This is a genomic window from Caulobacter sp. UNC279MFTsu5.1 (assembly GCF_900114015.1).
In the GTDB taxonomy this organism is placed as follows: Bacteria; Pseudomonadota; Alphaproteobacteria; order Caulobacterales; family Caulobacteraceae; genus Caulobacter.
Window position 1 is genome coordinate 1 of record NZ_FORN01000002.1, and the last position, 56,460, is coordinate 56,460.

Sequence of the window (56,460 nt, forward strand, 5' to 3'; positions counted from 1 at the left end):
GCCTAATGCAGGCGCCGTGGTCCCTTCGTCTATCGGTTAGGACGCCAGATTTTCATTCTGGAGAGAGGGGTTCGACTCCCCTAGGGACTACCACCCACCACGGACATTTCAGGTTTATGTCGGTCTAGGCGCTGCGACGAAATGTCGCGGCGTGGTTCTGGCCGCTCCGTGACGTCAATTGGTTATTGACGGCTCTCCTCTCGCGAGAACAGTGTTATTCTGTGGTGCTCGCCCCCTGGGCTGTCTGGGCGAGCCAGAGGGGCGGAATGTCTGGTTTCGATTTCGAAGACTCGGGATCGCATGAGGAATTCGTGCGCATCAGCGGTCGCGTAAAGTGGTTTGATACGGGCAAGGGGTACGGCTTCATCGTCCCCGATGATCCTGGCCAGACGGGCCTGAAGGACGTGCTGCTGCACGTCACCTCCCTGCGCAACTGTGGTCGGGAGACGGCCCTGGAAGGCGCGATCATCGTCTGCGACGTGGTCAAGCGCCCCAAGGGCTGGCAGGTGTCCGAGGTCGTGAACCTGGACGAGAGCGCCGCCAGCGTCCCCATGGAGCGGCCCAAGCGTTCGTTCGGCGACGGCGGCATGGGCCTGCGCCGCGATCATGGGTTCCGGTCCGGAATCGACAGCAGCCGCCAAGCGCTGGAGCCTGTGGGGCCGGCCGAACGGGCCAAGGTCAAGTGGTTCAACCGCACCAAGGGCTATGGCTTCGTCGTCCGCGACGGCCAGCCGGGCGACATCTTCGTGCACATCGAGACCCTGCGTCGCGGCGGGCTGGAAGACCTGCAGCCGGGCGACGACGTGATGGTGCGCTTCGCCGAGGGGCCCAAGGGCCTGGTGGTCGCCGAGATCGCGCCCGGCGACGACTGACGATCGCGATTGAGGTTCGAGGACCGGCTTTCGCCATCGCCGCATGGCGTCGTAGGATCGCCGCGTCGCGGGACGCGGCGAGGACGATGAGGCGCGCGTGACCTTGATAACGACGATCGGACGGCGGGCTCTGGCGCTCGTCGTCCTGGCCCTGGTTTCGGGCACCCTGGCGGCGAGCCCGGCCCAAGCCTGGCAGGCCCGACCGAAGCCGGCGGCGGTGGCCGTGACACCGTCCAGCAAGCTCGACACCGTCGAGATCCTGACCAGCCGGGGACGGGTCAGGTTCACCGTCGAGCTGGCCGTGACCAAGGCCGAGCAGGAGCGAGGCCTGATGTTCCGCAAGGCCCTGGCCCCCGACCGCGGCATGCTGTTCCCCTACAATCCGCCCCAGCGGGCGGCGTTCTGGATGAAGAACACCCTGATCCCGCTGGACATCCTCTACATCGCTCCTGACGGCCGGGTGCTGTCGATCGCCCGCAACGCCGTGCCGCACGACGAGACGCCGCTGCCCTCGGGCGGCGTCATCCGTGGCGTGCTGGAGATCCCCGGCGGCCGCGCCGCGCAGCTGGGCATCCTGCCGGGCGACCGGGTGCTCAACAAAATCTTCCCGAAGGGCTGACGTCTTTCCGGGTTTTAGGCGTCCGTTCCATTTGCTCCCGGCGGCGAAGCCCTGTAGAGCAGCCGCTCGGTGTTTCGGAGCGTAGCGCAGCCTGGTAGCGCATCTGGTTTGGGACCAGAGGGTCGCAGGTTCAAATCCTGCCGCTCCGACCACCTAGACCCCCTTTTAGAGGGGGCGACGATCGACCTGGAGAGGCTTCATGCTCGCGCGCATCTACCGCCCCGCCAAGACCGCCATGCAGTCCGGCAAGGCCAAGACCAAGGATTGGGTGCTGGAGTTCGAACCGGCCTCGGCCAGACGTCCCGACCCGCTGATGGGCTGGACCCAGTCGAGCGACATGAACGGCCAGGTGCGCCTGAATTTCGAGACCCGCGACGAGGCCGTGGCCTACGCCCAGCGTCACGAGATCTCGTTCCAGCTGTTCGAGCCCAAGGCGCCCAAGCGGATCATCAAGGCCTACGCCGACAACTTCGCCGCCGGCCGCAAGCAACCCTGGACCCACTAGGACTTCCGCCTCAAGCTCTCCTCCCGGAGTCCGCGCCCTTAGCTCAGCTGGATAGAGCACTCGCCTTCTAAGCGAGCGGTCGCTGGTTCGAATCCAGCAGGGCGCGCCACTCCGGTACACGCGACGGAACTGCGACCGCAGCGTCGCGAGATCCGTTAGCGGCGGCAAGCGAACGAAAAAGTTCGACGCGGCAGCCGGACACCTCCGCTTCCACTTTCGATTTGATCTCGACGCGTTGGGCGATCGCCCGCAGCGTATCGCGGCGGAACGACCCATCCTCATTTCTGAGCGCCCGTTTCGTGGCTTCCGCGAACTGAGCGAGGAGTTCGGGTGTCACGATGGGGCCGAGGCGATTGATCGCGCGCTCTGCGCGATCGGCATCACCGTTGACGCCGTCTCTCAGCGCCTTCAGTTCAGTGATGCGGCCCTTCAAGTCCGGGTCTGAAGCGTCCGCCGCGCCAGCCTCGATCGCATCGTAGAGCCTGTTCAGCCGCGCTTGCGCTTCTGTCGCGCGCTTTCGCAGATCGGCGACGTGCTTGTGCCGCTGATCGATCCACGCCTGTCGCCGATCGATGACGCTGGTCATCAGCTCCGTCAGGTACCGTGGATCAAGGAGCCTGGTTTCGAGGTAGTGCACGACCGCAGCGTCGACGATGTCCATTCGCACCGTCAGACCGCCGCAACTCGTCGGCCCCGTTCGCGCCCGGCTGGCGCACGTATAGTAGCGGTAGGCGTTGTTCTTGCCCGTGCGCAAGGTCATCGTGCCGCCGCAGATGCCGCAATGGCAGATGCCGGCCAGCAGGATCGGACTGGCGTTGAGGTTGCCGCCGGGCGCTTTGGGATTGCGGCTGTTCATCAGCAAACCCACCGCCTCGAACTTCTCCCTGTCGATGATGGCGGGGACTTCCATGACCACGTGTTCGGCCTCGTCCTTCAGTTCTCCGGTCTTGTAGACCCGGGTGTTGAAGCGGTGCTCGCCCATGTAGGTCGGCCGGGTAAGGGCCGAATAGACGGCCGAAATCCCCCAGCGCCCGCCATCACGCGTCCGGATCTGGCGCTCGTTGAGAAAGTTGACGATGCCCTTGACGCCCATGGGGCCGCTGGCGCCGTGGCCGGTCAGGGCCAGATCGAACATCAGGCGGATCACGTCCGCGCTCTCCGGTTCAATCTCCAGCTTGCGCTTGACCTTGACGCCCCGCTGTTCCGCGTCGACCACCCGATAGCCGATTGGCGGGCGAGACCCATTCCAGAAGCCCTGGCGGGCGTTCTCCTTCATGGCGCGCAAGGTATGCTTGGCGTTCTCCCGGGACTGGTATTCGTCGAACAGCGCCATCATCTGGCGCATCATCAGACCCATCGGATCGTCGCCGAGCTCTTGGGTTATCGACACCAAACGCACGCCGTTTCGGGCCAATTTGCGCGTGTAGAACTCAAACAAGAACTGGTCGCGGAAGAACCGGGAAAACGAGTGCACGAGGATCGTGTCGAAGGCAGGCGGCTTGGTCAGGCCCGCCTCGATCATGGCCTGGAAACCAGGACGCTTGTCATCGGTGGCGGTGTTGCCCGGCTCGACGAACTCGGTCACGACACTGAAGCCCTTGGACGCGGCGTAGGCGGAGAGCTGCCGTCGCTGATCCGGGATCGAGAGATCGCTGTCCGCCTGGCGGGCTGTGGAGACGCGAAGATAGAGCGCGGCGTGCGACTTGGGCGGTTTAGACAGCTGCTGGCGGGCCAAGACCTTGCTCCGGTTAGGGCAGGGGTCCCAAGATCGCGTCGAGATCCTCTGCCAGGACGGTTTCGACCAGGCGGATCATCTGCTCGGTGACGGGCAGGACATCCGGCCACGCGCCGACTTCCACCACTGAGACGACTGGCGGAGCGCGTCGGGACATCCGCTCTGGAATTTTTTTTGTTCCTTTCGGTCGGCCTCTAGGTCGCGTCATGCCCGCACGGTCTGCGCGCCTGGCGAGCCGCGCAATCCGACCGCCATGAAAGGGAAGCTTCGAGCGTAAGAAAGAACGGCGTTGAGACCGCGCGCCGGCTGCCCGCCTATTGCGCGCGACCGAGCTCTGGCGCCAGCCGGCGCGACGCCAAGCTCCTGTCGCGCCGAACCCGTCCTGTGTCAGTCTTGCGTCGCGATCTGGCGGAGCGCCTGCTCGAAATACTCCGCGGGCTGACCGCCCGAGATCAGGTAGCGGTCGTTGATCACCACGGCCGGGACGGAGTTGATCCCGGCCGCCTGCCAGGCCCGCTCAGCGTCGCGAACTTCGCTCGCATAGCGTCCGGAGGTCAGCACCTCGTGGGCGGCCTGCGGATCGAGGCCCGCTTTCATCGCCGCGCGGACGAGCACCTCAGGGTCGGCAATGTTCTCATTGGCCGTGAAGTTGGCTTCGAAGAGGGCGTGCTTCAGCGCGGCCTGTTTACCGACCAAGCCGGCCCAATGCAGCAGACGATGCGCATCGAACGTGTTGTGGATGCGGCTGTTCTCATCGAAGGCCATCGTGAAGCCAACGGCGGCCGCCCTGTCGCGGATCATCTGGCGGCTTGCGTCCATCTGTTCGCGCGTAGACCCATACTTCTGCGCCACATGTTCGATCCGGTTCTGGCCTTCCGGCGGCATATTGGGATTCAGCTCGAACGGCTGGAAATGGATCTTCGCGTCTACGAGATCGCCGACGCGCTCCAGCGCCGCTTCCAGCCCGCCCAGGCCGACGACGCACCACGGGCAGGCGACGTCGGAAACAAAATCGATTTTCACAGTCTTGGTCATGCGCGGTCCAGATAACGGTCAGGTCGGTGATATGGGGCGTTGGATCGCGATTGCATCGCTTCGGCGGTGGGAGGATCGACCGCTCAACGTATGACGGGGCGGGCAGCCCTCTACCACGACCGTCTTTGTCGTCTCCCGATGCGACCTTGCCGAGCATGGGCGACTCGTCCTGCAAAGGGGCTCGCTGGCGGGGTTATGTATGACAGCGGATGAATTCGGCGAGATGATCGAACGCGTGGCGCCGGGCGTTCAACGCAAGCCCGTGCTGGAGACCACGCAATTTCGCGTCGGTCACAAGACTTTCGCCACATTGGGCTGGCCCTCCGAGGGCTGGGCGGTGGTGAAGCTGTCGCTCGCCGAACAGCGGCGTGTCTTGGCCGCCTCGGACGCCTTCGCGCGCGAGCCAGGCCGCCGGCGCAATTCAGGGGTCACTCTGGTGCGCCTCCAAGGACTTGATCCCGAACTCCTGGCCGACGTCCTGGCGGTCGCCTGGCGTGAGGCCTACGCGATTCCCACGTCGCCTCGCCGACGCCCAGGCGGACGGGCGGACGTTATCGCCGCGTAAGCGCCGCAGGCAGGCGCTGGCTCGACCAAAGACCTCGGCCCGCGGCGCGGGCCTCGGCCTCGGCTTTGGCGTAGAAGCCCTTGCTGTAGCGGCGATATTCGCTGGCGAAGCCGCTGCGGATCACCGCGGCGTTAACGTCCGGGGTGGCGGTCGACCAGCACTTCCCGACAAAGCGGCCGTACCGATCGCGATTGACGAACCGGCATGCGACATGGCCGCGAGTCAAAGCGATCAAGGCTAGGCGGGCTTCCTCGGCGAAGGGCTGCGCCGGTGTCTTCCCGCGCGCCACTTCAGGCGCATCGACGCCGTACAGCCGCACCCGCTCATCGCCGCAACGCAGGGTGTCGCCGTCGTGGACGGCCGGAGCATCGCAAGTGATCAGCGTCGCGGCGGCGAAAGCGAGGAACATGACGCGGCCCATAGCCTGCTTTGCGCTCGCTTCGCCATGGGCCTGGTGGCGCATCTTTCCTGGCGGTCGCTCCCGCGACCGCGTGCTTGGGGGCGCCGCCCCCTGGCGCACTTCGCAACGGTTTCCGCCCAGCTTCGCGGGCGCGAGCCGGGCAATGGCTCGAAGGCGGCGACGGCTGCAGCCGGGTCCCCGCGAAACCGCCGCTCCGTTTACACCCCCCGCTCTCGCCGAGGGGCAGGGGTCAGGCGCGACCTGCACCTGACCCCAACCCCATACGAGAGACCCATCATGTCCGTGTCCAGTCAAGCAGCCCAAGAAACGCCGCGCGAAGGGCTGATCAGCCCCAAGGGCTTCGTGCTTACCGAAGCCGCCTCGCCTGACACCGCCCAGCGCCTTTCGGGCTTGAAAAAGGCCGAACTGGTGGCGGCGGCCGAGCCCGATCTCGTCAAGGCCCGCTGGCTCCCCGTCTTGCTGCGGACAAGGTCCACGGCTCCGCCGCAGTGGGCCGAAGAGACGGCGTCGGCGTCGGCCCCGGACCACGGCCAGACCCTGGAGGACGCCGCCGAGACGGCGTCGGCCGCAGAGTTGGCGGCGGCCGAGTAGGGCGGGCAGGGCGGGTCGTCGTTCCGGCGACCCGCCTTTCGCGCGCAGCCGGGGCGGCCTCTTGGCGTCTTGAGGGAAAAGGGCTCCCCGCCGCCATGCGACGGGAGCGATAGGGGATCAGGCCGGGTGGTCGACGTCGGCGTCCGGCCCGGTCTCAAGCTCGGGCTCAGGCTCGCGACGCTTGGTCGGCGCGTCCAGACCAGATCAAGGCCATCCTCGGCGGCAAAAAGGGCCCAGCATTCGCACCGCCGGGTCCCTGGTGGCGCCGAGGCTGACCGATAGGGAGCCGCCGCCCTACTTCGACTTCTACTTGCAGGCCGAGCCCATCTCGGCGCCTTGGGCTTGGTCCCGGCCAGCAGGCCACGGCGTGGCCGGCTCGCCGCCGATGGCCCCTGCGGCCAACCTTCGTCACGCGGATGGGCCGGGCGCGGCTGGAGCCGTTGAAACCGTCGGCCGTGGCCCCGACCTCACCGCTAAGAGCCCTGGAGCCGCCTTTCGCCGCGAACGCGCCGCGTCCGTCGCGGCCTCTCTTGGCTGCAACCGGACCGAGGCGTCGGCCGCCGTCAACCTTGGTCTCGGGTTTCTTCCCCGTCGCGCCGCCCTGGTGCCGGGCGCGACTTCCTCGCGAGGCAACAAACCCGCGCCCAGCGGTCCTGCGCTGCGCTGCGGGTCCGCGAGCGGACTGCCGACCCCCGTCGTCCCCGGTCTTCGGAGCGCCATCGAGGCTGCGAACGGCGCGGCCCGGAACCAGCGAAAGGTAAGCTCCAATGGCTCGCATCGGTAAGTTCACGGCCACGGCCGACGGTTTCACCGGCTACATCCACACCTTGCAAATCCGCGTGTCGAACGTGGTCTTCAAGGCCATCGCAGGCGATCCGGCCAAGTCGCAGCCCGTCTACCGGGTCTATGCCGACGGCGCCGAGATCGGTTCTGTCTGGAAGTACAAGTCGAAGAAGGGCGTCGATTTCCTGTCGGTCAGCCTCGACGACATCAGCTTCCCGGCGGCTGTGAACGCCCGCCTCTTCCCGGCTGAGGACGGCTTCGATCTGGTCTGGAGCCGTCCCACCAAGCGGCGCGAGCCTGAGCCCGAGCTTGAGACCGGGCCGGACGCCGACGTCGACCACCAGGCCTGATCCCCATTGCTCCCCGCCGGATGGCGGCGGGGAGCCCTTTTCCCTCAAGACGCCAGGAGGCCGCCATGACGCGCGCCGAAAAGACCTCGCGCCCGAACGGCGCGACCCGCCAAGACCCCTATACGTCCATCACCAACCAGATCCTCGCCAACCTCGCCCAGGGCGTGACCCCCTGGACCAAGCCCTGGACCGCCGGCCACGCCGCCGGCCCCGTCTCGCGGCCCCTGCGCCACAGCTTCGAGCCCTATTCCGGCATCAACACCCTGGTGCTCTGGGGGACCGCGGTCGAACGGGGCTACGCCGCCCCCATCTGGATGACCTTTCCTCAAGCCCTCGAACTTGGCGGGGCGGTGCGCAAGGGCGAGAAGAGCACCACGGTGGTCTACGCCAATCGCATCACGCGCCAGGACACCAACGACCAGGGTGAAGATGTCGAGCGCTCGATCCCCTTCCTGAAGGCCTATCCGGTCTTCAACGTCGAGCAGATCGACGGTCTTCCCGAACGGTTCCGGGCCGCGCCCGTGACCCTTCCCGAAAGCGAGCGCATCGCCCGGGCCGACGCCTTCCTCGCCGCGACGAAGGCGGAGGTCGTCCACGGCGGCGACATGGCCTGCTACGAGCTCATCGCCGACCGCATCCGCATCCCGGAGTTTGGCGCCTTCGCCAGCGCCCACGACTACTACGCCACGCGCGGTCACGAGACCGTCCACTGGACCCGCCACCCCTCCCGGCTGGATCGCGACCTTGGCCGCAAGACCTTCGGCGACGAGGGCTATGCGCGCGAGGAACTGGTGGCTGAACTTGGCGCGGCGTTCCTGTGCGCCGAGCTGGGCGTTGATCTTCGGCCGCGTGAGGACCACGCCGCCTATATCGGCCATTGGCTGACCGTCCTGAGCCAGGACAAGCGGGCGATCTTCAGCGCCGCCGCCCATGCGCAAAAGGCGCTCGACTACCTCAAGGGGCTCCAGCCGCCAGGCTGAGCCGATCCTCAGGCGGCCTGGTCGGCGATCCCGGCAGGCCGTCCGGTGGCTGGAAGTCGAAGCGGAGCGGCGGGGTCTCGATCCACGCCCCGGTCGGCGCCACGGGCCGCTTGGCGTTGGCGATATGGACCAGCAGCTCGTTCATGCCCCGCGACACCGCGTGGGCCCAGGCCGCATGGCCGATATCGGCCGCGCGGCTGATGTCGTCGGCGGCGTCAAGGCAGAACAGCGTCCGCCCGCCGTCGGCGTCAAGGCGCGAAAAGGCGAACCGGCCCGACCGACGGACGAACTGGGCGTCATGGTGATGGAGGCTGATGAACCAGTCCCCGTCGATCAGCACCGTCCCGTTGTCGGTCATCGCGCACGCTCCCCGCACTTCGCGGTTCCGAGGCTAGGAAGATTTTCCGATTCTTTCCCAGGGCTTGTCTTTGGTTCGCGCCAATTTCCAGTGGATTGAGCGTCGAATGTCGTTGCGCAACAAGGGTTTGCGCGGTCCGGACAGACGCCTCCAAACGCCCGCCGGGCGCTCTTGATCAGGTCCGCGAAGCCTGGCCGTCCGCCGTTCCCCACCGGCGGCCGGCCGGCGGCGGTCCGACCCCTTCATGGCGATCTTCCCCCCATCGCCCGGTCGGACCGCCGCCCCTGGGCGACACGCGTGAGCGGCGGGCTGGAGAACCTCATGTCGGTCATCGGTCACTTCCGTCGCGAGGGCGACGGCTTCACCGGTCGCATCGCGACCCTGGGCCTGGACGTCGCCGTCCGGCTCGTTCCGTCAACGCGCGCCAGCGCCAAGGGGCCTGACTACCTCGCCCTGATCGGTGAGAACGAGGTTGGGGCCGCCTGGCGGGCCAGCGACACCAGCGGCGCGCTGCTGAACATCAAGCTCGACGATCCCACCTGGTCCGAGCCGGTCAATGTTCGGCTGATGGCCGCCGAGGACGGCGTGCTGCCCCTGACCTGGATCCGGCGCACCGAGGACAAGCCCGACCGAACCGCCGACAAAGCCGCCACTCCGCCGGGGCCGGACTGATCGGCCGTGCCCAGCGCGCCATCAGCCTTCCTCCAGCCCTCCGTCCGGGTCCTCGTAGGAGAGCTCGATGGCGCGCGCGATATAGTCGTCCACGCTGGCGTCCTGCCGTTCGAAAAGCTTGCGGATTTCGCCGGCGATGTGCCGAAATCCCGCGACCCAAGTCGCCGCCGGCACGCGCGACAGACGCGGGCCGAACTCGGCGAAGAGGTCGCGGGTCAGCACGTAGAACGCTGTCGCCATCTTGTTGTCCATCAGCAGCAGCGGCAGCTCGGGCCAGTTGAACTGCACCCCGAGATGGATGGCGGCGGCGTCGCTCCGCGTCGCCTTGGCGAACAGCCTCACCTTATTGAAGTCATAGGCGCGGCGGCCCTTTTCGAAGTCGCGGTAAGTCCGAAGGGAGACCCCCATGGCGACCGCGACCTCCTCCTGGGTCATATGGCGCTCTTTTCGAAGCATTCTGACGATTTCGGACAGAAGCTGCGCCTGACGCGCGAGAGGCGTCTTTGGTGCGGCCGCCATGCGTCACTCCAAGCCACTAATCAACCAGAAGAATAGTTGTCCAGCAAACGCAAGCGCCCGCAACGGCTTTGGTGGCGGTCCCGTCCGACGACGGAGGGTTTGTGGCGGGGTTTGGCAAATTCGCTTGAGGCGGCGCCGCATCGATTAGCCGTTGCAGCTCTAGCGGCAACGATCTCGAAGCCGACCGGCAACGTCATTCCCAGCGGGTCGGTGCGGGTTGCCGGTTGAGTCGCTGATCCACAGGAGAAGTTCGAGCCGGTGCGCGCCGGTGGCGCGGCGCAATCGACGGCGCGCCGTAAGCGAAGAACGATCTTCGGCTCAAGGGAGCCGTCGCGTGGGTCGAGACCGGGATGCTTTTGAACGGACGCTGCGGACCTTGCGTGAGCGATTGGCCGACGGCTCGGCGTCGCAGGGCGCGGGACTGCATGTGCACGCCCTCGCGGCCGATCTGGACGTGAGCCAGACGCCCGTGCGCGAGGCCCTGGCCCATCTGGCCGGCGAGGGCCTCGTGGCGCGCCTGCGGGGCGGCTACCAGACCATCGTCTACGACAAGGCCGCGCTAGCGGAGCTCTACGAGCTGGCCGGCCTGCTGGCGTCCGCCGCCATTGATGACCGTGCGGAGGTGCGCCAGGCTGCCCAGCCGTCGAGATTGATCGAGCTGCTGGCGGGCGCCACCCGCAATCGCGCCGTCGCCGCCGCCCTGCATCGCGTGCTTGCCCAGCTGTCGCCGTTCGAACCGGCCGAACGCGCCGTGCTCGGCGACCAGGACCAGGACGGACTGCGCGCAGCCTTGCGATCGGCGCCGGAAGGCGCGGCGACCAAGCGCCTGGTACGCGGCTATTTTCGTCGGCGCGCGCGCCATGCGGGCGAGATCATCGCTGTATTTCTGGGGCTTTCGAGCGGGCGCGCAGCGCGCAATCCCAGGTCGCAAATATAGATTTGAATATACGTCGCGCGAGTCGCCTTCTGAACGCGTCGCAACACCGCGACGACACAGCCCAGGAGGTCGTCATGACCCGCTCCACTATCCGGCTGATCCGCTTCGGCTCGGCCAAGACCCTCACCCAGGCCCAGATCCCCTACGGGGAACTGGAGTCGGGAAATCCCTTCGACGGCTACGGCGTCTAAGCGCCGGTCGCCGCGCCGCCGACGCGGTCTGGCCGGCGGCGCTCTGGCAACCCTCAACTCAGGACGAAGTCGATGAACATCAAGTTCCGCATTATCCGGTTTGGCGCCGCCAAGGCGCTGACCCAAGCTCAGATGCCCGTCGGTGAGCTCGAAAACGGCGACCTCACGAGCCGCTGGGGCATCTGAACCCCAGCGCGGTCCGGGTCGCGTCGCCCAGCTGTTTCATTCGAAGGGAAGGACGATGCGACTCTGGCTCGCTCCACACGTCTTCGCCGTCACCATTGGCCCGGACATTGTCGTGCTCGACGTCCTCTCCGACACCTATTTCTGTCTCGCCGACGCGGCGTTGCATCTTCGGCTCGGCGCCGACGGCGCGGTCGATGTCGAACCCGCCGAGGCCGCCGATGACCTTCTCGAGGCCGGGCTCCTCCAGACTGCGCCGCCGCCGCCCCGTGCCGCCGCGCGCGAGATCCGTCAGGGTCGGCCTTCCTCGCCATCGCCAATCTCTCCGCGCGCCGTCGGCGTGGCCCTGCGCGCCAACCTCACCGCCGCCAAGTCGATCGATCAGCTTCCTTTCGCGGACGTGCTGTCCTTGGCAGGGCCGCTCGCCGAAACGGTGTTTGAAGCGCCCACCACGGAGTTGTTGCGGGAGGCCGACCGCTTTGCCCGACTGGCCCCCTGGCTTCCGCGCGAAGGCCTTTGCCTGATGCGCAGCCTGCAGCAACGCCTCTACTTGACCCGGCTGGGCCATGCGGCAGCCTGGGTCTTTGGCGTACGCACCTGGCCCTTCAAGGCCCATTGTTGGTTGCAGGCCGGCGACGTCGTGCTCGACGACACGCCAGAGCACGTCGGGACCTATACGCCGATCCTGGTGGTCTGATCGTGCGTGACTACCTGATCATCGAATCCACACCCGGTGACGACCTCGAGGAACGTCGATCGGCTGAGGCCATCGTGCTGGCGACGGGCGCCTGGACGAAGGTCGCGCAGCGCCGCTGGTTTTCGGTCTTTCTCGAAACCGAGAAGCCGCCGCGTTACCGGCATCTACCCGGCGTGGCCGGCGCCTTGATCGGGGAGGTGTTCGACGCGGAGGCGGCGCGGGCAGGGCGCGGGCAGGACATCGATATGCTTGGCTTTGGCGCGGAAGCTGACAGCGCGGCGCGGCGGCTCATCGAACGTGGCTTTGGTCGTTACGTCGCCATCCTCAACGACGACGCAGGCCCCGCGCGTGTCCTTCGCGATCCGCTCGGGGCGATGAACGCGATCGGATGGCGGCGCGGCGCTCTGCGCTTCATCGCCTCGCGCCTTCCCGACATCCCTGGGATCCGCCCGTCGGAGCTGGTCGTCGACTGGCAGGCCGCCGTCGACATCCTGCGCCAGAAGAACCTCGCCAGCCTGGTGACGCCGCTTGAAGGCGTTGTGACCTTTCCGCCGGGTGTTCTGGCGGATGAGGCCGGCCGTGGGGCGCGCCTTTGGTCGCCCGCCCGATTTGCGCGAACCCCTCTGACCGGCGTCGTCCCCAGAGACCTTCGGGTCCTGGTCGATGGGGTGGTGGCCGCATGGGTCCAGCGCCGCGAAGGCCTTTTCTGCGAAATGTCGGGCGGGCTCGACTCCGCCATTGTCGCCACCAGCCTCGCCAGCGTCGGCGCGCCGCTGCGTTACGGCCTCAACCATGCCTATCCTGAGCGGGAGGGTGACGAACGGCGCTTCGCCCAGGATCTGGCCGACAGGATCGGGGTCCCGCTGGTGGTGGTCGAACGCCAACCCTTGCGCCTGACCGCTGACAAGATCCTGGCGGGCGCGGGCGGCATGCGCCTCAACTACGCTGGCGGCGATCCCGAGCACGACGCCGACCTGGCCGCACGTCATAGCGAACCGGGGATCGACGCGATGTTCACCGGCTGTGGTGGCGACGGTGTCTTCTTCCAACCCGCCCATCCGAGCCTGGTGAGGGATGTTCTTCGCGGTCGCTGCGGAGCGCGGCTTGCCAGTCTAGATGTCCTGGCGCGGCGGAACGCGACCACGGTCTGGTCTATCCTGCGTCGTGGCCTCAAGCCTCAGGACGTGACAGCCGGCGCGGGCGTCGAGCAGTTCCTCGATGCCCGCGTCCTGACGACACCGGTTCGCAAGCATCCCTGGCTCGACGAGGCGCGAGACATCGAACCCGCCAAGCAGTTGCAGATCCTAATGCTTGTGAACGGTCTGAGCGTCCTTGGCGACAGCCTCCACCACGCCGCCGGAGACGTCATCGATCCGCTGATGAGTCAGCCAGTCGTTGAGTTCTGCCTCTCCGCGCCGGCTGGCGTGCTGGCGGTGGGCGAGCTCAATCGTCCCTTTGCGCGTCGTGCCTTCGCTGAGCGCTTGCCCGCGTCGATCCTCGAGCGGCCGTCGAAGGGCGCGGTAACGAACTTCATCCTGCGCAGTCTCGGTTCAAGCCTAGATTCCCTGCGGCCGTTTCTGCTCGACGGGCTCCTCGCTAAAGCCGGGGTGCTGGATCGCGAGCGGCTCGACGAGGCTTTGCAGCGCGAGCAGTTCCTGTGGTCGAACACAGCCTCGCAGGCCTTCATCCTGCTGGCGATGGAGGCCTGGACGCGCCGCTGGACGGGCGCCCAGGCCTTGGGCCGGGCCGAGGTCGCCTACGGGGCGGCGACCTCGGTCTGAGGCCGGACGATCCCGAGGTTCTCGTCCAGGAAGGCGAAGATCCGCTGGTACTGATCGCGGACATTGCCCGGCGTTTCGACGACGTGGGTCTCGCCCCGATAGGTCAGGAAGATCGCGTCCTTGCCCTGGCGATAGAGCGCGCCGAAGAGGTTCTGCGGCTGCTCGATATATTTGTCGAGGTCGCCGTAGATGATCATCATCGGGGTGGTGATCCGATCGACATAGGTGATCGGACTGTTGCGCTGGTAGAGGTCGGGGGCCTGCCAAGGGGGGACGCCCATCCGAGCCTGGCCTGTTTCCGTCCAGCCCGATCCCGACATCAGATAGTACCCGTTCTCAGGGTTGGTGTTCGCCCACGGGCCGACCATGGCGTAGGCGCTGGTCAGGTTCACGGTCGGGGCGCCGGCGATGACGGCGCGGAGGCGCTTGGTCTGCTCCGCCGCCGCCACAACCGTATAGCCGCCATAGCTATGGCCCCAGGCCGCGACCCGGTCGCCATCTACCAGACCGTCCTTGGCGGCGGCATCGACGGCCGCGAAGATCTGATCGGCCATGGCCTCGATCGGTTCGCGCCCGTCGGGATAGGGCATGGCGGGCACCAGCGCCGCGTAGCCGTGGGCGGCCAGGAGGATCGGATTGGTTCCCATATAGAGCGTTCCAGGCGCGAGGGCGCCGGATGGCGACATCGGCGCGGCGGGGTAGGGCAGCACCACCACGGGCGGTTTTCCGCCGCCGGGGAGGGGCGTGGGCGGCAGATAGAGCCAGCTCGTCACCGCCTTGCCGTCAATGCTCTTGTGGTGGACGGCGATGGGCTTGGCGATGTCGACGCCGGCCAGGTCGGCATTGACCGCCGTCAGCGGTCGAGCTGAACCCGCCGCGTCGACCCAGGAAACGGTCTGGACGCCGTGTTCGTCGCGACGCGTCTGGACGGCGCCCTGGGCGGTTCGAGCCACGATCCTGGCGCCGTCCTGGGCGGCGCGGACGCGAGGACCCACCCAGGCCTCCGTTGGTGTCGCGCCCTCCGCCAGGCCCAGGCTCGCCAGCGGCGGTACGAAGTTCTGGGCGCCACGGAAACCGGGCGGCGGGTCGGCCAACGGGACCACATCGCTTGCCGCGACGCCCCAGGACTTGCCGCCCTGCGTCGTCACGCGCCAGACCTTCGCGCCCGCGGCGACGGCCCAGGCCTTTGTCGAGACGCCAAGCGCCCGGGCGCCGTCAGGCAGGCCGGCGGTGAGATTGACCGGGCCGGTCGGCGTAACGCGCCAGTAGTCGGCGCGGCCACCGGCTTTCGGGCGCGCGAAAACGACCGGCGCCCCGTCGAGCCAGTCCCCCAGCGGCGTGCCGGCGGTGTCGTAGGTCGGGCCGAAGACCGGGGTCAAGGCGCCCAGATCGACGGGGGAGGCCGTCGCCGTGGCGGTGAAGCGCCAAAATCGGCCCGCCGAGAACGGGACATCGCCTTCGCGCGCGAAGGCAAGCACCTCCCGGCCGTCCTGGGACCAGGCGAGCAGCCGGTTCATGACCTCGCATTTGAGGCACGGGAAAGTGGCCTTGCCGTTGTCGAGGTCGATGACCGCCAGGCGATTGAACTGCGAGGGCGAAGCCGTGGTCTTGGGGCCCTCGTTGAGGCGCTGGATGTCCTCGCCCTCGACGATCGCCGCGACCGTCTTGCCATCGGGCGCCAGGGCGAAGTCCTCGATCGTTCCGCCAACGAGGGGGCGCGCCGTATTGTGGCGAAGGTCCAGCGTCACCAGGCCGACCTGCGGCCCCTTGGGGCGCAGGTCTCGATAGCGACCGCTGCCGATCGCCGTCACCGCGACGTCGCCCTTGGCGGTGTCGGCCCACATCTTCGTCAGCCGCGCCTGGGTCTCAAAGCCGAACCGGATCTGGAAATCCGGCCATGACATCGGCACGGCGGCGACGAGGATTTCGTCGTCGGAGCGCCAGACGACATCGGGGCCAAACTGCGGGATCCGGGGCGAGACGCCCAGCCACCGCGCCTCGCCGCTATCGAGATCGACGACGCCCAGCTCGTAGCTGTGTCCGATCATCCGTCCGACGGCGAGCCGCTTGCCGCCGGGCGAAAGACCGAGCGCGGTGTAGCCTGCCCCGGCCGGGAGGTTGAGGGGCCGCTCCTGGCCGCCAGCCTTCAGGTCGAAGAGCTGGATGCGGCCGAGGGCCAGGCGCGTCTGGCGTTCCAGGTCCCAGATTGGCGCGCTGTCGTATCGGGCATAACGCTGGACCACGAGCCAGCGCTGGGTGGTGTCCAGGCGGACCGATCCCAGGCTCTCAAGAGCCAGAAGTCGGTCCACGGTGAAGGGCTCGGCCGCGGCTGGCGTTGGGCAAACCAACGCGCAGCCGACCGCGAGCGCCGCGAAGCGTCGCATGATCATTCTCCAGATTTCAGGTTGGGGTTTGGCCTACCAGGCCTTGGTCAGTTGCAGCGTGACCATGCGGCCGAGCGGGTCGGCGTTGGTCGGGTCGTAGCCCATGCCCAGCGGGTTGTCGTAGAAGGGCGGGGCGGTGTCGAAGAGGTTCTGGACGTTCAGCGACCAGGACAGGCCCCGCACGCCAGCCAGGCGCTCGGGTTGCCAGTGGAGCTGCAGGTCCAGAGTCGTCCACGGCTGAACCCGTCGGCCGGTTTCGGCGTAGGTGTCGCCGAGGTGGTTGAGCCCGGTGGTGACGCTGAAGGCGTCGTGGGTCCAGGTGGCCGAGACCCGCGCCCGCAGATCGGCGGGGTAGCCGGCGCGGCCAGCCAGATCCTGCGCGACCGACGCGGGCGTGATCTTCCGCCTGTAGTGCATCAGCCAGGAAAGGCTGGCGTTCAGCACAAGCGGATCGCCGGCGAGGCTGGTCCGGTAGGCGGCGGACGCATCGACGCCGGAGACGTCCAGGCTGCCGGTGTTGACGTTGCGGGCCTCGACGATCGCCCGGTAGTCCGTCGCCGGATAGACGCCCAGGTTCCGCGCGTTTGGGCTGGCGATCAGCGCCTGGACCCTGGCGAGATCGGCGGCGTTGGTCGAGGGGCTGATGAAGGTGCGAAACGGGGCCAGTTCGGACGACGTCAGCGCCGTGGCCAGGCTGCTGATCACCGGCGAGGCGATGCGGTCGGTGAACTTGGTCCGATAGACGTTGAGGCCGAGGGTCAGTTCCGGCTTGGTTGGCGGCGTGAAGCTCACACCGCCCGTCCAGGACTTGGCCGTTTCCGGGCGCAAGGCGGTGTTGCCACCCTGGTAGAACAGCGTCGGGACTTGCCCAGCCCCGTAGTCGAGAGCGATCGGGCTGATCGAGAAGGGCAGGTTCAGCTCCGGGAGGGACGGCGCGCGAAAGGACGTGCCGTAGCTGGCCTTGACCGTCAGGCCGCCGCCGGGCTCCCAAATGACGCCGACCTTCGGGTTCCGCGTCGAGCCGACGTCGTCATAATCCTCGATGCGGCCCGCTAGCGACAGTTCGAGTCGTTCGACCAGCGGCATCGCATTGGACGCGCCCACCAGCGGCACGTTGAGCTCGGCATAGGCGCTGCGCACGTCCCGGCTGAACCGCCGCTCGACCTTGGCGGTCGGGCTGTAGCCGCTGAAGAAGCTCGCGCCGCCGGTGCGCAGCGCCTCGCGCCGCAGCTGCCCGCCGATCGCCAGGCGGATGGCCCCGCCCGGAAGCGAGAAGAGCGGCCCGTCGAAGGCGAGATTGGCCGACCTCATGGTGCTGCGGAACTTGCTGACGTCCCAACCCGAGAGGACGAAGTCGAGCACCGTCGCCGCGTTCGAGCCTTGGCCGATGAACGGATTGAAGTAGCCGTCGCGCGCCGCCGAATACGACGACAGCGGGCTGTCGGCCGTCGCGCCCAGCGCCTCGTTGAGCTTTGTCGAATTGACCTGATGGCTCGATCGGCTGATGGCGAGCTCCTGGGCATAGGTGCCGAAGAGGTTGCCGTTCCAGCCGGCGGGCAGCTTGGTCTCGGCGCCAAGGCTGGCGCCGAGGCTTTCGGACACCACCGGGTTCGACACCCCGCCGAGTTCGCGGGAAAAGGAGTAGGCGATCCGCTCGGACGCCTGTCCGGTGGGCGAGACGAAATAGGGATTGGCGGCCGAAACGATCATCGTCGCGACAGGCGCGGTGTTGGTGTTGGCCGTTTCGCGATGGGCGAACCGCAGGTCCGTTGAGAGCTGGAAGCGCCCGACGTCCTGCTCGGCCGAGATCACCGCGCTGTGGCGCTCGGACTTGGGCATGATGTCGATCGTCGCGCGCTGGTTCTCCAGGTTGGCCGTGCCGCGCACGAAATCGCTGGGCTTGAGGCCCACGCCGTTTTGCCCGGCGGGGATGGCGTAGGTGGCGACATAGGCGCCCGTGGCGTCCGGCCGCAGGATGTTGCCCGGCGCGGTGAACACCGAGCGGCGCCAGTCGGTGCCACCGAGGGCGCGCAGGTCGGCATAGCCGGCGAAATCGCGATCGGCGCCGCGCAGCCGACCGGTGCGCGTGTATTCGTACGCCGCCAGCACGTGGCCGCTGTCCCAGGTCTGGCCCAGCGCCTGGCTGAACAGATAGCGGCTGTAGCCGCCGCGCGTCGCGGTGGCGCCGCTGGCCCGCGTCTCGCCGCCGTGCAGGTCGGTGCGCAGCTTGATGTTGACCACGCCTCCAACCGCGTCGGCGCCGTACAGCGCCGAAGCCCCGTCGAGCAGCACCTCAACCCGGCCGACGGCGGCGAACGGGATCGACGAGATGTCGGTGAAGTCGCCGTAGTAGCCCGCGCCGGCCATGCGCTTGCCGTTGAAGAGCACGAGGGTGGCTTCCGCGCCCAGGCCGCGCAGGTCCACGCCCGTGCCCCGCGCGACATTCGAGCCGTTCGGGTCGGCTCCAGTCGAGACGGTGTCCTCGCTGGCCGTGCCGCCGAACGCCTGCGGAAGAAGGGTCAGGGCCTCGGCGATGCTCGAATAGCCGGCCTTGTCCATGTCGTCGCGACCGAGGACGACGACTGGCGAGGCGGTGTCCTTGACGCCCCGGATGTGCGTGCCGACGACGACCTCGGCGACCGTGGTCGTATCAACGTCGCTCGGAACGGCGGCCATGTCCTGCGCCGCGCCTTCGAACGCCTGGGTCGGGGTGCTGATCGAGATGCGCCGCGGCTTCAGCACAACGACGCCAGGCCGGACCTGCTCGACGGCGATGCCGCTGCCGCTGACAAGCTTCTCGATCGCTTGCCGGGCCGTGAAGCGGCCGTCCAGTTTCGGCGCCTGGAGCCCCGCGACCAGTTCGCTTTCGAAGAGGATCTTGGTGTTGCTCTGCTTGGCGACGGCCAGCAGAGACTCCTTCATCGGCGCCGACGGCAGAGCGAACGGAAGCGTGGCTTCCTGGGCGGACACGATCGCTGGCGCGGCGATGGCCAGAACGCTGATCGAAACCGTACTCAACAAACTAAGCGACTTGCGCGTCATCTTTCTCTTTCCCCCGCCACCGGCGGGCGCGATCGAGCTGATGCGCCTTGATCACCGGTTAAGCGGGGTTGAGACGTTCGAAACGGGAGCGAAGGACATCGCCCCATGAAATAAATGTGACGTCAGGCTGGCTTGTACGGTTTGGGATGCAGTTCGACGTCGCCGTTCGATTTTCTCACGCTCTCCAGGCCATAGAGGGACGACATGGCGGCGATGAAGTCGCCGTTCTCGCCAGCCGGGAACACGCCATTGATGACGCGGTCGGCGTCGACGCCGTCGCCAAGAATGATCTTTTCCTGGCTGTAGCGGTTCAGCTCGGCCACGGCGGCGGCGAGCGGGAGATCCTGGAAAGTGAGGTCCCCCGTGGTCCAACTGGTGGCGGACTTCACATCGATCGTCCTGGGCTTGGCCAATGCGGGCTGTCGCGCCGGAACCGCCAGGGCTTGGCCGGGCGCCAGCCGCCAGGTCGCCTTCGGAGCGTCCTTGTCAGTGATCTCGACGCTGCCCTGGGTGAGGATCACGCGGACATCCTGGCCGTCGCGGCGGACTTCGAACCGCGTCCCCAGGGCGCGGGTCTGCGTGTCGCCCGCCACGACGATGAACGGGCGCGCGGCGTTGTGGGCGACTTCGAAGAGGGCCTGGCCGCGCAGCAATTCGACCCGGCGAACGCCGGCGCTGTAACGCACGCGCACCTGGCTATCGGTGTTGAGCAGGACGCGCGAGCCGTCCTCCAACCGCGCGCTGAATGTCTCGCCAACGCCCGTCGAATAGGTCGGACGCAGCAAGGTCACACCCGCGACGGCACCGATCACCAGCGCCGCGGCGGCGGCCCCGATGGCGAGCCAAGTGCTTCGCGAGGTCTCGCGCAGACGCCAGGGCGCGGTCCTGGGCGCGCGCGCGAAGGCGTCGGCGGCGATCTGCTCGATGTCCTTGTCGCCAGCCAAGGACTGCAGCGATTGCGTCAGATCTTCGAGCCGTTCGTAGGCGGCGCGGTTATCGGGATTGGCTCTCCACGCGGAGAAGGCTTCGAGATCGTCGGTTTCAATCTCGGGGTCGCTGAGCCGCGTCAGCCAGTCGGCCGCCTCTCGGGTCGCGCGCGAAACCTCGTGTCGTTGCTGGATCATCTCGAACGCCGCCCTAATCCCGCATGGCCTTCGTCCTGACCAAGGCCTGACGAAGACGATCCTTCACCGTCCGCTCCTTGGCGCCCGTTAGCGCGGCCACCTGGCGAAAGGTGAGGCCCTTAATCTGCGTCAGCACCAACACTTCGCGCAACTCTTGCGGGAGAGAAAGAATGATCTGCTTCAAGAGGACCTGTTCCTCTTGGGAGGGCGGTGTCGACTGCGCGCGGAAGGGCTCGTCGCCGACAAGTTGGGCACGCTCACGCTGCGACCGGCGCGCGCGGTCGATGGCGAGGTTTTGCGCGACTTTGAGCAAGAACGCCTTGTGATGCTCGATCTCGCCAGACGCCTCGTGGGCGGCCGCCCGCAGCAGGGCTTCCTGCGCGAGGTCTTCAGCAAGATCGCCGTATCGCGGCAGCAGGGCGTCTTTCAGCCACGCACCGTAAAGGCGCACGAGACGGTCGAGGACGCTCGTGGCGTCTAATTGGGTTAGGGGCCGGGCGAAGCCATCCATGGATCAATCCACTTCTGATTGCCCCACAAAAATCTCGCATTTGATACGTCAGATAAAGTCCTATCTGCTCTCGATACGTCAGATTGGTTCCTCTGCCGTTTCGCGGTCCGCCGGGAAAGTCGTGATCCTTGTTGTCGGGGATCGCGTACGAATGACGACGTTGCGTCGCCAAGTTGGAAACATGGTGCGTCACCACCGCGAACGCGCGGGCGTGACCCAAGCCGAACTTGGTGATCTCGTCGGTAAATCGCTGGAGACGATCGGTCGAATTGAGCGCGGAGCGACTGCACCGAGCTTGGCGCTGTTGGAGAAGTTGGCCGCTGCTCTCAAAGTCGATCCACGCGATCTTCTTGGAGTTGGAAACTTCGCCGCGAAGAGCCGACGTGCCGATCCACTTGCGAAGCTCCTCGATAAAGTGGCCGGTCTTTCCGACGCCGAAATCGAACGGGCGGAGAAGCTTCTAACCATCGCGATGGGCTGGAAGAACGCAGAGTAGTTGCAGGCAAACAAGCGGCTTTTCAGTCGCCGATGAGCAACAATTCTGCTGCTGCCGCAAGATCGTTGCCGCCGACTACCAACAGTCGTTGCCGCTTAGGACGCCCGATCAAGTAGGAAGCCCGTAAGTCCTCGCTGAAGCGGCATGTGTTCTGACCTGCTTCCGAGATGGCCGCGCCGCGCGCAAGTACGGGACCAGGTCGGCCGCCGGGTGGGCTTCTCGGCGGCGGCTGGCGCGCATTTCTTGGTCTCACCGTGCCGTCGCTCTGCTGGGAGTTCCTGCGCCGCAATCCAGACTATCGCGCCGAGTTTGCCCGGTTCGTCCGCGGCGAAGGCCCGGTTGATCCCCGCTGGGGCTTGTCCGCGGCGGCGGATCCGGCGCTGTCGGCCGACGAGGGCAGAGTGGTTTGGCGGGCCGACGTAGCGCCGGGTGTCGTCGTGCCGGTAGAGCGCGCCTCGTTTGGTCGGCCGCGTGCCTCCCGGCTGACGCGGGCCGCGCCGGTCGCTGGCGTGGATGGCGTCCACATCCGGTTGCCGAGCGGCTTGCAGGTCCAACTTCGAAATGACGCCACACCCGCCCAGCCGCTGGTCGTGGTGCTCGCCTACGACGCGGATTTTCGTCTTCGCGTGCGCGCGGTCGATGCGCTTCGCCGCGCGGACCTGACCGACACGCCGCCGCGCTCGCGCCTCTCGTCGGCGCAACGCGAGCGGCTGGCGCGAACCCTGTTCGCGCTCGACGGGGCGCTCGAACGACGCAGCTACCGCCAGATCGCCGAGGACCTTTTCGGCGACATGGAGACCGGAGCGGACTTCAAGACCGCCTCGATCCGCGATGTCACCATCAGGCTTGTTCGGAGAGGCCGGGCCCTGATGGCCGGCGGTTATCTCAAGCTCCTCCACGGCGGCTTCTGAGGGTGGCTGAATCCGCCCTGGGCGGTCTTCGCCATCCGCCAGACGTTCCCGCTGGCGCCAGCCTCTTCCTCGCTCCGCCGCCCGGTGTCCGGGCGTTCGTGGCGGCGCCGAGGACCCTGGCATGCCGAAGAGCGACGACGAGGACGAACCGATCGAACGCCTCCTGCTGGCGCCGGAGGCGGCCAAGATCCTGCGCCTGACCGTAGGCACGCTAGCCAAGCACCGCGTCTACGGGACCGGGCCGACGTACCGCAAGAACGGCGGCCGCGTCGTTTATACGCTGCATGACGTCCAGGCCTGGTCCCGTCGTGGCGTTCGCCGATCCACGCGCGATCCCTTCGCCGTTCCCATGCTTCCAGCAAAGCCGCATGCGGCGCAGTCGGCGGCTCGCCAGGAGCACGGCGATGACGAATGACGCCACCGCCGACAGCACCATGACGCGTGTCGAACTCGTCCACCTGAAGGGCCGGATCGAGCGCTGGCTGCGCTTCGGGCGCGCCGCAGGTGAGCAGATCCAGGACCGTCGCCGGCGCACGGTGTTGTTCGCCCCGGGCGCCATCTTCGCCTTCGTTCGATGGCGCGCCGAGGCCTACGGCACGGTCGACTCCCGCATCGCGATCCTGCGAGCCGTAGCGCCGGGGCATGCGTTCACGACGTACCCGGAGGTCGCGCCGGGCGCCGAGGTCCTGCTCGACATCCGCGGCTGGGCCAAGGTCCAGGCGGTCCTGGAGGCCATCGACCGCGTCGAAGGGCGGGGACTCGCTGCGACCGATGTCGCGCCCGACTATTGGCGTCACGTCGGCGCGCGGATCGCCGTCGGTCTGCCCCCGCGCATCTACGAACGCGCACGGCACCGTGCCTGGCTTGTGCGTCGGGAGATATTCTCGTGACGCGCGGCGGCGTGCTTCCGGTCGGTCTGGCGGCGTTCTGCGGCTGCGCGGCGCTGCTCCTGAGCGATGCGCGGCGGCCTCCGCGCCTGCTGTTTAATACGACGGCGAGCGCCCCGATCGGACTCTACGCGATTGAACCGGGCCGCTTCCACACCGGCGATCTCGTCGCCGTGTTTCCGCCGTCCGATCTCGCCCGCTGGATGGCCGTTCGCGGCTACCTGCCGGCGAATGTCCCCCTCCTCAAGACACTCGTGGCGGAGCGCGGCGCGCGCGTTTGCGGCGGCGCTAGCGGCCTGACGGTGAACGGGCGTTGGTTGGCGAAGGCCCAGCCGCGAGACCACTGGGGGCGGCGTTTGCCGCGCTTCGACGGCTGCCAGGTGCTGAGCGCCGACGACGTGCTGCTGATCAACGCCGCTGCGCCCAACAGCCTCGACAGCCGCTATTTCGGACCCGTGCCGCGGCGGGGCGTGGTTGGCCGCGCGCGCCCGTTATGGACGCGGGAGGCGCGGCGATGACGCGTTCCCATCATCTTTCCCTGTTCGGTCGGACTTCCGGTTCTTTCCCCGTCCCGGTCGAGACAATGTCGGCGGTCGCGCGCAGGCGCGGTCAAGGGCGGCCGTTAGGCCGGCGCGGTTCGCGCCTTGCCCTTGACGGCGACGAGCTGGGCCGCACGCTTCCTGTGACCTGGGCGAACGGAAGACCTTCGCGCGCCGTGCGCGCGGCCGCTGCGGTGCTGTGCCTCTGCATGGCGCTGGCGTTCGCCGCGACTGGAAGCGCCGCGCCTTCAACGGAGGATTGGCGGCAAGGGCGGAACGACACGGCGTTGGTGGCCCACGCGGTCGATGAGGCCGCCCTGCGGTTTGGCCTTCCGCGACATTGGATCGTCGCGGTGATGATGGTCGAAAGCGGTGGGCGCGTGCGGGCCGTATCGCCCAAGGGCGCGATGGGCCTCCTGCAGTTGATGCCGGGAACTTGGCGCGCCCTGAGCTCCGAGTTGGACCTGGGCGATGATCCGTTTGAACCACGGGCCAACGTCATGGCCGGCGCTGCGTACCTTCGACAGATGTACGATCGGTTTGGCGCGCCAGGCTTCGCGGCCGCCTACAACGCCGGTCCGGCGCGGTATGAGCGCTATCTCGCGGGCAACGCGACCTTGCCCGCCGAAACCCACGCCTACGTTCAGCGCCTTCGGCCGCTGCTCCAGGAGCCAGGCCAGGATATGCGCCGGCATCCCGTCACAGGCTGGCGTGGTGCGACTTTGTTTGTTGCCCCTGGGCTGCCGCTGCGGGCTGGCGAGGCTGTCCGATGATGGGCGCCGGTAACGGGGGAAATGGATGGAGGAGGGCGGATTCTGGAGGACACGCGCTAAGGCAAGATAAAAGCACAGGGACCCTTCGGTCCCAAGTGGCGGAATCCATTGGTGATTTAGAGGGACCCGCACGCGCGTCGCGGCCCTCGGTCGTCGGTTTGTTCAGCGAAAACAATGCTCTGGTAGGGACCTTCGGGTCTCGCGCGCCGCGATGACCCGCGACGACGACTTCCAGCCGAGCCTGGGCCGGATCCGCGACCGCGGGGGCAGTGCTTCCAGCAGGATCCGCAGCTTCGCGTCTGAGGTCACGGCTGCGTGCCGGAAGTCCGGGCTCGGCGCTATCGATCTTGGCCCGCGACGCGGTGTGAGGAGTTTCGGCCGCGGTCGGGCTGTCACGCGCTCCCAATCCCGACGCCAGGTCGTGGTCAAGGCCAGGATCATTCGCCACCGAGGTCAGCGTTTCCGCGCCGCCAGTGTGGGGACCCATCTCTACTATCTGCGCAGAGGCGGAACCGCCCGCGACGGCGGACCCGCCGACGCCTTCGACCGTGACGGTGTTGCCGATCACGACGGCTTCGCCAAGCGCGCCGAGCCTGACCGGCACCATTTCCGCTTCATCGTCTCACCGGAGGACGCGGCCCAACTCGATGATCTTCGCGCCACGACGCGCGACCTCATGGCCCAGATGGAGAGCGATCTTGGAACGCGGCTCGATTGGGTCGCCGTCGATCACTGGAACACCGACAATCCGCACGTCCACGTGCTGGTCCGAGGTGTCGATGATACGGGCCGGGACCTCGTCATCGATCGCGACTACCTGTCGAACGGCCTGCGCGAGCGCGCCAAGGCGTTGGTCACGCAGGAACTGGGGCCAAGGTCGGCGCTTGAGATCGCGGCGGCCGCGGACAGGGAGGTTGGCGCCGAGCGCTGGACAGGTCTCGATCGCCGCCTCGTGTCCGCCGCCAAGGGGACGGGCGAGATCGATCTTCGGCCAAGTCGCGGCGACCAACTGGACGACCGGGGGCGTCTGATAGGGCGCTTGCAGGTGCTGCAACGCTACGGCTTGGCGGAGGAGGGCGCGCCAGGGCGGTGGCGTATTGTTGAGGACCTCGAGCCGCGCCTTCGAGAATTGGCGCTGCGAGGCGACATCATCAAGTCGCTCCATCGATCCATGGGCGCCCAAGAGCGGGATCCCGCCACCCTCGTCATCGAGGGGGCTAGGCTCGAAGCGCCGGTCATCGGCAGGGTCGCTGAACGCGGCCTCCACAACGAGCTGGACGGTCAAGCCTATGTCGTCATCGACGGCGTCGATGGTCGTCTGCATCACTTCCGGTTTCGGGATCTGGCGGCGGCCGGCGATACGCCCGTCGGCGGGATCGTCGAGGTTCGCGATGCGCCGGCTGTGCAGGGCGAGCAGCCAGCGCTGCAGCTGATCCATCGATCGGACCTCTCGATCGATCGGCAAGTCGCGGCCGATGGGGCAACCTGGCTGGATCGGCAACTGGTCGTCCGCGAGCCGGCGACGCTCGCCTCGCATGGCTTCGGCGCGGAAGTCCGCGAAGCCCTCGATCGCAGGCGTGATCACCTCTCGGCTTCTGGCCTGGGCGAGGTCGACGAGGGGCGGTTCAAGCCGAGCGCCAATCTGATCGGGAAACTGCGGCGGGCCGAACTGGAGCGGGTAGAGGCCCAGCTCGCCAAGGCGGGGGCAGGGGGCGTCCATGGGGTGGAGGGGGAGGCCATCAAAGGCGTCTACGCCCGGCGCCTCGATCTCGCGTCGGGCCGGTTCGCCATGATCGAGGACGGCCTGGGATTCCAGCTGACGCCGTGGACGAAGGCGCTGGACGCCAAGCTGGGGCAGGAGGTGACCGGCACGATCACGACATCAGGGGTGGAGTGGACGCTGGGGAAAAAGCGCGGGCTTGGACTGTGATGGTGCAAGCACATGAGTGGCACGAAGATCCTCTGGGGTCAGATCCTTCTGGTGGGGGCTCTGGCCCTCGGAGGCGTCTGGCTCGCCACCGAATGGACCGCCTGGCAACTCGGCTACCAGCCTCAGCTCGGGCCACCCTGGTTTAGGCTCGGCGACCTGCCGATCTACCCGCCGCCGGCCTTCTTCGTCTGGTGGTTCATCTACGAAGCCTACGCGCCGGCGGTGTTCGTTCGCGGCGCGTTTCTGGCGGCGGGCGGGGCGCTGGCCGGCGTCGCCGCGGCGATTGCCCTTTCAATCGCGCGCGCTCGCGAAGCCAAGTCGGTGACGACCTACGGCTCGGCGCGATGGGCCACGCGCCGCGAAGTCTTGGCTGCCGGTCTCCTGGGTGGCGGCGGCGTCATGCTCGGACGCCTGGGTGAAGACTACCTCCGTCATGCTGGGCCCGAGCATGTCCTGTGCTTCGCACCGACCCGCAGCGGCAAGGGCGTGGGCCTGGTTGTGCCGACCCTGCTGGTCTGGCCGGGCTCGGCCGTCGTCCACGACATCAAGGGCGAAAATTGGCAGCTGACTGCCGGTGCGCGCGCCCAGTTCGGTCATGTCCTGAGGTTTGATCCGACCGACGCGACGAGCGACGCCTACAACCCCTTACTGGAGGTTCGGCCCGGCCCGACCGAAGTGCGCGACGTGCAGAACGTGGCCGACATTCTGGTCGACCCGGAAGGCGCGCTCGAGCGTCGAAATCACTGGGAGAAGACCTCCCACAGCCTGCTCGTCGGCGTGATCCTGCACGTGCTCTACGCTGAGGCCGACAAGACCCTGGCCGGCGTCGCCAGCTTCCTGGCCGACCCGTCGCGGACGATCGAGGCGACGCTACGGGTGATGATGTCCACCCGGCACCTGGGCGACCGCGTCCATCCTGTCGTCGCCAGCGCGGCGCGGGAGCTTTTGAATAAGAGCGACAACGAACGCAGCGGGGTGCTGTCCACGGCGATGAGCTTCCTGGGTCTCTATCGAGATCCGGTGGTGGCGGCGGTGACGTCCCGGTGCGACTGGCGCATCTCCGACCTGGTGGAGGCGGACAAGCCGGTCAGCCTCTATCTGATCGTCCCGCCGTCCGACATCAGTCGGACCAAGCCTCTGATCCGCCTCGTGCTGAACCAGATCGGCCGGCGGCTCACTGAAGGCCTGGAGGCCGCCAAGGGGCGGCGACCGCTCCTCCTGATGCTCGATGAGTTTCCTGCCCTGGGCCGGCTCGACTTCTTCGAGCAATCGCTCGCCTTCATGGCCGGCTACGGCATCCGCTCATTCCTGATCGCCCAATCCCTGAACCAGATCGAGAAGGCTTACGGGCCTAACAACTCGATCCTCGACAACTGCCATGTCCGCGTCGCGTTCGCGACCAACGACGAGCGCACGGCGCGCCGGATAAGCGACAGCCTCGGCACCGCGACCGAGATGCGGGCAATGAAGAACTATGCCGGGCATAGGCTTTCGCCCTGGCTTGGCCATCTGATGGTTTCGCGTCAGGAAACGGCGCGTGCGCTGCTCACACCGGGCGAGGTAATGCAGCTCCCGGCGCACGAAGCAATCGTGCAGATCGCCGGCATCTCGCCGATCCGTGCGCGCAAGATCCGCTACTACGCCGACCCACGTCTGGCGCAGCGTGTTCGGCCTATTGCTCCGGATCATCCGCGGTTTCGATCATCGGCGGCCTCGCCGTGGATAGGGTCTCTGACCACGCCGGGCCAGCCTGGAGCAGCTCGAACCACGGTTGCTGACGAAGGCGGTCTCAAGCAGGAGCCGGAACTTCCGGGCCTGGAACCGATCGAAACGACGGAGCCCCAGGACACCGTCGACTTGAACTGGGATGCCGATGGCGATGACCTGGCCCAGGGCGCCGAACTGCAGCGCCGGTTCGTCGGCGCCGCGCGACAGGTCGCCATGGATCCCGACGACGGCATCCCGCTCGGCGGTGGCGCATGAAGATCGCGACCAAGGTTTTCTTGCCAAGCGACACGATCCGCAAGCTGGACGCGCTGAGCCAGCGATCGGGGCGGGGGAAGTCGGAGATCGCGCGGGCGGCGATTGAGTCCTACCTCTCGCCGGATTCCGCGGAGGCCGCCGAGGCCACCCTGACGCGTCGGCTCGACCGCCTGTCGCGCCAGTTGGACCGGCTGGAGCGGGACCTCACGATCTCGACCGAGGCCACCGCGATGTTCATTCGAACCTGGTTGAAAGTGACGCCAGCGATGTCGGCCGCGGAAGACCGGGCCGCCACGACGAAAGGGCAGGAGCGCTATGCCGCTTTTGTCGAACGGCTAGCCCGACGGATTTCCGAAGGCCGGCTATTGAGAGGGGAAGTGCTAGTTGAGGTCGCGAGTGATGAAACATGACTCATCGCTGAAGTTGGGAAGGTCCGCTTCCAGCTCATCGTCCGTGAAGGCATCCCTGCTTATCGCAACGCACAGAAGGCGACGGTCTGGCTTCGGAATGTGCCGGCGATGGCCAGTGCAGATGATCAGTCGGTCATAGGCCTTGGACGCGAGCGCTACGGGCACTTCACCGCGCTACTCGGCCGCACATTGTCGTCCAGAACGCTTCTCAACAGCGAGCCCTCGACGGAAATTGCGAGAGACGAGGTTGACCGCGAAGAGTAGTAAGTTCTCCTAAGGTCGATGCGAGGAAGCTTCTTGGACCATCGATTGCCTGATGGAGACTATCCCTTCGCCGACACCCGTCTGCCCTTGAGCGAGATGGCGATGATGGAGGCACCGATGGCGCTTGAGGAGGTCCTGCGGGCGGCTGCCGCCAATGACGGCATTGAGATTATTCGAGACCAGCCCGTCGAGCTCCGCTGCGTGTCGCGCGATTTCCCAGAGGCGACCTTCATCGTTTTCTGGCCGAGCGGCGCCCAGCGCCTCAACATTCTGGCGCCGAAATCTGCGGTCACGGGCAGGGCCTAGATGCGGGCCCTACGTCACCAGCCAGCGCGACAAAGTCGCGATCACTGATCCATGGGCTGCCTGATCTGCACCACGTCGCCCACGGTGAAGTCGCACATCCTTCCGCGCGCGCTATTTCACGCCATGAAGCGTGAAGGCCAACAGCTTGTTGCGGGCCGCAAGGACGGACCCGGATATCGCGTCCTTCAATCCGGGGAGTGGGATGACCGGCTACTATGCGCAGAGCACGAAGCCGCCCTCGGTGGCTTCGACAGGTACGGAGTTGAATTCTGCCGTGAGGCCAAGCGTCAGATGGATAGTGGCAAGAGGGCGCTCGAGATCCCGAACCCCAAGCCCCGAGCACTGGTCGGCTTCGCATGCGCCTGCATTTGGCGATACGCCGCCTCGCGGAGTGGTGGTCGGCCTGAGCGGGCCCTGGGCCCCTATGCCCAACGGCTGAAAGAGGTGCTGTTCGAGGCGAGTGACTTTTCGCCTCTATTGCTCGTATCGCGCCACGCTTACGAGATCGATGCTGGCGAAACGATGAACCTTGCGATGCTGCCTCACATCTATAACGAAGAGGAGCTGCGCTTCTGGCGGTTCATCGTTTGCGGGCTGATTTTCGACCTCAAGCTGGATAATCGACCCCCACCGCCGGCCATGGCGACCCTTGCGGTCAATGATCTGGCCGAGATCCATCTGTTTGAGGATTTTCCGCAAAAGATCATGCGGCAACCCGCATTGGCGCGCAGCCTCCAGCGTATGTATAGGCCTCCTGCAAGGACCCGCCGAGGCCGCTGATCTACTCCTTGCTGAAAATCGCGTCCAGCCGCGCAGCCAAGCGATCTGGCTTCCTGGTGTCGCATTCCCAGATGACCTGCACGCGCCAGCCCATGGCCTCGAGCGCGCCAACAGCACGGGCGTCACGTTCGACGTTTCCGGCAAGTTTCGGTTCCCAGTAGTCTTGCCGCGTCTTGGGCGTAGAGGCGAGCTTGCAGCCTTGGTGCTGATGCCAGAAGCATCCGTGGACGAAGATAGCTAGCCTGTGCCGGGGAAGCACGATGTCAGGCCTGCCGGGCAAGTCGCGCCGTTGCAGCCGAAACCTGAATCCGCGTGCGTGGATAGCGCGGCGGACGAGGATCTCCGGCTTCGTATCGGCCGAGCGGATGCGCGACATCTGGAGGCTTCGCTTGGGATCAATCTCAACCATAGGATTGAAACGCGTCCATGAGCAGCTAAGGTGCGCGCCAGCGCACGGAAATTTCGAGAGTCATGCCGTCAGAGACCAGCGAACCATCCCCGGCGCCTGCGCGGGCCGACCTCGGCAAGGACGAAGCGGCCTTCGTCAGCGCGATCCGGGAGAATCGGACTTCTGGTACGGCCGCGACGGCGACCCTGACGACGGACGATCGGGTCCTAGCCCGTATCACCGACGGGATCTACCGCCAGCCTTCATCGGCTCTTCGGGAGCTGATTTCCAACGCCTATGACGCTGACGCGACCCAGGTGGTCATCGATACCGACGCGCCGCGGTTCAGGCAGATCCGCATTCGCGACAACGGCCACGGGATGGACGAGGACGCCCTTGGCCGGATGATCTATCACATCGGGGGCAGCTCGAAGCGGACGACCGTCGGCGCCAAGGTTGGAACCACCGATGCGAAGGACCCGACCCGCTCGCCAAATGGGCGAAAGCTGATCGGCAAGATTGGCATCGGCCTGTTTTCCGTCAGCCAGCTGACGTCGCACTTCCAGATCATCACCAAGGTCGCTGGCTCCGATCATCGGCTCTTCGCCGACGTTGTCCTGCGAACCTACAGCGAATCCGATGAGCCTTCGGATGGGACCTTTGAATCCGGCACCGTGAAGGTGGTCTCGGTCCCCGCCGAGGATCTGGCCTCCCACGGGACGGAAATCATTCTGCTGAACGTCCGGCCCAAGGCCAAGGACATCCTTCGCTCGAAGGACCGGTGGGAGAATATCTTCGAGCAGGAGGGCCTGCCGTCGGCAGAGCGCGATCCCGGCGCCGTTGCGCCGCCGTGGCATATTGGATTTGCGGAAACGAGCTCCCTGGACGGCGAGGAAGCCGTCTCGTTCCGGGTCCCGCCGAGCTTGCCCTGGGATTTCGATGATCCCCCGCAAGTCAGGTTCGAGAAGCTCTATCAGGGCGTGGCAGACCAGGTCGGCAGCACGACGGAGCGGCCCGATCTAGCCAAGACCCTGGACACCTATCTGGGCACGATATGGGCGCTGAGCCTGTCAGCCCCCATTGGCTACATGGGCAAGCATCCGTTCGACCTGGGCGCAGATGACAACCTTCTGGTCTTCAAGCTCTCGAACATCGGCCGGGGGCGTGCAGACCCAGTCCCGCTTCAGCCTGGACAAACGGTCCGCCAGGCGCTGGGACTGAAAGCTGGCGCGGAAGATCCTGCAGGCGGCTTCACGGTCTACATTGATCAGGTCGAGCTTCGCCGTCCCATCAGCTATCAGTATTGGGCAGCCAAAAAGCAGGGCGTCTCTCAGCCCATGCTGTTCGTTGGGTCTTACAAGCCGGACCTATCGAAGGTTAGCAAGAATATACGAGGCGGAAATCTTGCGTTCGAGGGTTACCTATTCTGGAATTCTAGGATTGTTCCTAAGGAAAATAACGGAATATTGATTAGAATTAACGGATCCAGCGGCGCGCTTTTTGATGATACATTTATGAAGTATCAGGTGTCAGAGCAGACTAGACTGCGGCAGATCACTTCTGAGATTTTTGTCAGCGAAGGCCTCGATGCGGCTCTCAATATCGATAGAGAGTCGTTCAATTTCGCTCATTCTCATTATCAGATCGTGTCGAACTGGGTGCATCGCGCACTTCGGCAGCTGGCCAACACGCACAAGGGCCTAGGCGATGACATACGCGCCGGCCAGAAGCACATCGACCGGATAGCGGCGACGGATAAGCTTGGCCGGTTTGCCGCATCGACCTGGGCAAGAGCGCGCAGCGATCAGGACGAGGCTCCCCCAGAAGTCGAGATCGTTGCCAGTCCGATCGAGGCGGCCGCACTGCGCCGCTCCGGGGTGTTGGCGCTCGATATGTCCCAGCTACCGCGCCTTCCTGCGCTCCCAGCGCGAAAGGCCAAGGACGAGGCCGAACGCCGCGCCCAGATAACGAAGGCCATCGCTACGGTTCTCGACGGCTTTGGCCTGCTTCAGGACATGCCCTATGCGCGGCAGCACGAGCTCATCGGGGCCTTGCTCGCGGTCTTTTTTGAGGACGCCCAGGACGAATGAGCGAGGAGCATGGGGACGAAGCCGCGCCGGAAGACATCGATCTCGGCGCGGCGCCGGAACACGGCGAGTTCGACAAGGTCAAGACGCAGTTCGAGCGCTGGCATCATCCGCGCAAGCAGTTCGTGCGGATCAAGCAATGGTGCGCGGCCACCAAGTCGCTGATCAAGGAACTGAACTTGGCGCCTGGAACGCCATTCAGCTACCTGACCCTGCCAGGCAACGAGCTGCTTGATGTTCGGGCGCTGAGCGGTGTCTGCAACGGGGCGTCCATCCCGCTGAAGTATCTCGGCTTCAACAGCGTTGGGAAGGGCACGCCTGGGCAGGCTGAGCTCAACATCTCCCAGAGCGAAGTGCGGGAACTAGGGGGCATCGACCCGTTCTCGATCGTGCTGGAGGAACGGCTTGAGGCAGTCGCGAACGACCTGAGCCCTGCGTACCGGCGCACTCTCGAGTATGGTCCCTTCCACGCGATCAACATCGATTTATGCGACTCGATCACTCATCGGGATGCTGATGACCGGCGCGGCAGCACGCTAGGCGTGCTCGGCAAGCTGCTGGAGCTTCAGCTCCAGACGACATCGCCGTGGCTGCTGTTCATAACGACGATGGCCCAGCCAAACCTGGTCTCGGACCGAACTCGTGACGGCTTCATGGGCGCGATCAATGCCAATACGGCGGCCAGTGAGGAGTTCAAGGCGGAGCTGGCCAAGCTCATTTCGGGATCCGTTGATGAACTCGACGCGCGGCTCGACGCTGCATGGCAGAGGCAGGATCCGGATTTCCTTCGCCTGTTTTGCACCGGCCTTGGGAAATGGCTCCTGTCCCTGCTCGGCAAGGCGGCCCCGCCGAGGAATTTCACGCTGCTCAGCAGCTACTATTACCGTGTCGGTCCCGATGGACCCGACATGCTCTCGCTCGCATTCCGGTGCGACACGCCGCCCCAAGTGCTGAACGACCAGTTTGGCATCATCGCCGCCGGCCCGGCAGCGGCGCAGGATCCCTTCTCAGAGGTGCAGCTGGCCATTCGGATGGCGCAGGGACTGGGGGCCAGCGCGGATCTGGATCAGATGCTGAAGGACGATGGAACCCTAGCGGAAAAGTTGATCGTCGGGGCCAGCAAGCTGCTCTCGTCGGCGCGGTTCAGCGCGCAGGCCTACGAGGCCTGGGCCCGCGAGGAGCTGGAGCGGTTCAAGGCGACGGGATAGCCGCGCATCGAATTGCGACGAACTAGCCCGCCTTCTTGAGCTTGTCCGCGTAGAGCGCTTTGGAGACGGCCTTGGCCACAGCGTTCGCCAATGGAGGCGGCACAGCCTCGCTCACCTGATCAATCTGCGACGAAAGCGTCCCGTGCAGCTCATACTTAGGCGGGAAACCCTGCAACAGCATGGCTTCATAGACGCTGAGGCGGCGCCGGCCGGAGGGGTGAACATTGACCTCGCGATGGCCGTAGGCCACAGCGATGCTCGGCTCGTCCCAGTCCAGCATTTTGAAGCTTCGGCCCTTCACACCAGGCCGGACGCCGCCTTCCTGGCTGAATTTGGGAGATTTCGGGAACATGCACCAGTGATTGATGTGGCCGGGCTGGGCCGCCATGTCGAGGCCGCGGACGAAGTAGACGGGGTCACCCAGGTGCTCGATCGTCTGGCGTACGGTCTTCGTCGGCTTCGCTGGAAGGCTCAGCTTCGCCGGGTCCACCCCGGGGAACCGATCCCTGTTGATGCCGACCAGGAATAGGCGAGGCCGGTTTTGCGGCGTTCCGTGGTCCTTGGCGTTCAGCATCAGCCGTGCGGTCAGAAAGCCTGCGGCATCTAGTTTCTGTTCGACGGCGGCAAGCGTGGCGCTGTGCTTCTTCAGCGTTAGGCCGACCACGTTCTCCATGACGAAGAAGTCCAGCGGTTGGCGGGCGTGTAAGGCAGCGACGATGTCGGCAAACGTCTGAGGCAGGGCAGTTCGGACATCATCCACCCGCTGATTTACGTTAGCCTGGCTGAAGCTCTGGCACGGTGGGCCGCCAATGACGCCTGTCGGCCGAAGTTCGCCTTCGTAGATGCTGTCGAGCTTCTCGACCGTGATTTCGGCGAGATCCTGGACCTTGGCGACCCGTGCGCCCTTCTTCCGGTTCTGATTGTAGGATTTGACGCTGTCGCTCTTGCGGTCGAGCGCGAGCACGACTTCAAACCCTGCCTGCTCGAATCCCAGATCGAGGCCGCCAGCACCGCAAAATAGGCTCAGCAGCAAGATTCGACTCCCAGATGTGGTGGCCAGCCACCTTCACGCCCGGAATGAAAATCGCAGATTCCGAGATTCATGCCAGACCCCCGCACGCGTCAATGAGGAACCGACAGTTTCATACGTTCAGCCGATCGGCAGATACAGCGAGCCGCTGGCATATTCTAGCCAAAACAACCGACATTGCCGGGGAGACTACGTCTACGGCCGACACCGGATTCTCGCCGAGACATAATTGTCCATGGCCGCCACTAGCGGACGGAAGCGTGAAGTGGTGTTTCGTTAGGTGCACAATCTCTGCTTGCTCAAGCGCCTGGATCGGCCATGCTGGAGCTTGGGGAGGCGCGCATGCAAATCATCAATTGCGGCCGCGGCGTTCACGCGCGGGAAGTCGTTGGCATCGAAAAGCTGCGAGCCTTGCCTAAGCATTGGTTTGCCTTCACCAACTTGGAGTTGGCGATGGGAACCGGGCGATCCCGCGAGATCGACGTCGTGGTCATAGCCGATGACCGGATCTTCCTCGTCGATCTCAAGGATTGGGGCGGGCGCATCGAAAGCCAGGACGGCAATTGGCTGCACAACGGCGAGTTCCGGGGTGAGTCTCCCGTCAACAAGATTCTTGCCAACGCCCGAGAGCTTGGCTTGCTTCTCGCCGACCATGTCAGGCGACACGTCGGAGGGCCCGCGCCTCGAGTCATGGGCGCTGTCGTGGTCACAAAGCGCGCCGATTTGAGCGGCATTTCCGGCGCCGAGGCGTTGGCCGTCCTGACGGCGGATGAGTTCATCGCCGCCGTGGCGACTCCCGGACCTAGGGTCGGACGGTTCGGGGGTGTTAGCCGGGCTTTCGTTGATAACCCGCTGACCAGCTCGGATTGGAAAGACCAACTCGGAAAGTTCTTCAACGCCAGAACGGGTAGGCTCCGTCCCGGTCGTCGGCGGTACGCAAGCTTCCTGGCCGCCTCAAACGATGCCAGCTTCGAGCATCCCAAGAATATTTTCTCCGAATACGACGCCGTGGATGAAAATTCACCGCTCTCGTTGGGAACCTTGCGCGTCTGGGACTTCACCAAAGCCCCTATGGCGCGGTTCCAAAGCGAGGAAGGCCGGAAGGAGATCGCGGGGCGCGAGCGAAGCGTCATCGAATTCTTGAAGGACCGCGGCGAAGCCTGCGAGAATGCGGTGCTCTCGCTGAAAGCGGAGGACCCCGAGCGCGGCGTCGACCACTGGGAGGTCTTCGACCGGCGACCCCGCCTAAAGCGTCTGGCCCATTTTGCTCCAGCCGAGGTCGAATCCCTCACGCGCGACGGACGGATCGAGCTGGCGCGGCAAGTCGTGGCGCGGGTCGCGACCTTGCATGGGGCGGGCGCGGCTCACCTTGACCTGGGAGGCCACAGCATCTGGCTGGAGGCACCCTCCACCGCCAAGCTGTCTCACCTGATGGCGGCGCACTTTCCTCAGGTCGCTTCGCTTGGCGCCAGCCGCTACCAGTTTCTCTCAAGCGCTAGTCTTCCGGAAGACATCCTTGGCGGTGACAGCGACCCCTGGCGTAGGGATGTGTTTCTCCTTGCCGCAGCCGTCCACTGGCTGCTGTTCGGCAGACCGCCAGCGGGCGGAGGAGACGACGTCCCGTTCGAGTGGGACCCGGCGCTTGACGCTTCTAATGAATTTGAAGAACTGCATCCGTGGCTTGAAAAAGGATTGTCCCTAGATCCGACCGATCGGTTCAAGACCGCAGACGAAGCTTTGGCCGCCTTCAACCTCGCTGTCTCTACGCGTCCCTCCGCCAAGGAGGTCTTGGAGGGCCTGGAACGCTTCAGGGGCGACATCCGCTCTCAGCGGCAGCTGGCGGCGGCCTTCCCAGAAAAGGCGATGCTCAAGGAAAGCGAGCGCGTCGATGTCTGGACCAGCGAACAGGATGGCGACACCGTTGTCGTGAAGCTGTGGAAGAGCGCGGCATGGGGCGACCAGGTTCGTGAGGGGCCTCGTCTCTTGGACTTCTTGTCTCGTGCCCAAGATCTAGCGTTCTCGCCGCCGGCCGGTTGCGCGCCGATCCTCAAGGCCTTCTGGCTCCAGGACGCTATGGTGGTCGTCCAGAAGTTTGTCGAGGGGCCGAACCTGGCCCAAGCCATGGCCGCCAACTTGTTCGCGGGCCAGCCTGAGGAGGCGGTCAGGTTCGTACTGGCACTCGCACGGCGTGTCGTCTCGCTGCACGATCAGGGGCTGGTCCACGGAGACCTCAAGCCAGACAACGTGATCGTCTCGCCGGCCGAGCCCTGGACGCCGATCCTAGTCGATATCATCGACTTCGGACCGAGCGCGGATGGTGAACTGCAGTCCTCCGCCTATGCGCCACGCGCCGGCGGGCGCCTGGAGCGCGATCGCTTCGCTGTGACGAAGATCATCGAAGAAGTTCTCGCAGACGCTGAGCTGCCCGGGGCGACCCGAGCGGCGATCGCTTTGGCGGTCCGCTCGTGTCGGGAAGACGTGCCGGAGAACGGGACGCTTCTACCGGTGATCGAAGCGCTAGAGGTTGCCCTGGCTCCAGCGGCCCAAGTCGAGCGGATGGTCTTGAAGATCGGCATCGTCAGGGCGAGCGTTGGACCCATCCTTGGCGACGAAGGATGCATTTACGTCCGAAAGCTGATGGGCCGACCAGGCTTCGTGATGCGCGGCGCCATCGAGGAGGTCGAGGTCTATCTCGACGATAAGGGCCAGCCCTACCGTGCTAAGCGCATGCCGCTGGCGCAAGGACGCATCTCGCGGCTGCGCAATCACGAGTTTATGGCGTATCCCGCCGACCTTGTTGTAGAGCAAGCGATCGAGAACGACTTTTCCCAGATCCTCCCGCTCATGCACGAGCCGGAGTTTGAGCGAGGATTAGGGCGTGCAGTCGACGAGCCGGCAGAGATCTTGGCACCGCCGATCGACGCCGGTGGCGAGCTTGGGGAAGTTGATCCTGGCCCCGCGTTCGGGGATCTCGGGTTTGATCGGTTCAGCGACAACCCACGAGCTGGACGCAAACTTGCACACGTCGATGTCAGGGCGCTCTGGCGCGCCCTGATCGAGGCCGAAAGCGCCCTGACGACGGAAGGCGTTGCGCGCCTGGATAGCGCCTATGTGCGTGACCTTAAGCGTCACGTCGTTCCGTTCGACCTCGCAACGGGCACCTTTGACTTCAACCGCAACGACCGCGTCGGGGTCGAGCGCCTGGACCGGAAAAAGCAGTGGCGACGGATCGGCACGCTGGACATCGCCAGGTCGAAACCGGACCGGATCCTCATCGACGCATCGGAACTGCCGTCCGCTAAGGATGCCGGACTTATCCGAGAGGATGACCGACTCCGGTTCATCAGTCATTTTGAGCTGCAAAGCTTCAAGCGCCGGGAATCGGCGATCGGTCGCGTGCTCGAAGGCTCGGCGCGCGTTCAGGGGCTCGCCAACCTGTTCGAAAGCCGTACCCAGGCCCTGCCGACCAGGCGAGAGCACGCCTGCGAGGACGACGATATCGCCCGCTACAAGTTCAATCCGGCTCAGGCAGCGGCTTTCCGCAAGCTCGTCGAGGTGCGGCCGCTCGGGGCGCTGCAAGGGCCGCCCGGCACCGGAAAGACCCACTTCATCGCCGCGCTCGTGCACTACGCCCTGACCAAGGGTCTGGCCCGCAACATCCTCTTGGCCAGCCAGTCGCACGAGGCAGTCAACAACGCGGGCGAGGCGGTCTTGAAGCTCTTCGCGGGCGAGCCGAACGCGCCAAGCATTTTGCGGGTCGGGAACGAGGGCGTGGTCTCCGAACGCCTCATGCCGTTCCACACCGATCGCATTGAGCAGCTCTACAAGGATCGCTTCCGTGCCGAGATGCGCGAACGCCTGCGTGCGGCCGGCAAGATGCTCGGCCTCCATGCGGCGGTGTTGGAGGCCGCGATTCACGTCGAAACAACGCTGCGTCCTGTGGCGGTGAGCCTGGACCATCTGCTCGTCCATAGCGATCCTGACCCTGAACGGGCCGCCAGCCTTCAGGCTACACTACAGGCCCAGGTCGATCAGATGGATCTGCCGGGTCCCGTTGATGTCAAAAGCCTTGGTCCGATGGCGTCGTTGGACGCCGTCATCGCCAGCGTGGCCAACAAGCTACCTGCGCACGATCGCCCGTCGCCGCAGCTGATTGCCCGGCTACGCGCCCTGGCCCAGGTGGGACGGGACTTCATCGGCAGCGTCTCGACGCAGCAGCGTGGGTTCGAAGCGTTCCTGGCGGGGACCCGGCAGATCGTGGCGGGGACCTGCGTTGGGTTGGGGCGGGCATCCTTGGGCTTGATCACGACGCCGTTCGATCTCGTCATTATCGATGAGGCCGCGCGTTGCACAGCGAGTGAACTGGCAGTGCCGATGCAGGCGGGACGTTGGATCGTCCTGGTCGGCGATCACGCCCAGCTTGAACCCCAGCATGATGCCGAGGTCGTGTCGCAGGTCGCAGACCTAGTGAATGTTCCCGAGAGCGAAGTTGTATGCAGCGACTTTGAGCGGTTGTTCTCGAACGATTATGGCGCTGCCGCCGGTGCTCGTCTGGCGCGGCAGTACCGGATGCTCCCGCCCATCGGAGAGGTCGTGTCGAAGACGTTCTACGACGGCGCGCTGGACCATGGGCGCGTGGAGCCGGAAATCCCGCTCGACCGCCTGCCCAAGGGGTTGGAGAAGCCGTTGACCTGGATCACGACTGATTGCCTGGGGGAGGGAGGCGAGGAGAGGCCGGAGGAAAGCGGTACGAGCCGCATCAACGCCGCCGAGGCCGACGTAATCGTCGCTCTGCTCAAGAAGTGGGCTGCCCATAAGGGCTTCGTGGACTGGGCGAGCAAGCAGGACAAGCATGCTCAGGTCGTCGGGGTGATATGTATGTACGCCGCCCAGCGCGACCTGGTGCGGAAGAAGGTCCAGGCGGCCAATTTTCCGGAAACATTCCGCAAGCTCATCAAGATCGACACGGTCGATAGCTATCAGGGAAAGGAAAACCCAATCGTCATCGTGTCGCTAGTCCGTAACAACACCGACGGGTCTGCCGTGGCCGGCATCGCGACAATCAAGTCCGGCTTTCTGAGCAAACGCAACCGGATCAACGTCGCCGTGAGTCGTGCGATGGACCGGCTCGTCATCGTCGGGGCCAAATCCCGCTGGCGGCAGGGGGAGTGGATGCATCGCCTGTCAGATGCCGTGGAGGCCGCGTTCGGCGAGGGCGAGGCCAAGGTCCTGCCCGCCACCTATGTCATCGAGCAAGGCGCGGCTGAGCCGCCTTCAGTCCGGCGCACGCGCACTAAGGCGGAGGCCGAAGCATGACCCCTGCCAAGCGGCCAATCTTGTCGCTGAACGGATTGATCAAGCCTGAAGAGGACGGCCCGCTCGTGCTGGCCACCTACGATGTCCTGTTGCCGTGTCGATGGTACGATATCGAACACAAGGTGGCTGTGCTGGGTCAGGTGACCCTCACATCCGAATTTCTTTTGCGACTGCTAAAATCGGCGGATGGCCTGGAGGAGGCTGGGGCCGCAGCTTTCTTCGGCTTCGATCTGCGCGACATGACCTTTGTCCTCGCGGAGGTCGAAAGGCATGGCTACGTTCAGCGAAAGAACGGCCGTCTTTGGCTAACCCAAGCAGGCCAAGCTCTGTTCCGATCAGACAGCGACCAGCCCCAGATTTTCGCGGTTGAAGCAGTCCGGGAAAGCGTCGGCTTCGACCTGCTGTCGTTCGCGCCCGAGCCTCGCCAGTTCCTGGATGAATTCGAGCGTTTCCTGCCAGAACTCGCGGTCGGGCCCGACGCGTCGCAGGCGGCGACACAACAAATTCCTTCCGCCTTTCGGCGCTTTTACCACGAAGTTCAAGCAACGAAGGAGCGCAAGCGTGATGACCGCAAGCGCGACGAGAAAAAATCTCTTTACTCGATCGACAACGTCGCCGCTGGCGATCGCTTCTCAGCGACCGTTCGGGTCGTGGTCACCGCCACCGGGATGAGGCCCCATGCCGGTGAAGCCGACCTTTCGGATTGGCGAAGCGAGCCGGAGCTTGAGGATCGGCCCCGCACGCTGGCGGCCATGTCCGCGTTCGTCGACGCGCAAGCCACAACCAAGCACAGCTCGGACCAGGAGGCCTATGACGCTTTGCTTGAGCTTGCTCCGGAGTTCCTGAAGGACTTCGCGCGCCGCGAAGGCCTGAATATTGATCGGTATTTCCGGGAAGCCCTCACGCGGACCGGCGACGCCAGGTCGGACCGACCAACTATCCCGCTCCTTGGAGCGCTGTTGGGGCGCGAGAACATCCGCAAGGCGTCCGAAGTCCTGTCGTACGGTTTGCGCAAGGGTGCGACGCCGCCTTGCCTGATCTGGGTGCTTCCACAACTGCGAAATTGGGGAGCGACGCAGCTTCTTCCGGAGTTCCTCCGTCACTTGAAGGTCCAAATTAAGAAGCAACCCGGCGCAGTCGCGCCAGCTTTGGCCGTCGCGCTCGCGTCGGGCCGGCCAGAGCTCTATCTTGGTCGCGCCTTTGATCAAGTCGCTGCCAGCGAGGCCCCGCGGTTCCCGCGCGCCCTCGAACTGCTCGTGATTCCCGGCGTGATGGTAGCCGCAACAGTCCATGCGCCGATAGGCGTGCACAAGGGCCTCCCGGTGCCGACCGGCTTTGTAAGTTTTGACCCAAGGGTCATCGAGCGCGGGGAGGCCTACCTCGCCGCCAGAATGGGTCCCGTTGTCCAACAGAAGCCGTATGAGGCTCTTTTGGCGGATGCGCTGAACCGCGACACCAGATCCGTCGTCGAAGAGCTGGTCGAAAGCTTTGACGAGAAGGTTCAGCCCAGCTGATCCTTTCGTCCACTGGCGACCACGTCAGACTGGAGCGTGGGGTAAAAGGTGCGCCCGGCTGGTCTGTAATCCCCGGGGCCAAGAATCCCCTGGCGCCGACGCTGTTGGCGTCGACGAGCTCAATCCCTTCGATGAAGGGCTGAGCAAGACCGAGGGCCGGTCATCTGCGGAAATGTTCGAGGCGCTCGCCGCCTGGCCCGACAACTGAGGGCAGCTGGATCGTCGACCGTCGCTGATCCGATAGTGCAGCCCTCGCTCGACCGCTGCCGCGCCACCTAGCCAAAGCGAACGTCCAGTTCCTGGAGGCGCGCCAAGGACCGCTATGGCGCCTTTTCCGCGCTCAGGAGCGGGCGATGATTTCGCCGCCGGGGTAGTTGTCCTGGCGCTCTTGGTAGAGGATCACCCGGCCGGGTAGGCGGGTGGCCTGCCAGCCGGCGGGAAGCGCCGCTGTGACGGCGGACATGATTTCACGCACCGAGAGCGGCGTGCCCGGAAGGGACACGATCACGTCCTTGAGAATGTCGCGGGCGGCGGCCGTTTTCTCATGGCGCAGCGTATAGGGCAGGCGGCTCGAGATTTGGGCGAGCAGGTCGAAGATGGGCCTGGGCGCACTCAGGTCGGCGACGTCGATCGGCAGGTCGATGTTGATCGGGTAGTTGGCGTCGAAGCCGTCCTCGCGCAGGGCGGTCATGTCGCGCTGGCGGCCTGGATCGTTGTTGCCAAAGCCAGATCCGTTCCAAGCACTGGGCGAGCCCTCTTCTCGGTAGTGGCGGATTAGGGCCGTTTCGAGATCCATGGCGCTGAAGACGAGGACCCGAACCGCCTTGAAGGACATCTCGGCGACATCGAGGCGGTGCCGGCTGAGGATCGCCGAGGCGTGGCGGGCCAGGCGATGGCGCAGGCCGGATTCCGCGTCGGTCTTGCCGATATAGACCAGCTTGCCGTTGTGGAAGAGCTGATAGACGCCTTGGGCCTCGGGCACTTCCTCGGCCACGTGGGCGGGCAAGAGGGGGCCGGCCTCCATGCCGTCCAGCACTTGGATAAGCTGGACGAGCAATGCGGCGGGAAGGTCGAACTCGAACGAGCGAAAGCCCGAGGCGGTCATGCGGCCCGCGCGTTCGCGGGCAGGGCGTCGCCGACGGCCTTGGCCACGACCTCGGCCAGTTTCACAGGGACGGCGTTGCCCAGCTGCCGCATGGCTTCCGACCAGCAGCCCTGGAAGACGAAGTTGTCCGGGAAGGTCTGCAGGCGAGCGCTTTCGCGGACGGTGAAGTAGCGCAGGCGGCCGTTGGCCCACACGCCCATGTTCTCACCGCCGGGCACGCCGTGGACACCGGCCTTCAAGGTCTTGGCCGGCTCGTCCACGGGGCTACCCGTGTGTCCGGGATAGGCGCGCGCGCCCGGCTGGAAGAGGTGGTTGGCGTACTCCCGCGCCGCGGCCGGCGCGCGCTCGGGATCCGGCAGGTCGCCGATCTCGTCCCGGGTCGAGCGCCAGGGCAGTATGCCTTCCGGCTGGTCGGCCGTCTCGGCCAGGCGCGCCATGGCCGGGGTGACGGCCCGGTCCTTGCGGGCGATGCGGTGGCGATCCCAGTAATCTCCGTTCGGCCCCTGGCTCCAGGCCAGCGCCTCGCGCGAATGGGTGGCCTTGGGGAAGCACCACTCCACGCCAAGATCACTTCGGAAGCCGACAAAGAACACACGCTCGCGACGCTGCGGCACGCCGTAGTCGGCCGCGTTCAGCACGTTCCAGACCACGCGGTATTCCAGGCCCGCGTCACCGCGCCGGCCGGTGTGGTGCCGCTCGAGGCGCCGTAGGTGCTCGCTCCAGTCCTCGTCGGGCTGGGCCACGAACTCCGGATACTGCAGCTGCAGCACGATGTATTCGAGGTAGGACTGGAAGCTGGCCCGGGTCAGGCCCTTGACGTTCTCGAAGATGAAGGAGGCCGGCCGGGCCTGGCGCACCGCCCGCACGGCTTCGGGGAACATGTCGCGCGCGTCGGTATGGGCCCGGTGCTTGCCGCCTAGCGAGAAGGGCTGGCAGGGCGGGCCGCCGGAGATGAGCTGCAGCTTGCCTTCGTGACGGCTGAAGTCGACGTCGCGCACATCGCCCCGCACCTCGCGGGGCCAGTCGCGGACGAGCTCGGCGCCCTGGTCATGGTTCTCGCGCAGGGTGTCGCGGCAGTAGCGGTTCCATTCGACGATCTCCACGGGCTTGAAGCCGGCCCGCGAGACGCCCATGCCAAGGCCGCCCGCGCCGGCGAAAAGTTCAACGGCGCGCATCATCACTCAACTCTCCAGGAAGCCCACGATCCGGTCCGCCAGATCGTGCTCCGATTCTAGCCCACACTCCCAGAGGATCAAAACCCTCCATCCCATCGCTTCCAGCGCGGCCTGGCTTCTGAGATCGCGCTCTGCGTTTGCCGTCAGCTTGGATTCCCAGAACTCCAGTCGGCTCTTGGGCATGCGGGCGAGCTTGCAGGCGGGGTCGGGATGGCGGTGCCAGAAGCATCCGTGGACGAAGATCACCTTGCGCCGGCTCGGAAACACCAGGTCGGGCGAGCCGGGGAGGTCGCGGCGATGCAGGCGATAGCGATAGCCCAGGCGATGGACCAGCCGGCGCACCTTCATCTCCGGCTTGGTGTCCTTGCCTCGGACGAGCGCCATTTGACGGCTGCGCTCGGGCGAGGGCGTGGCCGCGCCACTCATGGCCGACATCCCCGTACCGAGGAAAACGCCGGTTTCTCGCGTTGCGAGCTCAAGCTTGGCCGCGCACTGTCAAGTTGATTTGTGGATTCGCGTGACGAGCTCGAGGGGCGCATGGACTTCTATTCGCGGCTGCGGGAGCAGCAGAATTATGACGAGACACTCCGCGCCTGCATCGAGCGCGTGGTCGACAAGCTTGAAACGGCCAAGGATCCGCTAGAGCCGGGCATGCTCCTGGGCAAGATCCAGTCGGGGAAGACGCGCGCCTTCCTGGGCGTTATCGCCCGCGCCTTCGATCGCGATTTCGACATCGCCATCGTCCTCACCAAGGGCACGCGCACGCTCGCCAAGCAGACGGTCAAGCGCATCGGCCGGGACTTCAAGAGCTTCGTTGACGACGACCAGGTCCTGATCTTCGACATCATGTCCGCGCCCGACGGCCTGGCCAAGACGGAGCTGCGCCGCAAGATCATCATCGTCGCCAAGAAGCAGGCCGACAACCTCAAGCGCATCCTCGAGTTCTTCGACCAGAAGTATCCTCAGCTGAAGGAGCGGCGGGCGCTTCTCATCGACGACGAAGCCGACATGGCCAGCGTGCGGTTCACCAAGGAGAAGGGCAAGGACACCTACGACCAGGGCACGATCGCCAAGCAGATGGACGAACTGCGCGGCGCTTTGCCGGGGATCTCGTTCCTTCAGGTCACCGCCACGCCCTACGCGCTGTACCTTCAGCCCGGAAACTATGAGCAGGCCAAACTGGCGCGCGAGGTCTTCTATCCCAAGCGGCCGGCCTTCACCGAAATCCTGCCCACGCACGACGCCTATGTCGGCGGCGAGGATTATTTCGGCGGATGGGGCGCGGATGATCCGCGCTACTACCTCCATGTCGAGGTCGGGCCTCATGAGCACGACGCGCTGCGGTCGACCGATGGGCGCACCATCCGCGCCGACCGGATCTGGACGAGCGACAACATCAAGGCCCTGCGCCGAGCGATCATGGGCTTCCTAGTCGGCGTGGCCATTCGCGAGCGGCAGCTTCGCGCGGAAGGAGCCCGGCCCCGGAAGTTCTCAATGATCATTCACAACGATACGCAGAAGGCCAGGCACGCCTGGCAGAACGCGACGGTCCAGCTGATCGCCGAGGCCTTCACCCAGGCCGAGGCGAGCGGTGACGCGCGACTGCGCAAGGTCTTCGACGAAGCCTATCGTGACCTTGGCCAGTCGGTGGAGGCCAATGGCGATCCGCTGGCGGCGGCCGAGGATTGCTTCGCCGACGTGCGCGGTCTCATCTCCGACGGCGAGCTGCGCTTTCAGCTGGTCAATTCCGACGCTCAGCTCGAGCCGCTGCTGGACCCGGACAGCGGCGAGCTCCACCTGCGCACCAAGGCCAACATCTTCATCGGCGGGAGCATTCTCGACCGCGGGATCACGGTCCCAAACCTCATCGCCTTCTACTATGGCCGCAATCCCAAGCGCATGCAGGCCGACACGGTCCTACAGCACGCGCGCATGTACGGCGCCCGCCCGCGGGCGGACCTGGCCGTTACGCGGTTCTACACCTCCAGCGAGGTGCATGGCCGTCTCGTCACCATCCACAAACTGGAGAAGACTCTGCGCGACGCCTTTGAGAAGGGCGCGCACGACGCTGGCGTGGTCTTCATCCAGGCCGACGACAAGAAGTCGGTGGTTCCATGCGCGCCTAGCAAGGTGACGCTCAGCGATGTCGTGGCCATCGGTCCGTCGGACGCGCTGCTGCCGCACAGGTTCAACACCATCGCGGCCACGAAGCTGACGAAGGTGACGCAGGCGGCCGACAAGCTTGTGCCCGCCGAGGCGCTCGATAGCCGCGGCTTCGCGGCGATCGGACTGGACGAAGCCATCGCCATCTTGGACGCGCTGGAACCGGCGCTGGATCTTGGTGACGACAACCGCTTCGAGTGGGACGCGATGCGGGGGCTGCTGAAGTACTACGCCCGCGACCACAAGCGTGTGGCGATCCTCGCGGCCACGGGCCGCCGGCTGCACAAGAGCCGATCGGAGGACCACTCGGGTCTGTCGATCCTTGGTAGTCCGGAGCTGCGTGACCTTATCCGCCAGAAGGGGCGAGTGGAGCCAGCGCTGGTCCTACTCAAGCAGGTCGGGGGTCCCGAACTCGGCTGGAAGGCGGGGCCCTTCTGGTGGCCGATCCTCTTCGCGCCGTCCGAAGGCGCCTCTTGCGTCTACGCCACCAAGGTAGCGGCCTGAGCCCTGTTCGGCGGCTTAGGGAATCGTGGTCGGATTTGCCCATGAGCGAGCCCTTCGATCCTCTGGCCGTCGAAAACATCGGCGTGACGCTGGCGGTGGAATTGCTGGAACAGCCCACTGGACGCTTCCCGCTGACCGAACGGTTCACTGGAGCGGGGATCTACGCGCTTTACTATCATGGAGAGTTGCCGGGATACGCCGCGCTGACAGCGCTCGATGCCGGCCGTAAGCTCTATCCGGTCTATATCGGCAGCGCGGTGCGCGAGAAGGCCAAGCAAGGCTTCACGTCCCGTCCCAGCGTGGAGCGCCGTGTCTATGGGCGGCTGCGGTCGCACCAGTCGTCGATCGGCCAGGCCGGCCTCAATCCGGCTGACTTCAGCTACCGCTATCTCATCCTCAACGACGCTTACATCACGCTGGCGGAATCGGTCTTGATCGCGGTCTTTCGTCCGATCTGGAATGGCTTGGGGTTCGGCAGCAATGGCGTGGGCGGCGTCAGGATCGATGGGAAGGCTTCGCTTTGGGATGGGCTCCATGCCGGGCGAGCGGGGCGACCGGCCGCCGACGCGGTCCGGCAGGCCGAGGCCGCGGCGCACGTGGCCGACTGCATCGCGCGCATCGGCACGGACTACGATGATCCGCGCACGCAGGAAATGGCCGACCGGATCATGCAGATCGTCAACGGCCTGGCCTTGCTGAGAAGTCAGGCCCCCCGTGGCCAGGGCGCCCCCGGCTAGTCGCGGAGGAGATCTAGGAACTCGGTCCAATCGTCCATCGAGGCGTCGTTCTTGGCAAGATTGCAGCCCAGGTGGGCGATATGCAGGTTCTCGGTGGCGTAGCTCTTGAGAGCGCTGTCGATGCGGTCGGGCGAAGGGCGCAAGAGACGATTGGCGGAAGAAGGCCTGATGGGGCGGTCGCACAGTCGGCAGACCCCGGCCTGGTCGCGCCACTTGCGTCCTAGATCGGCCAGGACATCCGATAGATTGGGGCCTTGCCGGACGGGATGACTTCCCACGCGCTCACGGCCGCTGTCGAGAATGCGCTGCTCGATGGCCATCGCCATCTGGGACAGGGCTCGGCGCAGGTCGGGATCCTCCGGGTTCATGATCACCGCGTTCGAGACGGCGTCGCTGAGTTGAAGCCTGGTGGCGAGCAGGGGCGCGGAAAGAAGGGCCGCCAAGTCCCTTGGGTCGACGGGAACGCAGCGCCCCAGCGCCGTGAGCGTCCCCAGGGCGGCGTAGGTATGAGGGGCGATCACGCGGGCTTCGGGAAGCGGGGCGATGAATGTGTAGGCTTCGATGACCGGGAAGGACCACTCCCAGCGAAGACCCCATTTCTCGACGGCCTTGGTCCAGGCCTCCTCGGGGACGATTTGGCGGGTCGAGATCGGAGCGTTGGGCTCGAAGGTCACCGCGCATAGCAGCCGCCCCCGATGCTCGGGCCGCTCGGTCGCTTCGGGGTCTTGGGTTCCGATGTAGACGACGAAGTCGCGGCCGCGCCGGAAGTCTCGGCCAAAGTCCGACGCGACCTTTCGGCTGGAGAAGGACAGGGCGGGCCAATCGGTGTCGGCGGGGCCAAATTCGCTTTTGGCGAAGAGCCGCCCGTCGTCTCCGAGAAGATCGGCGAGGGTGACCGGCTCGTCCCCCGGCTCGTCTTCCGGCGCGGCCGCCGGATTAAAGCCGAACCGAAACCTAACGGGCGTCTGGTTCTCGAACGCCAGCACCCTGGCCTGACCCGCGTAGGTGAAGGACGGGTTGTCGCTATTGGTCCGCCAGAAGACGTGGATGACGGCCTCGCCCGAGGCCATGCGCGCCATGCGAGGCTGGCCAAGGTGGGTGCCTGTCTTGGCCTCCCAGGCCAGTTCCTCGCCGACCCAGTGGTTGTTGTAGTCGTGTCCGGTGCGGGCCGGCGCGCCAACCGTGCAGAAGATGTAGAACTCGCCTTCGAACTCGGTGTAGCCCGTGTTCCAATCGCCATCGCGCCGCTCGACCGGGACGCCGGCAAGCTCCTGGACCCGGTCGCGACGATAGGTCTGGCCAGCCTCGAAGATCATGCGCGCTTTTTCCTCTGAGACCGATGAAGGCGCCTCGCAAGCTCTAGCATAGGGCGCGATTTTTACCCGCGCCACGGGCGTGGCTCGCCGCGATCGAGTTTAGAGGCCCTGCAGGTCGTCGATCATCTCGAGCATCTCCTTGAGCTTTTCGCGCGCGCCGGCCAGCTTGCGGGCGGTGATCAGGTCGTGGCGATCGGCCAGGAAAAGCACCGTCTCTAGCACCTCCTCGGAATGCCGCAGCAGAGCCACCAGGTTCTCGCCGCTGGGGCCGTTGTTGCCGGCGAACCAGTTGCGCACGGCCCTTGGATTGGCACGGGTCAGACGCACCACGACCTTCACCGCGGCGGGGCTTTGTCCGAACTCGCGGCGCAGGGCCTGAGCGATCGCTTCGACGAAGTCGAAGCCGAGAGCCCCAGGCGCTTTTGGAAAAGTTTTTCCCGAATCTGACCGAAGTTTTCGGTCCTTCTGCGAACGCGACATTCCCATCATCCCCGACCTAGGGTCGCATCGGAGCCAGTGCGCTCCGGCGTGATGACGTTTGGGCGAGGGGTTTGCGACAGATGGAAAGTGTAACCGGCGAGGAGAAATCCGCCGGCGCGTCAGTGCGGGCGGCTCAGTACGTTCGAATGAGCACCGAGCACCAAAAGTACTCGACTGAGAACCAGGCCGAGATCATCGCGCGCTACGCCGCGCGCAAGGGCTTCGAAATCGTCCAGACCTACGCCGACGAAGGCAAGAGCGGCCTGCGGCTCGACGGGCGCGATGCGCTCAAGCGTCTGATCGCCGATGTCAAGGCCGGCTTGGCCGACTTCGAGGCGATCCTCGTTTATGACGTCAGCCGCTGGGGGCGCTTCCAGGACGCCGACGAGAGCGCCTTCTACGAGTTTCAATGCCGGGAGGCCGGCATCACCGTCCATTACTGCGCCGAGCAGTTCGAGAACGACGGCAGCCTGTCGGCCACCATCATCAAGAGCATGAAGCGGGCGATGGCGGGTGAATATAGCCGCGAGCTCTCGGCCAAGGTTTTCACCGGGCAGTGTCGGCTGATCACGCTGGGCTTTCGTCAAGGCGGGCCGGCCGGGTTTGGCCTTCGCCGTGTGCTTGTCGATGAACATCGCCAGCCCAAGGCCGTGCTCAATCGCGGCGAACAAAAGAGTCTGCAGACCGACCGGGTCGTCTTGGCGCCCGGGCCGGCTGATGAGGTCGAGATCGTCCAGCGGATCTACCGCATGTTCGTGCTGCAGCGGCGCTCGGAGCGGGAGATCGCCATCCTGTTGAACGGCGATGGCGTGGTCACCGATCTTGGCCGTCCCTGGACCCGGGGGGTCGTCCACCAGGTCCTGACCAACGAGAAGTACGTCGGCAACAACGTCTATAATCGGGTGTCCTTCAAGCTGAAGAAGACGCGCGTCGTCAATGAGCCCGACCATTGGGTGCGTGCCGATGGGGCGTTTGAACCGATTGTCGATCCCGACTTCTTCCTGGCCGCCCGCCGCATCGTCGAAGAGCGCAGTCGCCGCTTTACCAATGAGGAGCTGCTTGAGCGTTTGAACGGCCTTTTGGTCGAGCGGGGATGCCTGTCCGGCCTGATCATCGACGAGGTCGAGGATATGCCTTCCAGCTCCACCTACCGTCATCGCTTCGGCAGCTTGATCCGGGCCTACGAGCTGGTCGGCTATGCCAGTCGGCGGGACTACCGTTATCTGGAAACCAATCGCGCTCTGCGGGCCCTGTATCCCAAGATCGTCGACCAGACACTCGACGCCATCCGCGGCCTTGGTGGCGCGGTTCGCGTCGATCCCGCCACCGATCTCATGACCGTCAATGAGGAGTTCACCGCCTCCCTGGCGATCGCGCGTTGCGCGCCAACGCCGGGCGGCGGCCGGTGGAAGATCCGGCTCGACACGAGCTTGCGGCCCGACATCACCATCGCCGCCCGGATGAACCCCGACAACGCCACGGTGCGCGACTGGTACCTGCTGCCTTGGATCGATTTGGGGGAGTCTTCCAAACTGCGGCTGGCCGAGGAAAACGGGGTCTTCCTCGACGCCTATCGGTTCGATGACCTTGAGCCGTTCTTCGACCTGACGCGACGCTTCAGCCTGCGAGCCGCCGCATGACCGAGTCCGCTCAGGGCATCCGCCGCGTGCCGATCGCGGCGATTACCGTCCTCAATCCTCGCTCGCGCAATCGCCGGATCTTCCAGGAACTGGTGACGAGCATCGCCAATCTGGGGCTCAAAAAGCCGATCACGGTCAGTGAGCGAGACGATGGCGGCTATGACCTGATTTGCGGGCAGGGGCGGCTTGAAGCCTTTGTCGCGCTGGGGGAGACCGAGATCCCAGCCGTGATCATGGCCGCGAGCGTTGAGGACTGTTTCGTCATGAGCCTGGTTGAGAACCTGGCGCGACGACAGCATACCCCGCTTGAACTCGTGCGTGAGATCGGGGCCCTGAAGGAGCGCGGCTATTCGGTCTCGGAGATCGCCCGCAAAACCGACTTCAGCCCCGAATATATTTGGGCGATCGTCTTCCTCCTCGAAAATGGGGAAGAGCGTCTGATCAGCGCCGTCGAGCGCGGCCTCATCCCCCACACCATCGCCATGGAGATCGCCAAGGCCGGCGAGGCCGACGTACAGAACGCCTTGGCCGAGGCCTACGAGAACAAGGCTTTGCCCGGCAACCAGTTGATGGCCATCCGACGGATCATCGAGCAGCGCAAGATCAGCGGGAAGGCCGGCCATAGTGGCTCGCGGGGACCTGGTCGAACACGCGTGACGGCTGACGCCCTGGTGCGGGCCTATCGCAAAGAGACCGATCGCCAAAAGCTGCTGATCAGAAAGGCCGCGCTCGCCCAGAGCCGTCTGCTTTTCGTGGTCAATGGGCTTCGCCGGCTGATGGATGACGATCACTTCGTCACCCTGCTGCGCGCCGAAGCCATGCATACCTTGCCTAAGCCGCTGGCCGAGCGTCTCGGCGTGAGCGCCAGCTGAGATGTTGACCGTACGCGCCGCGTTCGAGCAGGATCTGATCACGGTTCGGCTCGATGAAATCCTGCCGATGCGCAAGCTGCCGGACAAGGTGCTCGCCTCGGTCAAGTTCCGCCGCATCGCCCAATCGGTGGCAGAGGTCGGTGTGATCGAGCCGCTCGTCGTGGTGCGCTCGCCCGGCGCTGGCCCATACATGCTGCTCGACGGTCATGTGCGCCTGGCCATTCTCAAAGACCTTGGCGAACGTCAAACCCGCTGTCTGATCTCCGACGACGACGAGGCCTTCACCTACAACAAACGTGTCAATCGCCTGGCGACGATCCAGGAGCACTACATGATCGTGCGCGCCCTTGAGCGCGGGGTCTCCGAAGACAAGCTGGCGCGGGCGCTCAATGTTGACGTCAAAGGCATCCGCCGCCGGCGCAGCCTGCTTGAGGGCGTAACCCCCGAGGTTGTCGATCTCCTGAAGGATCGGGCCATGAACCCCGTGACCTTCGATGTGCTGCGCAAGCTAAAGCCCATGCGTCAGATCGAAGTCGCCGAGTTGATGGTCTCGGCCGGCAACTTCACCTCCGCTTACGCCAAGGCGCTCTTGGCGGCCACGAGGCAGGCCGACCTTGTGCAGGCCCACAAGCCCAAGAAGGTCGGCGGCATGACCGCCGAGCAAATGGCGCGTATGGAGCGGGAGATGGAATCCCTCACGCAGGACTTCAAAGCGCTAGAGAGCTCCTATGGCGATGATGTCCTGCATCTGGTCATCGCCTCGGGCTATCTCTCCCGCCTCGTGGGTAATCCTGAAATTGAGCGTTACCTGCGCGGTCGCCATCCCGAGATCCTCGACGAGTTTCGGGCCATCGTTGCCGCCACGTCGCTCGATCGTGCGGTGACATTGGGCGGGGCGAGCGAGAACCCGCTCGACCCCCCGCCGGATCGTCCCCTGGCGTCCTAGTGGGGGATCTTGATCGGTAGGTCTTGGCCAGGCGTATTGGTAAGAACAACGTCGGCCCATCCAATTTGCGTGAGGAGCCGAGCGGTCGGACGGCGGGGGGGCAGGCATGTTCAATCCTAAACAGGCTGGCCCATCGGCGCTATGGCCGCGCTGCTCGGCGCCACGTCGAGGCCCAGGCCCAACTGCTCAGCCTTCAGCGTGATCGCCTGACCGTTTCTCCGAACGGTACTGACCTAGATCCACGCGCGCCGCCGTCGTGGTGCGAGCCTCCGAAGTCTGGACCGCCCTTGACGGGTTTGACGGCGTTGCCGTGGGCGCTGGGCCCTAGAATTGGCGTCGCAGCACCAGCTCGAACCGCCGGCCGCGGGGGTCGCCATAGGCGCTGTACCCGATGCCCTGGTCGGTCACGTTGCTGACGCTGTAGGTCGTGGTCAGCGGGATGACGACCGGCGGCGGCCGCTGGCCCATCAGGTTGCGGACACCCAGCCGGATCACGGTCTGAGACCCCTTCGACCCGAAGGACCGCGCGATGTAGCCATCGACATAGGTTTGCGATGGGATCGTGTCCGCGCCTTGCACCGTCCGCGCCACCGCGCTTTGCAGCGTCGAAAACAGGTCGTTGCCGGCGTACCGTGTGCGGTAGTCGGAGTAGAACTGCAGGTTTATGCCAGCCGTCCAGGCCTTGCCGGTCCAGTCCAGGCCCGCGTCCAGGCGAAAAGCAAGCGGACCATCCAGGACCCCCACGGTTTGGTATGGCGCGTTGAGCACGCTGCCGCGGCGGACGCCTGAGAGGCGCCAGGTCGCTCGGGCATAGGGTGAGAACTGGCCCATCGCGGTGTCGCGCTGGTAGTCAAGATCCAGATCGATGGTGTCCGCGCGGGAAAAGCCGACATTGCGAAGCGATCCGTCGAAGAACTCGACAGCTCCTACGGTATAGCCTTTGGCGATATCGGCCGCGGTCAAGGGCGCGCGCCGCATGATCCCAGGATAGACGTCCTCGAGAACAAAAAGCTCTTCGTAGCCTCCGTTCAAGGGGGAGGCGATCTCATCGTGCTTCTCCGTCCGTGAGAAGTCGATCGACACGCGAAGGCCGTCGAGACGATCGGGAGTGACCACGAGCCCAGCTGAATAGGTTCTGGCCCGCTCGGACCGCAACGTGGCCGAGCCGCCCATCAAGACGCGGAACGGGCCGAGAAAATCGCCAGGCCGCTTGGGGTCGGAGACGCTTGATCCAAAGCGATCGACATAACTGACGACCTGAAGTTGGCTTGGGGACGGTGGCAGGTAGCCCGTCGAATAGCTGGCCCGCAGCGCCAAGCCATCGATCGGTTGCGCCTTGGCGCCCACCGTCACCGTGCCGGTGCTCCGCCGCCAGCGCACTTGCGTGTCCTCAAAAAACACTTTGGCGCCGAAGTCGTTGAGCGGCGTGGTGATATTGAAACGATCCACGCGCCCGGCGAGCTGGAGTTCAAGGCCGCGCGCCAGGCTAAAGGGGGCGTCCAGACGGGTGATCGGCGCCCGAAGCTCGGCATAGCCTGACCTGACCCATTGCGTCTGTTCGGCCACTTCGGCGTCTGGTTCCCCGCTCGATGGCATATGCTCACGCCGCGTCTCGATGAGGAGGCTCAGCGTCGCGGTGCCCGCGCCGGTCTCGAAGAAGGGGCCCGCCAGGCGCGCGCTCAGATCCGTCATACGGTTGTTCAAGACCGATGTCGTGGCGCTCGTTGGATACTGGGCCAGCGCGGCCTTAAGTCCATCGATCCCGGCGAAGAGGTCGACGCCGGTCTCCGCCAAGAAGGTGTCGGTATCGACAAGGTCGAAGGCGCTGGTTTTGACCCGGGCGCGCGCTGCTGTCAGATCAAGATTGGCGCTCCAACCGGCGGGCAGCCTCGCGATCGCGCCCAGGGTTACGCGATCCGAGGCGATGTCGGTGCTTGAAACCCCGGCCGACCCTGAGGTTGGCAAGTTGACGTAGATCCCCTGAGGATAAGGATTTCCGTTGGCGCCGACATCCACGAACACCCTGCGCTGCTGCTGGAGCCAGGGGCCAGCCGCCGCGCCGCGATTGGCCAGATGCAACGCGTCGAGGAAGACTTCGAAACGCGGGGTGAAGCTATGCCGGACGCTGGCGAGCGCGGACGACGTTCGCGTGCGCGTCAGCAGGCTTTGCAGGGTTCCCAAGCCGTCTTGCGACAGGCGGCGATCGAACCGCTCCTCGTCGGAAACGATATAGCTCGGCAAAGGCGGGCCGGCGCCATCAATTTGCGACGGGACGACGATGTTGAGTTTGACCGAGACGGGCCCGGTTTCACCAAAAGCCTGGCGAATGAAGTCGCGATCGCCCACGCGTAGACCTGCGTCCTCGGCGTAGCTCACCGTCAGGACCGCGCGGGTGGCGCCAGACCGGCTCGTTCCGCCCCAACGTCCCTCGAGCCCCCATCGCCGGCTGTCGCCCTGGTCGCTGACGCGGGAGGTCGACACCAGCTCCAGGCCCGCCGACGGCCGCTTGAGAACCACGTTGACGACGCCGCCCACAGCGCCCGAGCCGTAGATGCCGCTGGCGCTGGAGGTCAGGACCTCGATGCGCTCGACGTCTCCGGGAGCGATCGCGTTGAGATCGGGCTGCAGGAGATCGCCGGCCGCCGGAAGGCTCGGCATCCTGCGTCCGTCGACCAGGACCAGGGTCTGGTTGACGCCGAAGCCCCCGAGATTGATCGCCGAGCGCGCCGAACCGCGATTGAGAACAGGCGCTTGGCTAAGCGCGATCGCGCTGGCGTTGCCGGTGGCGCGCGATCGCATGAAGTCTTCGATCGAGGCGACCTGGGCATTGGCGATGTCCCGGTCCGTCGCAACGCGATAGGGTTGGATGTCATCGCGGCTACGGGGAATATCCGCATTCAGGCTCTTGCGGCCAACGACGAGGAGCTCGGGCAAGGTCGTGGGCGTGTCCGCGTCGAGGCGCGGCGGCGAGACCACCGCGTCGACCGCGGGCGGCGCCACGATCGCATATCCGCCGTTGGCGAGGCGACGATAGGTGAGATGCGTGCCGCCTAGGAGCTGATCCAGCCCCGTCGTGGCCGTATAGCGACCTTCGAGACCGGCGCTGTGGCGACCCGACACCAATCTTGGATCATAGGCCAGCGTAATGCCGGCCTGTCGCGAGAAGCGGGCCAAGGTGTCGTCCAGCGTGCCGGCCGGTATGCTGAAGACCGCCGTCGCCTCCGCACCTAGCGCGGCGTTCGCCGTCAGGGCGGCGAGGGCGAGCCCGACCAGGCTCGACGTGGCGCGGGTCAACCTGTGATCTGACGCGATACGGCGATCGCCGAGTCTGAAGAACTTGAGCATGCGGTCGCGGTGGTCGTTGTCTTGGTGCGCGATAGCAGCGGACCGACGTCCAAGGCCCCGTGAAAGAGCCAAGGCTCTGGCGGACTTCAGCTCACCCCCAATCCGAGCATTGGATCATATTCGGAATGGAATGTGACTCGTATTCTTCGGCCCTATCGCCGTTCGGCAAGGACATGCCGAAATCGCGGACAGACTCCAGCAACGACAACGCTGAGGGCGCCGGTTCACGACCAGGGCTCGGTTCCGGCCGCCAGGAGGTGTGCGGCGACCGGCGGCTCGAGAATGCTTCCAAGACACAGCGCCACATCGCCAGCCACATCCTTAGCGCTGTCCAAGACCAGCAGCATCTTGCGCGAAGTCGGATTAGGCAAAGTCGAAGGGGACAGCGGATAGACTTCGGCAGCCAACAGCGCCGCGGCGACCGCCTCCGGCGTTCGGCCAACGCCTTCCACCGATTTGAGATCGACGAACACGACGCGACCAGTCTGGCCGTCCTCAAC

48 protein-coding genes, 3 tRNA genes and 1 pseudogene (1 of these 52 only partly in view) are annotated in these 56,460 nt (G+C 65.6%); 34 read left to right on the forward strand and 18 right to left on the reverse strand.

Annotated elements, in window-relative coordinates:
* Positions 1-18 precede the first annotated feature (18 nt).
* The 6 genes and pseudogenes from BM066_RS00010 (at position 19) to BM066_RS00035 (ending at position 2,105) form a co-directional block, all read left to right on the forward strand.
* Positions 19-93 (forward strand) — tRNA-Glu (locus BM066_RS00010).
* Positions 94-266: 173 nt separating this feature from the next.
* The gene (gene cspD / locus BM066_RS00015; protein ID WP_089923207.1) at positions 267-872 is read left to right on the forward strand and encodes a stationary phase survival cold shock domain protein CspD; all 606 of its coding nucleotides are present in this window, start codon (positions 267-269) and stop codon (positions 870-872) included.
* Between the two features lie 189 nt (positions 873-1,061).
* A pseudogene (locus tag BM066_RS00020) lies at positions 1,062-1,491 on the forward strand (DUF192 domain-containing protein).
* A 75-nt stretch (positions 1,492-1,566) separates the two neighbouring features.
* Positions 1,567-1,643 (forward strand) — tRNA-Pro (locus BM066_RS00025).
* Between the two features lie 47 nt (positions 1,644-1,690).
* Positions 1,691-1,996: an ETC complex I subunit gene (locus BM066_RS00030; protein ID WP_089923212.1), complete on the forward strand. Its 306-nt coding sequence runs from the start codon at positions 1,691-1,693 to the stop codon at positions 1,994-1,996.
* Positions 1,997-2,028: 32 nt separating this feature from the next.
* Positions 2,029-2,105, forward strand: a tRNA-Arg gene (locus tag BM066_RS00035).
* On the opposite strand, the gene BM066_RS27305 is transcribed toward BM066_RS00035, so the two are convergent.
* Complete coding sequence (locus tag BM066_RS27305; RefSeq protein WP_369823214.1) at positions 2,064-3,731, reverse strand: recombinase family protein; 1,668 nt, start codon at positions 3,729-3,731, stop codon at positions 2,064-2,066. The genes BM066_RS00035 and BM066_RS27305 overlap by 42 nt on opposite strands.
* Before the next feature lie 387 nt (positions 3,732-4,118).
* The gene (locus BM066_RS00045; protein ID WP_089923215.1) at positions 4,119-4,766 is read right to left on the reverse strand and encodes a DsbA family oxidoreductase; all 648 of its coding nucleotides are present in this window, start codon (positions 4,764-4,766) and stop codon (positions 4,119-4,121) included.
* 199 nt (positions 4,767-4,965) lie between these two features.
* On the opposite strand from BM066_RS00045, the gene BM066_RS00050 reads away from it, so the two are divergent.
* Positions 4,966-5,331 (forward strand): MmcQ/YjbR family DNA-binding protein, encoded by a 366-nt coding sequence (locus BM066_RS00050; protein ID WP_089923218.1) that lies wholly within the window; start codon positions 4,966-4,968, stop codon positions 5,329-5,331.
* Here the strand turns inward: BM066_RS00050 and BM066_RS00055 are convergent.
* Complete coding sequence (locus tag BM066_RS00055; RefSeq protein WP_255367419.1) at positions 5,318-5,794, reverse strand: thermonuclease family protein; 477 nt, start codon at positions 5,792-5,794, stop codon at positions 5,318-5,320. The genes BM066_RS00050 and BM066_RS00055 overlap by 14 nt on opposite strands.
* A 234-nt stretch (positions 5,795-6,028) precedes the next feature.
* Here BM066_RS00055 and BM066_RS00060 point away from each other — a divergent pair, with 234 nt between their 5' ends.
* From BM066_RS00060 to BM066_RS00070, 3 genes are all read left to right on the forward strand, one after another.
* Positions 6,029-6,343 carry a hypothetical protein gene (locus BM066_RS00060; RefSeq protein ID WP_089923220.1) on the forward strand — a complete coding sequence of 105 codons (315 nt, stop codon included), beginning with the start codon at positions 6,029-6,031 and terminating at the stop codon, positions 6,341-6,343.
* Positions 6,344-7,110: 767 nt separating this feature from the next.
* On the forward strand, positions 7,111-7,476 hold the full coding sequence (locus BM066_RS00065) for a DUF736 domain-containing protein (RefSeq protein ID WP_089923225.1): 366 nt from the start codon (positions 7,111-7,113) through the stop codon (positions 7,474-7,476).
* Between the two features lie 65 nt (positions 7,477-7,541).
* Entirely contained in the window at positions 7,542-8,456 is a 915-nt protein-coding gene (locus tag BM066_RS00070) for an ArdC family protein (RefSeq protein WP_089923228.1), read from the forward strand.
* On the opposite strand, the gene BM066_RS00075 is transcribed toward BM066_RS00070, so the two are convergent.
* Positions 8,431-8,814 carry a hypothetical protein gene (locus BM066_RS00075; RefSeq protein WP_089923232.1) on the reverse strand — a complete coding sequence of 128 codons (384 nt, stop codon included), beginning with the start codon at positions 8,812-8,814 and terminating at the stop codon, positions 8,431-8,433. The two genes, BM066_RS00070 and BM066_RS00075, sit on opposite strands and share 26 nt — an antisense overlap.
* A 321-nt stretch (positions 8,815-9,135) precedes the next feature.
* Here BM066_RS00075 and BM066_RS00080 point away from each other — a divergent pair, with 321 nt between their 5' ends.
* Positions 9,136-9,486, forward strand: a complete 351-nt coding sequence (locus BM066_RS00080; protein WP_089923235.1) for a DUF736 domain-containing protein — start codon at positions 9,136-9,138, stop codon at positions 9,484-9,486.
* 21 nt (positions 9,487-9,507) lie between these two features.
* On the opposite strand, the gene BM066_RS00085 is transcribed toward BM066_RS00080, so the two are convergent.
* Positions 9,508-10,005: a helix-turn-helix domain-containing protein gene (locus BM066_RS00085; protein ID WP_089923237.1), complete on the reverse strand. Its 498-nt coding sequence runs from the start codon at positions 10,003-10,005 to the stop codon at positions 9,508-9,510.
* 334 nt (positions 10,006-10,339) lie between these two features.
* Between BM066_RS00085 and BM066_RS00090 the strand changes: the two genes are divergently transcribed.
* The 3 genes from BM066_RS00090 to BM066_RS00100 all read left to right on the forward strand — a co-directional run bounded on the left by BM066_RS00090 (position 10,340) and on the right by BM066_RS00100 (position 13,794).
* Positions 10,340-10,942, forward strand: a complete 603-nt coding sequence (locus tag BM066_RS00090) for a GntR family transcriptional regulator (RefSeq protein ID WP_177218329.1) — start codon at positions 10,340-10,342, stop codon at positions 10,940-10,942.
* Between the two features lie 432 nt (positions 10,943-11,374).
* Positions 11,375-12,013, forward strand: a complete 639-nt coding sequence (locus BM066_RS00095; protein ID WP_089923244.1) for a lasso peptide biosynthesis B2 protein — start codon at positions 11,375-11,377, stop codon at positions 12,011-12,013.
* 2 nt (positions 12,014-12,015) lie between these two features.
* On the forward strand, positions 12,016-13,794 hold the full coding sequence (locus BM066_RS00100; protein WP_089923247.1) for an asparagine synthase-related protein: 1,779 nt from the start codon (positions 12,016-12,018) through the stop codon (positions 13,792-13,794).
* On the opposite strand, the gene BM066_RS00105 is transcribed toward BM066_RS00100, so the two are convergent.
* The 4 genes from BM066_RS00105 to BM066_RS00120 all read right to left on the reverse strand — a co-directional run bounded on the left by BM066_RS00105 (position 13,770) and on the right by BM066_RS00120 (position 20,855).
* Positions 13,770-16,178, reverse strand: a complete 2,409-nt coding sequence (locus BM066_RS00105) for a S9 family peptidase (protein ID WP_177218330.1) — start codon at positions 16,176-16,178, stop codon at positions 13,770-13,772. The two genes, BM066_RS00100 and BM066_RS00105, sit on opposite strands and share 25 nt — an antisense overlap.
* A gap of 33 nt (positions 16,179-16,211) precedes the next feature.
* Positions 16,212-19,220, reverse strand: a complete 3,009-nt coding sequence (locus BM066_RS00110; protein WP_089923255.1) for a TonB-dependent receptor — start codon at positions 19,218-19,220, stop codon at positions 16,212-16,214.
* Positions 19,221-19,342: 122 nt separating this feature from the next.
* The gene (locus BM066_RS00115; RefSeq protein WP_089923258.1) at positions 19,343-20,344 is read right to left on the reverse strand and encodes a FecR family protein; all 1,002 of its coding nucleotides are present in this window, start codon (positions 20,342-20,344) and stop codon (positions 19,343-19,345) included.
* Positions 20,345-20,357: 13 nt separating this feature from the next.
* A complete protein-coding gene (locus tag BM066_RS00120) occupies positions 20,358-20,855 on the reverse strand; it encodes an RNA polymerase sigma factor (protein WP_089923262.1) in 498 nt (165 codons plus the stop codon).
* Between BM066_RS00120 and BM066_RS00125 the strand changes: the two genes are divergently transcribed.
* The 11 genes from BM066_RS00125 (at position 20,854) to BM066_RS00175 (ending at position 30,134) form a co-directional block, all read left to right on the forward strand.
* The gene (locus tag BM066_RS00125) at positions 20,854-21,351 is read left to right on the forward strand and encodes a helix-turn-helix domain-containing protein (protein WP_089923265.1); all 498 of its coding nucleotides are present in this window, start codon (positions 20,854-20,856) and stop codon (positions 21,349-21,351) included. The genes BM066_RS00120 and BM066_RS00125 overlap by 2 nt on opposite strands.
* Positions 21,352-21,605: 254 nt before the next feature.
* The gene (locus BM066_RS26740) at positions 21,606-22,262 is read left to right on the forward strand and encodes a DUF2285 domain-containing protein (protein WP_255367420.1); all 657 of its coding nucleotides are present in this window, start codon (positions 21,606-21,608) and stop codon (positions 22,260-22,262) included.
* Positions 22,263-22,383: 121 nt separating this feature from the next.
* Positions 22,384-22,677 carry a helix-turn-helix transcriptional regulator gene (locus tag BM066_RS00135; RefSeq protein ID WP_089923268.1) on the forward strand — a complete coding sequence of 98 codons (294 nt, stop codon included), beginning with the start codon at positions 22,384-22,386 and terminating at the stop codon, positions 22,675-22,677.
* Entirely contained in the window at positions 22,667-23,152 is a 486-nt protein-coding gene (locus tag BM066_RS00140) for a DUF2840 domain-containing protein (protein WP_089923271.1), read from the forward strand. The genes BM066_RS00135 and BM066_RS00140 overlap by 11 nt, the downstream gene beginning before the upstream one ends.
* Positions 23,149-23,667: a S26 family signal peptidase gene (locus BM066_RS00145; RefSeq protein WP_177218331.1), complete on the forward strand. Its 519-nt coding sequence runs from the start codon at positions 23,149-23,151 to the stop codon at positions 23,665-23,667. Before BM066_RS00140 ends, BM066_RS00145 begins: the two co-directional genes overlap by 4 nt.
* On the forward strand, positions 23,664-24,461 hold the full coding sequence (locus BM066_RS00150; protein WP_255367421.1) for a lytic transglycosylase domain-containing protein: 798 nt from the start codon (positions 23,664-23,666) through the stop codon (positions 24,459-24,461). The genes BM066_RS00145 and BM066_RS00150 overlap by 4 nt, the downstream gene beginning before the upstream one ends.
* A 211-nt stretch (positions 24,462-24,672) precedes the next feature.
* On the forward strand, positions 24,673-26,391 hold the full coding sequence (locus BM066_RS00155; RefSeq protein ID WP_089923280.1) for a relaxase/mobilization nuclease domain-containing protein: 1,719 nt from the start codon (positions 24,673-24,675) through the stop codon (positions 26,389-26,391).
* Positions 26,392-26,403: 12 nt separating this feature from the next.
* The gene (locus BM066_RS00160; RefSeq protein WP_089923282.1) at positions 26,404-28,374 is read left to right on the forward strand and encodes a conjugal transfer protein TraG; all 1,971 of its coding nucleotides are present in this window, start codon (positions 26,404-26,406) and stop codon (positions 28,372-28,374) included.
* Positions 28,371-28,784, forward strand: coding sequence for a ribbon-helix-helix protein, CopG family (locus BM066_RS00165; protein WP_089923285.1), 414 nt, complete (start codon positions 28,371-28,373; stop codon positions 28,782-28,784). The genes BM066_RS00160 and BM066_RS00165 overlap by 4 nt, the downstream gene beginning before the upstream one ends.
* A 297-nt stretch (positions 28,785-29,081) precedes the next feature.
* Complete coding sequence (locus BM066_RS00170) at positions 29,082-29,354, forward strand: hypothetical protein (RefSeq protein ID WP_255367422.1); 273 nt, start codon at positions 29,082-29,084, stop codon at positions 29,352-29,354.
* Between the two features lie 51 nt (positions 29,355-29,405).
* Positions 29,406-30,134, forward strand: a complete 729-nt coding sequence (locus BM066_RS00175) for a hypothetical protein (RefSeq protein WP_089923291.1) — start codon at positions 29,406-29,408, stop codon at positions 30,132-30,134.
* A gap of 1 nt (position 30,135) precedes the next feature.
* On the opposite strand, the gene BM066_RS00180 is transcribed toward BM066_RS00175, so the two are convergent.
* Positions 30,136-30,543, reverse strand: coding sequence for a very short patch repair endonuclease (locus tag BM066_RS00180; protein WP_089923294.1), 408 nt, complete (start codon positions 30,541-30,543; stop codon positions 30,136-30,138).
* Positions 30,544-30,605: 62 nt separating this feature from the next.
* On the opposite strand from BM066_RS00180, the gene BM066_RS00185 reads away from it, so the two are divergent.
* Together BM066_RS00185 and BM066_RS00190 are read left to right on the forward strand one after the other, a co-directional pair.
* Complete coding sequence (locus BM066_RS00185) at positions 30,606-32,612, forward strand: ATP-binding protein (RefSeq protein ID WP_089923296.1); 2,007 nt, start codon at positions 30,606-30,608, stop codon at positions 32,610-32,612.
* The gene (locus tag BM066_RS00190; protein ID WP_089923299.1) at positions 32,609-33,817 is read left to right on the forward strand and encodes a PP_RS20740 family protein; all 1,209 of its coding nucleotides are present in this window, start codon (positions 32,609-32,611) and stop codon (positions 33,815-33,817) included. Before BM066_RS00185 ends, BM066_RS00190 begins: the two co-directional genes overlap by 4 nt.
* 22 nt (positions 33,818-33,839) lie before the next feature.
* On the opposite strand, the gene BM066_RS00195 is transcribed toward BM066_RS00190, so the two are convergent.
* Entirely contained in the window at positions 33,840-34,850 is a 1,011-nt protein-coding gene (locus BM066_RS00195; protein WP_255367423.1) for a DNA cytosine methyltransferase, read from the reverse strand.
* A gap of 339 nt (positions 34,851-35,189) precedes the next feature.
* On the opposite strand from BM066_RS00195, the gene BM066_RS00200 reads away from it, so the two are divergent.
* Both BM066_RS00200 and BM066_RS00205 read left to right on the forward strand, forming a co-directional pair.
* Positions 35,190-40,163: an AAA domain-containing protein gene (locus BM066_RS00200; protein ID WP_177218332.1), complete on the forward strand. Its 4,974-nt coding sequence runs from the start codon at positions 35,190-35,192 to the stop codon at positions 40,161-40,163.
* A complete protein-coding gene (locus BM066_RS00205; protein WP_089923308.1) occupies positions 40,160-41,677 on the forward strand; it encodes a hypothetical protein in 1,518 nt (505 codons plus the stop codon). The genes BM066_RS00200 and BM066_RS00205 overlap by 4 nt, the downstream gene beginning before the upstream one ends.
* Positions 41,678-42,017: 340 nt before the next feature.
* Here the strand turns inward: BM066_RS00205 and BM066_RS00210 are convergent, their stop codons facing one another.
* The 3 genes from BM066_RS00210 to BM066_RS00220 are packed head-to-tail and all read right to left on the reverse strand — an operon-like array spanning position 42,018 to position 44,383.
* Positions 42,018-42,782 carry an Eco29kI family restriction endonuclease gene (locus BM066_RS00210; RefSeq protein WP_089923310.1) on the reverse strand — a complete coding sequence of 255 codons (765 nt, stop codon included), beginning with the start codon at positions 42,780-42,782 and terminating at the stop codon, positions 42,018-42,020.
* Positions 42,779-43,960: a DNA cytosine methyltransferase gene (locus BM066_RS00215; RefSeq protein WP_255367424.1), complete on the reverse strand. Its 1,182-nt coding sequence runs from the start codon at positions 43,958-43,960 to the stop codon at positions 42,779-42,781. Before BM066_RS00215 ends, BM066_RS00210 begins: the two co-directional genes overlap by 4 nt.
* Before the next feature lie 3 nt (positions 43,961-43,963).
* A complete protein-coding gene (locus BM066_RS00220) occupies positions 43,964-44,383 on the reverse strand; it encodes a very short patch repair endonuclease (protein ID WP_089923679.1) in 420 nt (139 codons plus the stop codon).
* A gap of 111 nt (positions 44,384-44,494) precedes the next feature.
* Between BM066_RS00220 and BM066_RS00225 the strand changes: the two genes are divergently transcribed.
* Together BM066_RS00225 and BM066_RS00230 are read left to right on the forward strand one after the other, a co-directional pair.
* Positions 44,495-46,624, forward strand: a complete 2,130-nt coding sequence (locus BM066_RS00225) for a Z1 domain-containing protein (protein ID WP_089923313.1) — start codon at positions 44,495-44,497, stop codon at positions 46,622-46,624.
* Between the two features lie 41 nt (positions 46,625-46,665).
* Complete coding sequence (locus BM066_RS00230; RefSeq protein WP_089923315.1) at positions 46,666-47,361, forward strand: Eco29kI family restriction endonuclease; 696 nt, start codon at positions 46,666-46,668, stop codon at positions 47,359-47,361.
* Here the strand turns inward: BM066_RS00230 and BM066_RS00235 are convergent.
* Together BM066_RS00235 and BM066_RS00240 are read right to left on the reverse strand one after the other, a co-directional pair.
* Complete coding sequence (locus BM066_RS00235; protein ID WP_089923318.1) at positions 47,358-48,677, reverse strand: hypothetical protein; 1,320 nt, start codon at positions 48,675-48,677, stop codon at positions 47,358-47,360. The genes BM066_RS00230 and BM066_RS00235 overlap by 4 nt on opposite strands.
* A gap of 99 nt (positions 48,678-48,776) precedes the next feature.
* A complete protein-coding gene (locus BM066_RS00240; RefSeq protein WP_089923320.1) occupies positions 48,777-49,157 on the reverse strand; it encodes a hypothetical protein in 381 nt (126 codons plus the stop codon).
* 80 nt (positions 49,158-49,237) lie between these two features.
* On the opposite strand from BM066_RS00240, the gene BM066_RS00245 reads away from it, so the two are divergent.
* The 3 genes from BM066_RS00245 to BM066_RS00255 are packed head-to-tail and all read left to right on the forward strand — an operon-like array spanning position 49,238 to position 52,615.
* Positions 49,238-50,797 carry a recombinase family protein gene (locus tag BM066_RS00245; RefSeq protein WP_255367426.1) on the forward strand — a complete coding sequence of 520 codons (1,560 nt, stop codon included), beginning with the start codon at positions 49,238-49,240 and terminating at the stop codon, positions 50,795-50,797.
* The gene (locus BM066_RS00250) at positions 50,794-51,669 is read left to right on the forward strand and encodes a plasmid partitioning protein RepB C-terminal domain-containing protein (RefSeq protein ID WP_089923325.1); all 876 of its coding nucleotides are present in this window, start codon (positions 50,794-50,796) and stop codon (positions 51,667-51,669) included. The genes BM066_RS00245 and BM066_RS00250 overlap by 4 nt, the downstream gene beginning before the upstream one ends.
* A gap of 1 nt (position 51,670) precedes the next feature.
* Complete coding sequence (locus BM066_RS00255; RefSeq protein WP_089923327.1) at positions 51,671-52,615, forward strand: plasmid partitioning protein RepB C-terminal domain-containing protein; 945 nt, start codon at positions 51,671-51,673, stop codon at positions 52,613-52,615.
* A gap of 324 nt (positions 52,616-52,939) precedes the next feature.
* On the opposite strand, the gene BM066_RS00260 is transcribed toward BM066_RS00255, so the two are convergent.
* Positions 52,940-55,960, reverse strand: coding sequence for a TonB-dependent receptor (locus tag BM066_RS00260; RefSeq protein ID WP_089923331.1), 3,021 nt, complete (start codon positions 55,958-55,960; stop codon positions 52,940-52,942).
* Between the two features lie 224 nt (positions 55,961-56,184).
* On the reverse strand, positions 56,185-56,460 hold the final stretch of the coding sequence (locus tag BM066_RS00265) for a winged helix-turn-helix domain-containing protein (RefSeq protein ID WP_218150877.1). Its footprint extends 423 nt past the window's final position; 276 of the gene's 699 nt are visible here — the last part of the coding sequence; its start codon lies beyond the right edge, outside the window; the stop codon is at positions 56,185-56,187.

What these genes read in the sequence shown, in the direction of transcription:
- BM066_RS00185 (WP_089923296.1), top strand. Translation starts at nt 30,606, where the DNA reads ATGCCGTCAGAGACCAGCGAACCATCCCCGGCGCCTGCGCGGGCCGAC.
- BM066_RS00245 (WP_255367426.1), top strand. Translation starts at nt 49,238, where the DNA reads ATGGAAAGTGTAACCGGCGAGGAGAAATCCGCCGGCGCGTCAGTGCGG.
- BM066_RS00215 (WP_255367424.1), bottom strand. Translation starts at nt 43,960, where the DNA reads ATGATGCGCGCCGTTGAACTTTTCGCCGGCGCGGGCGGCCTTGGCATG.
- BM066_RS00175 (WP_089923291.1), top strand. Translation starts at nt 29,406, where the DNA reads ATGGGCTGCCTGATCTGCACCACGTCGCCCACGGTGAAGTCGCACATC.
- BM066_RS00230 (WP_089923315.1), top strand. Translation starts at nt 46,666, where the DNA reads ATGAGCGAGCCCTTCGATCCTCTGGCCGTCGAAAACATCGGCGTGACG.
- BM066_RS00115 (WP_089923258.1), bottom strand. Translation starts at nt 20,344, where the DNA reads ATGATCCAGCAACGACACGAGGTTTCGCGCGCGACCCGAGAGGCGGCC.
- BM066_RS00065 (WP_089923225.1), top strand. Translation starts at nt 7,111, where the DNA reads ATGGCTCGCATCGGTAAGTTCACGGCCACGGCCGACGGTTTCACCGGC.
- BM066_RS00180 (WP_089923294.1), bottom strand. Translation starts at nt 30,543, where the DNA reads ATGGTTGAGATTGATCCCAAGCGAAGCCTCCAGATGTCGCGCATCCGC.
- cspD (WP_089923207.1), top strand. Translation starts at nt 267, where the DNA reads ATGTCTGGTTTCGATTTCGAAGACTCGGGATCGCATGAGGAATTCGTG.
- BM066_RS00085 (WP_089923237.1), bottom strand. Translation starts at nt 10,005, where the DNA reads ATGGCGGCCGCACCAAAGACGCCTCTCGCGCGTCAGGCGCAGCTTCTG.
- BM066_RS00060 (WP_089923220.1), top strand. Translation starts at nt 6,029, where the DNA reads ATGTCCGTGTCCAGTCAAGCAGCCCAAGAAACGCCGCGCGAAGGGCTG.
- BM066_RS00235 (WP_089923318.1), bottom strand. Translation starts at nt 48,677, where the DNA reads ATGATCTTCGAGGCTGGCCAGACCTATCGTCGCGACCGGGTCCAGGAG.
- BM066_RS00250 (WP_089923325.1), top strand. Translation starts at nt 50,794, where the DNA reads ATGACCGAGTCCGCTCAGGGCATCCGCCGCGTGCCGATCGCGGCGATT.
- BM066_RS00120 (WP_089923262.1), bottom strand. Translation starts at nt 20,855, where the DNA reads ATGGATGGCTTCGCCCGGCCCCTAACCCAATTAGACGCCACGAGCGTC.
- BM066_RS00075 (WP_089923232.1), bottom strand. Translation starts at nt 8,814, where the DNA reads ATGACCGACAACGGGACGGTGCTGATCGACGGGGACTGGTTCATCAGC.
- BM066_RS00095 (WP_089923244.1), top strand. Translation starts at nt 11,375, where the DNA reads ATGCGACTCTGGCTCGCTCCACACGTCTTCGCCGTCACCATTGGCCCG.
- BM066_RS00050 (WP_089923218.1), top strand. Translation starts at nt 4,966, where the DNA reads ATGACAGCGGATGAATTCGGCGAGATGATCGAACGCGTGGCGCCGGGC.
- BM066_RS00080 (WP_089923235.1), top strand. Translation starts at nt 9,136, where the DNA reads ATGTCGGTCATCGGTCACTTCCGTCGCGAGGGCGACGGCTTCACCGGT.
- BM066_RS00055 (WP_255367419.1), bottom strand. Translation starts at nt 5,794, where the DNA reads ATGCGCCACCAGGCCCATGGCGAAGCGAGCGCAAAGCAGGCTATGGGC.
- BM066_RS00200 (WP_177218332.1), top strand. Translation starts at nt 35,190, where the DNA reads ATGCAAATCATCAATTGCGGCCGCGGCGTTCACGCGCGGGAAGTCGTT.
- BM066_RS00240 (WP_089923320.1), bottom strand. Translation starts at nt 49,157, where the DNA reads ATGTCGCGTTCGCAGAAGGACCGAAAACTTCGGTCAGATTCGGGAAAA.
- BM066_RS00150 (WP_255367421.1), top strand. Translation starts at nt 23,664, where the DNA reads ATGACGCGTTCCCATCATCTTTCCCTGTTCGGTCGGACTTCCGGTTCT.
- BM066_RS00135 (WP_089923268.1), top strand. Translation starts at nt 22,384, where the DNA reads ATGCCGAAGAGCGACGACGAGGACGAACCGATCGAACGCCTCCTGCTG.
- BM066_RS00140 (WP_089923271.1), top strand. Translation starts at nt 22,667, where the DNA reads ATGACGAATGACGCCACCGCCGACAGCACCATGACGCGTGTCGAACTC.
- BM066_RS00045 (WP_089923215.1), bottom strand. Translation starts at nt 4,766, where the DNA reads ATGACCAAGACTGTGAAAATCGATTTTGTTTCCGACGTCGCCTGCCCG.
- BM066_RS00155 (WP_089923280.1), top strand. Translation starts at nt 24,673, where the DNA reads ATGACCCGCGACGACGACTTCCAGCCGAGCCTGGGCCGGATCCGCGAC.
- BM066_RS00255 (WP_089923327.1), top strand. Translation starts at nt 51,671, where the DNA reads ATGTTGACCGTACGCGCCGCGTTCGAGCAGGATCTGATCACGGTTCGG.
- BM066_RS00105 (WP_177218330.1), bottom strand. Translation starts at nt 16,178, where the DNA reads ATGCGACGCTTCGCGGCGCTCGCGGTCGGCTGCGCGTTGGTTTGCCCA.
- BM066_RS00070 (WP_089923228.1), top strand. Translation starts at nt 7,542, where the DNA reads ATGACGCGCGCCGAAAAGACCTCGCGCCCGAACGGCGCGACCCGCCAA.
- BM066_RS00030 (WP_089923212.1), top strand. Translation starts at nt 1,691, where the DNA reads ATGCTCGCGCGCATCTACCGCCCCGCCAAGACCGCCATGCAGTCCGGC.
- BM066_RS00210 (WP_089923310.1), bottom strand. Translation starts at nt 42,782, where the DNA reads ATGACCGCCTCGGGCTTTCGCTCGTTCGAGTTCGACCTTCCCGCCGCA.
- BM066_RS00110 (WP_089923255.1), bottom strand. Translation starts at nt 19,220, where the DNA reads ATGACGCGCAAGTCGCTTAGTTTGTTGAGTACGGTTTCGATCAGCGTT.
- BM066_RS00205 (WP_089923308.1), top strand. Translation starts at nt 40,160, where the DNA reads ATGACCCCTGCCAAGCGGCCAATCTTGTCGCTGAACGGATTGATCAAG.
- BM066_RS00220 (WP_089923679.1), bottom strand. Translation starts at nt 44,383, where the DNA reads ATGAGTGGCGCGGCCACGCCCTCGCCCGAGCGCAGCCGTCAAATGGCG.
- BM066_RS00165 (WP_089923285.1), top strand. Translation starts at nt 28,371, where the DNA reads ATGAAGATCGCGACCAAGGTTTTCTTGCCAAGCGACACGATCCGCAAG.
- BM066_RS00125 (WP_089923265.1), top strand. Translation starts at nt 20,854, where the DNA reads ATGGATCAATCCACTTCTGATTGCCCCACAAAAATCTCGCATTTGATA.
- BM066_RS00260 (WP_089923331.1), bottom strand. Translation starts at nt 55,960, where the DNA reads ATGCTCAAGTTCTTCAGACTCGGCGATCGCCGTATCGCGTCAGATCAC.
- BM066_RS00160 (WP_089923282.1), top strand. Translation starts at nt 26,404, where the DNA reads ATGAGTGGCACGAAGATCCTCTGGGGTCAGATCCTTCTGGTGGGGGCT.
- BM066_RS00225 (WP_089923313.1), top strand. Translation starts at nt 44,495, where the DNA reads ATGGACTTCTATTCGCGGCTGCGGGAGCAGCAGAATTATGACGAGACA.
- BM066_RS00190 (WP_089923299.1), top strand. Translation starts at nt 32,609, where the DNA reads ATGAGCGAGGAGCATGGGGACGAAGCCGCGCCGGAAGACATCGATCTC.